This window comes from Promicromonospora sp. NPDC023987, from assembly GCF_040639055.1.
Lineage (GTDB): Bacteria > Actinomycetota > Actinomycetes > Actinomycetales > Cellulomonadaceae > Promicromonospora.
Genome location: NZ_JBEZZF010000037.1, coordinates 1 through 53220, shown reverse-complemented (window position 1 = coordinate 53220; position 53220 = coordinate 1). Strand labels below are relative to the sequence as shown.

Here is a 53220-nt window from a genome sequence, read left to right as displayed (position 1 = left end):
CTGTCGGTCGGGTCGATGGCCGGCGTCCTGTCGGCGGGTGCTTTCGTCCGCCCAACCGACCGATCTCATCCCATCCGACCGAACTCACCGCTCAGCCGGCCTGCAGCACTCCGGCGTCGTCCAGGCAGAGACGGACGCGGCGCTTCCACGCGTCGTCCGGTCCGGGGAAGTCGGTGCGGTAGTGGCCGCCCCGGGTCTCCTCCCGCAGGGCGGCCGCGCGGGTCAGGATGCGGGCCACCTGGTGCACGTTGGTGGTCTCCCACTCAGCGGCCTGGGGCTCGGCCACCACCTCGGTCGTCCGGTGCGCGTCGGCGCGGACGGCGGCGAGCCGCTCGTCGACGTCGGCCAGCGAGCGCGCCGAGCGGATCACGCCGGCCCCGGCGGACGTCACCTTCTGGATCCGCGACCGGGCGGCTGCCGCGACCAGCGCGGACCCGCCGCCGCGCTCGGCGGGCGTACCAGGTCTGAGCTCGCCGGCGGCGAACCGCGAAGCGACGTCCCGCGCCGCACGGGAGGCGAGCACCAGGCCCTCGAGCAGCGAGTTCGACGCGAGCCGGTTCGCCCCGTGCACCCCGGTGCAGGCGACCTCGCCGACGGCGTACAGACCGTCCACCGAGGACCGCCCGTCGAGGTCGGTCACCACGCCACCCGAGTGGTAGTGCTGGGCGGGCGCGACGGGCACGGGCTCTTCCGACCAGTCGATCCCGGTCTCCAGCAGCCGGCGGTTGATCGTCGGGAACCGGGTGCGCAGGAACTCCCGGCCCAGGTGGCGCGCGTCGAGCAGCACGTTGTCGGCCCCGGTCGCCGCCATCTGCCGCACTATCGCGTGCGCGACGACGTCCCGCGGCGCCAGCTCCGCCATCTCGTGCACGGCCGGCATGAACCGGTGCCCGTCGACGTCGAGCAGCAGCGCCCCCTCGCCGCGCACGGCCTCCGAGATGAGGGGCACCTGTCCCTTGGCGCCCATACCCAGCCACAGGACGGTGGGGTGGAACTGCACGAACTCCAGGTCCCCGAGCACCGCGCCCGCCCGGAGCGCCGCGGCGATGCCGTCTCCCGTCGCACCGGACGGGTTGGTCGACGACCGGAACACCTGCCCGATCCCACCGGTCGCCAGGACGACCGCCGGGGCCAGGACGGCGCCCACGCCGTCCCGCGAGCCGGTGCCCCGCACGTGCAGGGTCACGCCGCAGGCTCGCCCGGCCGCGGTCGTCAGCACGTCCAGCACCAGGGCGTTCTCCACGACCTCGATGCCGGGATCGTGCCGGACCGCCTCGATCTGGGCCACGAGCGCCCTGGAGATCTCCGCGCCCGTGGCGTCTCCGCCGGCGTGCGCTATCCGGTCGGCGTGGTGGCCGCCCTCGCGGGTGAGGGCGATGTCGCCGTCGGCCGCCTTGTCGAAGACCGCCCCGCGCGCCACGAGCTCGCGCACCCGCTCCGGGCCCTCGGTGACCAGCACCTGCACGGCCTCCGGGTCGGAGAGTCCACCGCCTGCCACGAGGGTGTCCGCGAGGTGCGCCTCCGGCGAGTCGGACGGGTCGAGCGCCGCGGCGATGCCGCCCTGGGCCCACACGGTCGAGCCCGACAGGAGCCGCCCCTTGGTCACGAGCAGCACCCGCGGCACCTGCGTGCGGAGCTCGAGCGCCGCCGTCAGCCCGGCGATGCCGGAGCCGACGACTATCGCGTCGGCCTCAGCGGTCCAGCCGGGTGCCGGGGCGGCGAGGGAACGTGCGAGGCGGGGTCCTGGCCCGGCGCTCACGCGCGGCCCGAGGCCGTGCGCACCAGGCCGGCCTGCTGGAACGGCTCGATCGCGAGGCCGCTCTCCTGGAGGCCGTACCCGTCCGGCACGTGTCCGGGCTCGTCGTTGATCTCGACTATGCGGTTCTTCTCGTCGACGAACACGACGTTCGGCAGGAACGTCCGCGCGTCGTGGTCCGAGAGCATGCCGTAACCGATCAGGATGACGACGTCGCCAGGCGTGACCAGGTGGGCGGCGGCGCCGTTGATGCAGATCTGGCCGGAGCCGGGCGCACCGGGGATCACGTAGGTGGTCAGCCGCGCGCCGTTGGTCACGTCGACGACGTCGACCTGCTGGCCCGGGACGAGGTCGGCGGCGTCGAGCAGGTCTGCGTCCACGGTGATGGACCCGACGTAGTGCAGGTCGGCCTGCGTCACGGTGGCGCGGTGGATCTTCGCGATCATCATGGGCCGCTGCAGCGATGCGGGGCGGCCCACGGGCGGGCGGTGCTCGGTAGTGCTCATGGCGTTACCTCTGGTCTGGCGAGACCTCGACGGCCTGGTTGTCGATCAGGCGGGTAGTACCCACCCGTGCGGCCACGAGCAGCAGCGCATGGCCGGAGAAGTCGTCGGTGACCGCGTCCACGGTCACCGGATCGACGAGCGCGAGGTAGTCGACCACGACGCCGTCGGCCTCGTCCAGCACTTGCCGCGCGGCGTTGATCACACCCGCCGGGCCGCTCTCGGCCGCCGCGGCGCCGGCGCCCAGCGCGCGGGACAGTGCCAGGGCCTGTTTCCGCTCGTCCGCGGACAGGTAGGCGTTGCGGGACGACAGGGCGAGCCCGTCGGCCTCCCGGACCGTCGGCACGCCCACGACCTCGACGGAGACCTCCAGGTCCCGCACCATGCGGCGCACGGCCAGGAGCTGCTGGGCGTCCTTCTCGCCGAAGAGGGCGACGTCGGGACGCACCAGGTGCATCAGCTTGAGCACCACGGTGAGCACGCCGTCCAGGTGCCCGGGACGGTGCTCGCCCTCCAGCACGTCGCCGATGTGCCCCGCGGCGACCCGGACCACGGGGTCCCCTTCGGGGTAGACGACGTCGGACGTCGGCGCGAAGACGACGTCCGCGCCGGCGCCGGCGAGCTTGGCGACGTCCCCGTCCAGGTCGCGGGGGTAGGTGTCGAGGTCCTCTCCCGCGCCGAACTGCAGCGGGTTCACGAAGATCGTGACGACCACCTGGCCGTTCGGGCCTGCCTCGGCACGCGCCCGGCGCACGAGCTCCAGGTGCCCGTCGTGGAGCGCCCCCATCGTCATGACGACCGCACGCCGGCCAGGGTCCGCGTCGGGCCCGGCCGGGACGAGGGGACCCGAGATGGCCCAGCGCATCTGCGCGTCGCGCAGCTCCGAGCGGGTGCGGACGACGAGCGGCGTGCGCTGTGCGGACTCGGTGTCGGGCTTCGTGTCGGGCTTCGTGTCGGGCACGGTGCGGGCCTCGCCGGTCACTGTGTCTTCCTTCCTGCGCGCGACTCCCCCGTCGCGCCGTCCAGCGCGTCCAGCAGCGCCTGTGCGGCGGAGTCGTCGATGCGGTGGCTCGCCAGCGCACGGCGCGTGGCCCCGCGGGCGAGCTCGGTGTAGCTGTCGGGTACGTCGGTGGCGCCGCTGGCGGCGGCCAGGGTGCTGAGCTCGGTCAGATGACGGCGCACGGTGCCGACGTCACCGCGCGAGACCGGGCCGGTGAGCGCGGAGATCGCCCCCGGCCCGACGCCGTCGCGCGCGTCCGCGGACCGCGTCGCCGACTCGAGCGCGGCCGAGAGCAGCGGGGCGAGCACCCGGCCGGGCGCCTCGATCCCCGCCGCCTCCAAGGCCTGCGCCGCCTGCGCGACGAGCACCACCAGGTGGTTCGCGCCGTGCGCGAGGGCCGCGTGGTAGAGGCCGCGCAGCTGCTCGTCGACGATCACGGGCTCGCCACCGATCTCGACCACGAGCGCCTGCCCGATCGGCTGCACGGGCGCGGGCGCGGTCACGGCGAACGTGCAGCCCTCCAGGCGCGCCAGGTCGAGCGACGTGCCGGAGAACGTCATGGCGGGGTGCACCGCGAGCGGGATCGCGCCGCCGAGCCGGGCGGGTTCGAGGACGGCCGTCCCGTAGCGGCCGGACGTGTGGATCGCGAGCTGGCCGGACTGCCAGGCACCGGTCTCGGCGAGGCCGGCGACCAGGGGGCCCAGGGCGTCGTCGGGCACGGCGAGGAGGACCAGCTCCGCACGCTCCACGACCTCGGGCACCTCGAGGTTGGGGACGCCCGGCAGCAGCATCTCGATGCGCTCCCTCGAGTCCTCCGAGATACCGCTCGCGCCGACGACGGCGTGGCCCGCCGCGCGCAACGCGTTGCCGAGCACCGCACCCACGCGGCCGGCGCCGACCACGCCGACACCCAGCCGGCCGGGCCGACGGCCTGGCTCGTCGGGCGCGCTCACCGGTCACTCACCCGGTCTGTCACCCTGGTTCTCCATCCATCGTTCGGGACCCGCTGCCGCGCGTGCGGTGCGGGCGCGCGTGGCCTGCTCGGCCATGAGCCGCGCGGCGTCGGCCGTGTCGAGGTGCGATGCCACCGGACCCACCGGGCCCTCCGTGGAGTGCACCTGGAACGACGCGACACCGAGCCGGCGCTGCCACGGACCCTGGCTCAGGCCCAGCGACTGCGTCCGCTCGTGGGGCACCACGTCGAGGATCTTGACCATGCGGCCCCTGCGCAGCAGCAGCGCGCGGCCGGTCACGGTGAACCCGTTGCGGCGCCATGCCACCGGATCAAGTATGCGCGTCCGCCGGGGCGCCGTGACGTACGCGCTCGCGGTCCGGGAGTCGCCGTCCAGGCCCGCGTCGAGGACGCGGCGCGGCTCGTCGACGCCGAGGTCGGGCAGCACGAGGGACAGCACCGTCAGGGCCTCCTCGCGGGTACCGACCGGCAGGAGCACGCTGTTCTTGTCGTCACTCTCGCCACCGCCGTAGCCGGCGACGTTGACCTGCACGCGCCACCAGTCCCGACCGCGCCACAGCACGCTCTGCACCAGGCGGACCGCCTGCACCCGGCCGGGCGGGATCGTCTGGGACCGCGTCTCCAGCATGCCGTGCCGCAGCCGGACGCCGTCGGGCGAGATCGCAACCCGGAAGTCGAACTCGCCGGTGAGGCGGCCGAACAGGTACCCGCCTGCCCCGAGCACGGCCGGCAGCGAGGCGGTCATCACGGCGAACTCGCCCGTGACGATCATGACCACCACGACGGCCAGTGCCCACAGGACCAGCGTGATCATCGCCCCGGAGCGCACGACCGAGGCGATCAGACGCCCCAGTGGCACGGTGAGCACCGGCATCTGCGGCGCCTCGACGGCCACCGGGACGTGGCCGACAGCCGGCACACCGGCGCCGTCCGGTGCACCGGGTACGCCGGGCGGGGCAGGTACGCCGGGTGCGCCGGTGGGCGGCGCGACGTCGTGCGGCCCGGCGAACTGCGGCCCGCCCTCCGGCGCCGGAGCTACGGCGGGAGGCGTCAGCGTGCCGGAGGCCGGCTGCGTGCGAGCGTCGGCAGGGCCGGTCTTGGCCACCTTGAGACCGGCCGCACGCGCGAGGAGCTCGGCCCGCAGCTCGTCGGCGTCGGACCCCTTCAGGAAGCCGATGGCGATACCCGAGTCGGTGCCGCCGGCGGTCTCCAGCGTGAGCTCGCACAGGCCGAAGAACCGGGCCACGAGCGGCTGCCGGATGTCCACCGACTGCAGCCGGTCCAGGCGGGCGTGCCGCTGCTGACGGAACAGGATGCCGCGCCGCAGGTGCACGGTCTCCTCGCCGATGGCGTAGGTGGTCATGCGCCAGGCCAGCACCGAGTAGCCCCAGCCCACCAGCGCGATGGCGGCGAGCGCGGCCAGCAGCGTCCACCAGTACTCGCTGGTGATCAGCTCGACGAGACCGCCGCGCGGCCCGCCGTCGAGGCTCTGCTGGCCAAGGATCACGATGGCCGCACCGACCACCGCCCAGCCCCGCACCAGGGGCGTGACCGGATGCACCCGCCGCCAGTCGAGCTCGTCGGCGGCAGGCTGTGCGCGCTGCCCGCCCGAGCCGGGACCGTTCTGTTCGAGATCGTGCTCCGGAGTGCTCACAGTCCCGCCAGCCGAGCCTCACCGCGGGACGCCAGGCGGTCGCGCAGACGCGCCGCCTCGTCCGGCGGCAGGCCGGGGATCTGGGCGTCAGTACCCACCGATGCCGTGTGGAGCTGGACCTTCGCCAGGCCCAGCTTGCGGTCCAGAGGACCCGCCTCCACGTCGACGTACTGCATCCGCCCGTACGGCACCACGACCATCGCCTTGAACAGGACCCCCTTGCGGATGAGGAGGTCGTCGTCGCGCTCGGCGTAGCCGATGGCCCTGACCTGGCGCGGGACCAGGAGGATCGACCACAGCAGGAAGACGGCGGGCACACCGGCGAGGAACCAGAACCACGGGCTGATGGTCACGGCGAGCACGACGCCGACGACGACCGGTATGCCGAGGCTGATGGCGGCCGGCACCAGCATGGCCGTCACGAGGCGCGGGGACACGCGGTTCCAGGTCACATCGTGTGGTTCGAAGGGGCTGGTCATGGTGGCCATTGTTCCGCAGAGGGCAAGCCATGGACAGCGCGGCCTCAGGCGGGAGCCGGGGACTCGCCCTCGTCCGAGCTCGAGCGGTCCTTGTCGGACGGCGGGAGCTCGCAGAACTTCTCGACGATCAGGCCGACGACGGCGAGCACCACCGAGCACAGCACCGCGATGCCTGCCGCTATCGCGTCCTCCCGCCGCGGCTCGATCGCGAGGTCACCCAGCACGACCAGGACCTGGGCCAGATACCAGCCGCCGAGGAGGGCGCCGGTCAGTGCGGCCGCCTTGGCCAGGACGAGCGTCCGAGCGGCCCGGAGGCCGTCGAGCGAGGGTCGTTTGCCCTTCTGGTACGACCGCACCGTCCACCCCGACCAGAACACCGCTCCGGCCAGCACCAGGATCGCCACGTCGACCAGCCACGGCACCTCCGGCAGGTACACGCCGCGCCCCTCCAGGGCGCGCAGGACGAGCCAGCCGACGAGCGCGACGGCCACGAGAACTGCGATCAGCGACCCGATCGGCGTCCTGCGCATGTCAGACGTCGCGCCCCCGCTCGTCCCGGACCGGAACCCAGGAGGGCACCGAGTCGATCGGACCGTCCGACGGCGGCGGCGGGGTCCGCTGCTCGCCGACGAAGCCCGGGACCCGGATCACGGTGTGGTCGTTGTCGTAGGCGTCCTGCTGGCCGTTCGGCTGCTCGTTGACGTGGCCGTTCGGCGGCTCGTGCTGGGCCTGGCCCGACACACCGTTCGGCGGGGTGCTGACCGGCGCGAAGACCGGCCCCCCTTGCTCCGGGGCGCCACCACCGTTCATGGGCGGGAACACGCCGCTCTGCTGGCGCGACGGGTTGACCGGTGCGAACACCGGCTTGGGCTGCGACGACGCCGGGGGCAGCGGTTCGTGGGCCGGCGCCTCGTGCGCCGTGTCCCGTACCGCCCGGGGCGCGATGGGCGCAGGGACGAGAGCTTCCTCAGGAGGCGGGACGGCCGAGCCGTTGCCCTGCCGTGCACCACGCGCGGGCAGGGGCGACCCCTGCGCGGCCTGCTGCGGGACCTGCACCGAGCCGTCGGCACCCGGCACCGGACCGCTGGAGTAGCTCTGCGGGTGCGTTCCGCCCGGGTAGGCCTCCTGCTGCGGTGCTCCGCCCTGCGGCTGACGGTCGAGCTCGACCTGACCGCTGTGCTGTCCCTGCGGGTGGCCGCCGCCAGGCACCTCGACCACCGGACCGCCGGGCGAGGCCTGCGGTCGGCCGCTCGGCGGGAGCGACGGGGGCAGCGCCGGCGGCAGCTCGCCCGCGCGCGCGTCCTGGCCCGGGTTCCCGCCGTCGTCGGGCACCGCCGGCTGGTTCGAGGCGGTGGTACCGCCGCCCTGCTCGGGCTCCGGGTCGGTCAGCCAGTCGAGTGCGAGCCACCGGATGCCCGCGCGGTCGGGCGCCGTGGCCGCGAGCTGTGCCACCGGACCGCCGCCGAGACCGGGCAGCACCGCGTCCGGCTCGATCTGCGACCACGGTTCGAGCACGAACGCCCGCTCGTGCGCCCGGGGGTGGGGCACCTCGAGGTCCTCGGCGGCATCCGTCAGGGTGCCGTAGGTGATCAGGTCGACGTCGAGCGTGCGGGGGCCCCAGTGCTCCTCGCGGACGCGGCCGTGCACGTTCTCGACCTCCTGGCAGAGGTGCAGCAGCCCGCGCGCCGAGAGCGTGGTGCGGGCCAGCAGCACCGCGTTGAGGTAGTCGGGCTGCTCCTCGGGACCGCCGACGGCGGCGGTGCGTGCCAGCGGCGACACGTCGGTGATCTGCAGGCCCGACATACGGTCCAGCTCGGCGACCGCCGAGCGCATGGTCGCCTGCGGGTCGCCAAGGTTGGCGCCGATCGCGATGACCACGTCCACGAACCCGGCGGGGACCTCGTCGAACCGGTCGCGGGGCTCGGTCTGGTACGGCTCCGGCTGGTGCTGCTCGGCCTGGTACTGCTCGGCCGGGTACTCCTCCGGCTGCTGGTACGACTCCTGCGCGTACTGCTCGGGCTGCCCGACGGCGGAGTCGGGGACCGCTGCGGCCACCTGGGTGGTCTGCATGTCGCCCTGCTGCTCGAACAGCTGGTCGTACTGGTTCTGCTGCGGATCGAGCTGCTGGTGGTCGTACTGGTTCTGCTGCGGGTCGAGGTGCTGCGGGTCGAACTGCTGCGGCGGCTGCTCGTAGCCGGGCTGGGCCCGCTCGAAGCGCTGCGCCTGCTCGAGCTGGCCCGGCTGCGCGAACTGGTCGTACTGCTGCTCGGGCTGGGTCTGCTCCGGCTGCTGCGCGAACTGGTCGTACTGCTGCTGCTCGAAGCCGTTCGGCCGGTCGTGCCGCTGGTCGAGGCCCTGGACCGACTCGTACTGCTGGACCGGATCGAAAGGCTGCTCGGGCAGGAACTGCTCGTCCGAGCGGAACGCCGGGTCCTGACCGTGCTCGCCCGGCTGCTCGGCGTGCACAGGGGCGTCGGGCGGCAGCTCCCAGGTGGCGGGGACCACCTGGAGCGGCTCGGCCGGGATGAGCTCGGGCACCGGGGCAGGCTCCGGCTCGGTGGCAGGCGCCATCGCGGCGGGGGCCGGGCTTTCCATGGCTGGCTCCGGCTCGAACGCCTCCGCCCGGAGCTGCGCCGGTTCGGCCGGCTCCTGCTGATACGGCTGGTACGGCTCCGGCTCGAACGGCGCCCGCTCGTCGTGCGCCGGACGGGCGGCGGGCTCGAAGTCCTGCGCACCGGGCTCCGCTGCAAACGACGGGCTGTCGAGTGCGCTGCGCGTACGTTCGGCCGCTTCGTTCCACGACTCGGTGGGCGGGCTCACGGGGAAGGCGTCCTGCGGGCCGGGCTCGTAGCTCCGGGCCTCGGCGGACGGCTCCGGAGCCTGGCCGAAAACCGTCGGCTCCGCGCCGAGACCGGTGCCCGGCGCCGCGTCGGCGGTGCCGGCCGGCGACGCCGGCGCTGCGACGACGGGCAGGTGGCTACGGTCGCGACGGATCGCGACCTCGACGTCGGCGAACGGCACCGGGATGGGCGCCTGCGGCTTGTGCACGCGAACGTCCACCGCCTCGACCAGCGGTCGAGCGAGCACCACCGCGGCGATGCGCTCGGCCACCGTCTCGACGAGGTCGGCGGGCTCGCCCGCCAGGACGTCATGGACGTCCTGCGCGACGTCCGCGTAGCTCACCGTCTGCGCGAGGTCGTCTCCGGCAGCCGCCGGGCGCGTGTCCAGGTACAGCACGACGTCGGCCCGGAACTCCTGGCCTGCCTGTCGCTCCGACGGCAGCACACCGTGGTACCCCCGCGCGCTCACGCCTGTCAGCTGGACCTGGTCCAGCGACCGGCCGTCCAGGCCTGTAACGCCCGTTCCGAACGCTGTGGTCACCGTGGTCTCCCCCCGTCGTCATTGCGTGCACCGGAATCCTGCCAGGTCGGCATGCCCTGTTCCGCAGCCGTCCACGATTCTGTGGTCAAGGCCACGGTGGAAGTCAATGGCTCCGGTGCGGAATGGGGAGAGGTACCAGAAGACCCTACCCGGGGCTGGTCCGCCGCGGCGGCCCACGCGGCCGCGACCTTGACGGCATCGGCGCTGGCCCGGACGCTGTGCACCCGTACGCACCAGGCACCGGCAGCGGCCGACAGCGCCGAGATCGCGGCGGTCGCGTCGTCCCTCGCCCGCGGCGATGCCGTATGCCCGGCGGTGTCCGCCAGCAGGTGGCCGAGGAACCGCTTGCGGGACGCCCCGACGAGCACCGGGCGGCCCAGCTCGTGCAGGGCGTCCAGGTGGGCCAGCAGCGGCCAGTTCAGCACCCCCGCCTTGGCGAAGCCGAGCCCCGGGTCCAGGATCAGCTGCTCGGGTCGCACCCCGTCGTCGTGCAGGGCGGCCATGCGGGCCGCGAGCTCGTCGCGGACGTCCGCCACGACGTCGTCGTACGTCTGGCGCTGGTCCATGACGTCGGCGTGGCCCCGCCAGTGCATCGCCACGTACGCGGCGCCGGTCTCGGCGACGGCGCGGCCCATCTCCGGGTCGGCGAGGCCACCCGAGACGTCGTTCACGATGCGTGCTCCCGCGGCCACTGCCCGCTCGGCCACGGCCGCGCGCGTGGTGTCGACGCTCACGGTCGCGCCGCGCGCGGCGAGCTGCTCGATCACGGGCAGCGCGCGGGCCAGCTCCTGCTCCTGCGGGACGCGGACCGACCCGGGGCGGGTGGACTCCCCACCCACGTCCAGGATGTCCGCGCCCTCGCCGAGCAGCTCCAGCCCGTGCGCCACGGCGGCCGAGGGCTCAAACCACTCGCCGCCGTCCGAGAACGAGTCAGGGGTGACGTTCACGACACCCATCACCAGGGTGCGGCCCACGCCGGAGAGCTCCGGCAGACCGAGCACCCGGGCGTCCCGGGCGGGATGGCGCGCGGTGGGAGCCACCGTCACTTCCCGAGAATGAGGCTCATCGCCTCGGCTCGCGTGGCGCCGTCCCGCATGACCCCGCGGACCGCGGACGTGATGGTCCGCGAACCGGGCTTGCGGACGCCGCGCATCGACATGCACAGGTGCTCGCACTGGACCACCACGAGCACGCCACGCGGCTCGAGGATCTCCACCAGGGAGTCCGCTATCTGGGTGGTCATCCGCTCCTGCACCTGCGGACGGCGGGCGTAGACCTCGACCAGCCGGGCCAGCTTGCTCAGCCCCGTGATGCGCCCGTCCGTGTTGGGGATGTACCCGACGTGCGCGACGCCGTGGAACGGCACCAGGTGGTGCTCGCAGGTCGAGTACACCTCGATGTCCTTGACCAGCACCATCTCCTCGTGCCCGAGGTCGAAGGTGGTGGTCAGCACGTCCTCGGGCTCCTGCCGCAGACCGGCGAAGATCTCGCGGTACGCGCGAGCCACCCGGGCCGGGGTCTCCCGCAGGCCCTCGCGCTCGGGATCCTCGCCGACGGCGACGAGAAGCTCGCGCACCGCCGCCTCGGCCCGTGCGGCGTCGTAGGGCGGGATGTCCGCCGCACGCCGCACGGGCGTCGACACGGGGGTGAGTGACCCATCGGTCATCGTGCTGCTCCGGTCTTCGTCACTGCTCAGTTCGGCGTATCCGTCGGCGCGGCGTCCGACGGCGGCGCCACGTCCAGCACTGCCTCGTCCTGCGGCACGGTCGAGTGCCCGTTCTGGGCCGCGATCTCCTTGGGCGTGAGGACCGGACCGCGCGTGTGCACCGTGCGCTGCTCGCTGGAGAGCCAGACGTCGCGCGCGGGGCGCTTCTCGACGGCCCGGAAGACCTCCGCGAGCTCCTTCTGGTTCAGCGTCTCCTTCTCGAGCAGACCCAGCACCAGCTCGTCGAGCACGTCGCGATACTGGCTCAGCACCTCCCACGCCTCGTCGTGCGCGGCATCGACGATCTTGCGCACCTCGTCGTCGATCATGCCGGCCACGGACTCGGAGTAGTCGCGCTGGTGACCGTAGTCACGGCCCATGAACGGCTCGCCGGCGCTGGTGCCGAGCTTGATGGCGCCGACCCGCTCGCTCATGCCGTACTCGGTGACCATCTTGCGGGCGATGGCCGAGGCCTTCTCGATGTCGTTCGAGGCGCCCGTCGTGGGGTCGTGGAACACGAGCTCCTCGGCCACACGGCCGCCCATCGCGTACGCGAGCTGGTCCAGGAGCTCGTTGCGCGTGGTCGAGTACTTGTCCTCGAGCGGCATCACCATCGTGTAGCCCAGGGCACGACCGCGGGGCAGGATCGTCACCTTGGTCACGGGGTCCGTGTAGCGCATCGCCGCGGCGACGAGGGCGTGGCCGCCCTCGTGGTACGCCGTGATCTTCTGCTCCTTGACGTTCATGACGCGGGTGCGCTTCTGCGGGCCGGCCACGACGCGGTCGATGGCCTCGTCGAGCGCACGGTCGTCGATGAGCTGAGCACCGCTGCGCGCGGTGAGCAGCGCGGCCTCGTTGAGCACGTTCGCCAGGTCCGCACCCGTGAAGCCGGGCGTGCGGCGGGCGACGGCCTCGAGGTCGACCTCCGGGACCATCGGCTTGCCCTGCGCGTGCACGTTGAGGATCGCCTCGCGACCCTTGAGGTCAGGGGCCTCCACGGCGACCTGGCGGTCGAAGCGGCCCGGGCGCAGCAGCGCCGGGTCGAGGATGTCGGGCCGGTTGGTCGCCGCGATCAGGATGACGTTCGTCTTGACGTCGAAGCCGTCCATCTCGACGAGCATCTGGTTCAGTGTCTGCTCGCGCTCGTCGTGCCCGCCGCCCATGCCCGCACCACGGTGCCGGCCTACGGCGTCGATCTCGTCCACGAAGATGATCGCCGGCGAGTTCTGCTTGGCCTGCTCGAACAGGTCGCGGACACGGCTGGCGCCCACACCCACGAACATCTCGACGAAGTCGGAGCCGGAGATCGAGTAGAACGGCACCCCTGCCTCACCGGCGACGGCGCGCGCGATCAGCGTCTTACCGGTACCGGGCGGGCCGTACAGCAGCACGCCCTTGGGGATCTTGGCGCCGACCGCCTGGAACTTGGCCGGCTCGGCGAGGAACTCCTTGATCTCCTGGAGCTCCTCCACCGCCTCGTCCGCGCCGGCGACGTCGGCGAAGGTCACCTGCGGGGTGTCCTTTGTGGCCAGCTTGGCCTTGGACTTGCCGAAGCCCATGACCCCTCGGCTGCCGCCGCCCTGCGCCCGCGAGAGCAGGAACCAGAACACGACACCGATCAGGAGGAACGGGATCAGCACCGACAGCATGGAGGACCAGAAGCTGGGCTGCGGCACCTCCGAGTCGAACCCGTCGGCCGGGTCGGCCTTCACGATCGCGTCCTCGACCCGGTCGCCCTGCGGCAGCGTGTAGAAGAACTCGACGGTCTTGCCCTTGTCGACCTCCTCGGCGTCCTCCCCCTCGCCCTCGGTCACCGAATAAGCCTCGGAGAGCTTGAGCTCGACCCGCTGCTCGCCGTCGACCATGAGGGCGTGCTCGACTGTGCTGCCCTTCAGCAGCTCGATTCCCTGTGACGTCTCGATTCGCGAGACATTGGGCTGGTTCAGTGCCGAGATGGCCAGCGTCACCACGACCAAGGCGACCAGGATCCAGATGACAGGCCCACTCAGAAGCTTCTTGATGTTCATCGGCGACGGGGACCGAGCCCCGTTTCCCTCCGCTCGCGCAGTATGTTTCCGTCGAAACTACATGGTCTCCCTGACAGGAGCCCCGAGTGTTCGCCCAGAGCATGTGATGCCTGGGCCACACCTCGCCCAGACGTGACGAACCGCCCGGGATGGGCATTCCGCTGCGTCGAGCGGTGCTGACGAGTCAGCCTCCGTAGACGTGCGGTGCCAGGGTGGCAACGAACGGCAGGTTCCGATAGTTCTCGGCGTAGTCGAGGCCGTAGCCCACCACGAACTCGTTGGCGATGTCGTACCCCAGGTACTTCACGTCGACGTCGGCCTGCGCGGCGTCCGGCTTGCGCAGCATGGCAGCGATCTCGACGGACTCGGGGCCGCGCGAGCGCAGGTTGGACACCAGCCACGACAGCGTGAGGCCCGAGTCGATGATGTCCTCGACGATGATGACGTTGCGGCCCGTCAGGTCCGCGTCGAGGTCCTTGAGGATGCGGACGACGCCGGAGGACTTGGTGCCCGAGCCGTACGACGACACCGCCATCCAGTCCATCTGGACCTGGTGGTGGAGCCGGCGTGACAGGTCCGCCATGACCATGACCGCGCCCTTGAGCACGCCGACCAGGAGCAGGTCCTTGCCTGCGTAGTCCGCGTCGATCTGGGCGGCCAGCTCGTCGAGCTTCTTGGTGAGCTGCTCCTCGGTGAGGAGGATCTCGGCGAGGTCGGGGCCGACGTCGGACTGGTCCACGAGTTACTCCTGAGTTGTGCTGGGGGGCTGGACGCCGGTCCCGCCGTCCGAGATACCGGTCGGCGCGGCGCGCAGGAAAAGACTGCCACACGCACGACGGGCCTGTGCGCCGCCCGGTAGATGGACGGCGCCCTGACCGCTCCATGAGACGACGAGGGCGTCCAGCGCGTCGACGTGTCGCGTGGTGGTGTCCGTGGGCCGGCAGCCGACGTCGAGCGCGGCGAGCCGGAGTGCACGACGCCGGACCGCCGGGTGTCCCCGCTCCAACACCCCGACGTTGAGAACGGGGTTGTGTTCATCAGTGGCCCGACCCGGGGCCACAACCCCGTTCTCGACGGCCGCCCGCGCCTCGGCCAGGAGGTCGGCGGCTAGGGCGTCCAGCAGGTCCGCGTCGTCGCGCAGCTGGTCGGCGCTGCGTCCGAGAGCCTCGACGACGCCCGGACCCAGCGTGGCCTCGAGCACCGGTAGCACCCGTCCGCGCACCTGGGACCGGAGCGGCGTGAACGCTTCGCCGGCGCGCTGAACCTGAGATCGGTCCGTTGACTCGAGATCGGTCCATCGATGGACCGATCTCGGGTCATCCGACCGATCTCGGAGCGGGGCGTCCGGCGGCAGCAGGTTGGTGGGGTCCGTCCAGAACTCCAGGCCCGACGCCGCACACACCGCCTCGGTCTGAGCCCGACGCAAACCCAGGAACGGACGGCGGAAGATCCCCCGCTCGCGCGGCATCCCGGCCAGCGAGCGGGCCCCGGCGCCCCGGGCGAGGCCGAGCAGCACCTGTTCCGCCTGGTCGTCGAGGGTGTGCCCGAGCAGCACCAGGGCAGCGCCGGTCTCGGCGGCGAACGCCTCCAGCGCGGAGTACCGGACTTCCCGGGCCGCTGCTTCGGGCCCTCCGCCGTTGAACGTAGGCCTGGTCGCGTGATGGGCGCCCGGAACGCGACCACTCCTACGTTCGGCTGTCGCAGCCGAGGCAGCCGCAGTACCAGGACCGGCCGCGTGCCGGACGACCACCGGGTCGAGGCCCAGCGAGCGGCACTGCTCGGCCGCCCGCGCGGCGACCTCTGCGGAGCCGTCCTGCAGGCCGTGATCCACGACCACGGCGCCCGCGCGCACGGCGTGGCCCCGCGACCGGACCGAGCGGCCCACCCGCCGGGCCTCGAACGCCAGCGACGCGGCGAGCGCGAGGCTGTCCGCACCGCCCGAGCACGCGACCAGCACCAGGTCGTCCGGGCCGAGCCCGGCCAGCACCTCCCGGACCGCGTTGCGTGCCGCGGCGACGGCAGGGTCGACCCGGGCCACGATCAGCCGTCCCCGCCGTCGGACGACGGGTGCGGCACGGAGCCCGCAGCCCCCGCCCCCGTGCTCATCCGTGCACCCGGCGCACCCAGGCGCGGGGGTCGGCGATCTCCCGGGCGGTCGGCAGGTTCTCCGGGGCGGCCCACACCGCGTTGAGCCCGTCGCGTCCCACCGCCCGCTCCACGGCCCGCACGAACACCGCCCCGTCGCGGTACTGGGCGAGCTTGGCCTCCATCCCGAGCAGCTTCTGCACCACGGTGTCGAACGTGTTGCGTCCCTCGCCGTCGCGACGGCGCTCGAACCGGGCGCGGATGCGGCGCACCGAGGGCACCACCCGCGGCCCCACCGCGTCCATCATCACGTCCGCATGTCCCTCCAGGAGGGCCATGACGGCGGTGATGTCGGCCAGCTCACCCTTCTGCTCGTGCGTGAGCATGCCGTCCATGAGCGTGCCGCCCTCGCCGCGCAGGGTGGCGAGCACGTTCCGCCCGATCGCGACCACCTTCTTGTCGAACCGAGCCCTGGCCAGCTCGGCCGACGTCCTGGCCATGCCGGCGATCAGGTCCTGCGTGCGGCCGCTCAGATGCCCGGAGAGCCATGGCGCGGCCGCGAACTGCAGAGCGTGCGTCTGTTCGTGCAGGCACACCCACAGCCGGAAGTCGCGCACCGGGACCCGCAGCGCCTGCTCCGCCTGCAGCACGTTGGGGGCGACGAGCAGGAGCCGGCCGGGACCGGAGTACGGGTCGAACTGGCCCAGCACCCGCCCGCTGAGCAGGGCGAGGACCGCACCGATCTCGGCGGCGCCGGCCATCTGGGCGCCCGGCGATGTGGCGCCCTTCGACACCTCGGCGACGACCGCACCGATCCCGTCGGTCATGGCGGCCATCGACTGCGTGTTCGCCCGGGCCCAGGTCGCGCGGTCCACGACCACCACGGGGCTCAGCGTCATGCCTCCGTCATGCGGCAGCATGCGCGTCGTCTCCAGCACGTGCCCGACGGCGTCTCCCGCAGCGCTGCGCAACCCGCTCACCAGGGAGTCGAGCTCGCCCCGCGGGGCTTGGGGCCCGGGCGCGGCGAGGCGTCCGGCGATCTGTGCTGCCGCCGACCAGTCGACGACCTGCGGGGCGGTGGAGGCCTGGGTCACCGGACCACGGTAACCGCCGTGGCCGGTGGGCCGTCAGCCCTGGGTCGAGTACGCCGCGAGGTCTCCGACGAAGCTGTCGTAGATCTGCGTGGCGCCCACCGTCCGGTCGGCGGGGATCGAGTCGGCGAGGATCGAGAAGACGAGCAGCCGGCGGTCGGCCGTGACCACCGTGCCGGCGAGCGCGCGCACCTTGGGCAGGCTGCCGGTCTTGGCCCGCGCCAGGCCCCGGGCCGGGTTGGTCCCGGTGAACCTCCCGACGCTGCTGTCGAGCGTGCCCGACAGGCCCGCGATCGGCATGCCGACGGCCTCGCTGCGCAGCTTCGGGTGCGCGGGGTCGACCATGATCCCGAGCAGGTCCACGAGCTGCTGCGAGCTCAGGTAGGACCCGTCACCGAGGCCGGAGCAGTCCCGCAGGCGAGCACCGGTCATGTCGACGCCGAGCTCCCGCGCACTCGCGATCACCGCCTGGGTGGCGCCGTCGTTCGAGCCGGGCAGGCCGGCGTCCACGGCGACGAGGCGCCCGAGGACCTCGGTGATCGTGTTGTCGGAGTACTGCATGGCGAACCCGACGATCTCCGCGATCGGCGCGGAGCTCACCTGGCCGAGCACCTGGGCATCGTCCGGCGCGGCCTCGTTGACCACGGCACCGGCGGTCTGCAGGCCCTCGGCCTCCAGCGCCGCGGAGAAGGCCTCCGCGGCGTACTTGCCGGGGTCCGACGCGCGGGGTCCGTTGTCGGTGTACTCGTCGGACAGCAGCCCGACGTTGATCGCGACGGACGAGACGGGTGCCACGTAGCCGGCCGCGATGTCCGGGCTCGCCACGGTGGGTGCGATGTCGTCGCCGGTGAAGAGCGTGTCGTCGAGCGCGACCCGCACCTCGGTGGTGCCGGTGACCTTCACCTTGGCGGCGACCTGCTGAGCGAGGTCGGCCAGGCCGGCCCGCCCGTTGACGGCGTCGGGGTCGCCCTGCCCCTCCGCCAGCATCATGTCGCCACCACCCACCAGGACCACTGTGTCGTTCTCGGCGAGTACGGCCTTGGTGTCCAGCGTGGCGCCAGCGATCGACGTGAGCGCGGCGACGCCGGTGAAGAGCTTTTGGGTGGACGCGGGAGTCATGAGCTTGTCCGGGCTCGACGAGCCGAGCACCTCGCCGGTGCTCCCGTCGGCCACCATGACGCCGACCCGCGAACCGAGCCGCTTGTCCTTGGCCAGGCCCGTCACCAGGCGCTGCAGCTCAGCGCTGTCCGGTACCGGCGCGTCGTCCGGGAGACCCTCGAGGAGCGCGACCGGAGCCGGCCCCTCGACGGCACCGGGAGCCGACGGGAAGGGGCTGGGCTCTGGCCACGGCTCGGCCGTGGTGAGCATGCCGGGAACGACGTCGTACGCGTCGGCGACGAGGTACCCGCCGAACAGTGCGACGACCGCGGCGACGGCAGCGCCGGAGCGCAACCCCCACTCCATGGGCATCCTCTCGATCGTCACGTAAAAGCCATAGGCAACTCTAGTGGCGGCAAACCATGCGGTGGGTACAGCGACGACGATTCACGGGAGATTTCACCCGCTCGCGAGACCGGCTCGCGCGCGCGACGCACACGCTGCGAATTATGCCCAACCCGGAGAGTGGCGCTGACCACAGGTAACGGTCGGGACACAGGACACGTGGCACACTGGACGGGCGCAAGGCCGCCGCCGCGGTACGACACTTCGGCGACCATCTTCGAGAACTGGAGCACATCGGCGTGGAGTTCGACGTCACGATCGAGATCCCCAAGGGTCAGCGGAACAAGTACGAGGTGGATCACGAGACCGGACGTATCCGCCTCGACCGCATGCTCTTCACCTCGACGCGCTACCCGGACGACTACGGCTTCATCGAGGGCACCCTCGGCGAAGACGGTGACCCCCTGGACGCACTCGTCCTGCTGGAGGAGCCCACGTTCCCGGGCTGCCTGATCAAGTGCCGCGCCCTCGGCATGTTCCGCATGCGCGACGAGGCCGGCGGCGACGACAAGGTCCTCTGCGTGCCGACGGGCGACCAGCGCGCCGCGTGGCGCCAGGACATCGACGACGTCTCGGACTTCCACCGCCTGGAGATCCAGCACTTCTTCGAGGTCTACAAGGACCTCGAGCCGGGCAAGTCCGTCGAGGGCGCCCACTGGGTCGGCCGCTCCGACGCCGAGGCCGAGATCGTTCGCTCGATCCAGCGCGCCGAGGACACCGGCTACTACGCCAAGCACTGACCCCGCCGCGCCAGAACGGGTCAGACGCTCAGGTCGCTCCGGTGGCCTGAGCGTCTGACCCGTCGAGGGTCAGGGGCGGCCCGCGTACGGCATCGCGTTCGAGAACCGCACCGGATTCTCCGACAGCGGGTGCCCGGGCAGCGTCGACTCGATCATCATGCCGCCGCCGGTGTACATGGCCACGTGGTAGATCGACGACGGGTCGCTCGGGTTCGAGCCGTAGAAGATGAGGTCACCGGCCCGGAGCGAGCCGTAGTCCACCTTGCCGACGGCGAGGTACTGCGACCGCGACGTCCGGGTGATGTCCACGCCCTGGCTCGCCCACGCCATCATCGTCAGGCCCGAGCAGTCGTAAGCGGTCGGACCGGCGGCACCGAGGAGGTACGGCGCGCCGATCTTGGTCCGGGCCCAGGCGACGGCGCCGGCCCCGCGGCTCTCCGAGCCCACGGTCACGCCCGACGTGGCCGGGCCGGCGGGCGCCGGCTCCGCGGCGGGCGCCGGCTCCGGATCCCGGGCGGGCGCCGGCGCACCCCCTGAACCCTCCTTGGCGGCACCGGACCTGGCTTTCCCGCCGGGCGCCTCGGCACCGGCCTCTGGCTGGGCCTCAGGCTGGGCCTCCGCGTCCGCCCGGGCAGGCTTCTGCCGTTCGAGCTCCTTCTTCGCCGCGGCCTCACGCGCGGCCTCCGCCGCGACAGCCCGCGCCTCCTCCCGCTCTCGCTCGATCGCGACGCTGGTCTGCCGCAGCCGGGCGAGCCGCTCGACCAGCGCCTCGCGCTCCACCGCTGCGGCCCGCGTGCGCGCCTCGAGCTGGGCCACGGCAGCCTGGGCGGCGCCGAACGCCACCTCCGCCTGCTCGGCCGCCACGCCGCGCTGCTTCTTCGCGGCGGTCCACCGGGCGTCAGCGGAATCCGCCGCCGCGCGCGCCTCCTGGTACTCGGCCATGGCCCCGCCGAGCTTGCGCTGCACCGCGCGTTCCGCGGCGCTGCGTCCCACCATGTCGGGCACCGAGTCGGCCTGGAAGGCGATGCCGAGGGACCCGAGCCCGGCGTCGCGCGCCGACGCCCGGTACACCTCGGCCAGGCCCGCCCGTGCCGCCACCTCGCCCTCGTGCGCCTGTTCCGCGGCGCGGCGGGCAGCGGTCACCGCCTGCTCGGCGCGCTCGACGGCCTGCTGCGCCTCGGCGTAGTCGGCGGCGGTCACCTGCACGTGGACCCGGGCTGCCTCGAGCTCCGAGCGGAGCGTGGTGAGCGCCGCCTCGGCCTGCCGCACGTCCAGCGTGCCCGCGGCGACCGCTTCACGAGCCGCCTGGGCCTCCTGCGCGGTGGGCGGGTCCACGGGTGCGTCGGCCTTGGCCATCGGGCCCCAGGGGATCACCAGGCAGAGCGCGAGCACCAGGATCCCGAGCGCGCGGAGCGCCAGCACCGCGCCGTGGCCATGCCTCGACTCGTCCAGATCTCGGATCCGTCCCATGATCCCCTTTCCCGATCGGCGCATCTTTCGGCGTGTCGCCTTGCGCAGATCGTGTGAATCACTTCCGTTTCACGGTCCAATGTGGCCCAGGCCGCCGTTTCGCGCTACCGGAGCACCCGCGACCCGGCGAGCGCCACCCTTTGGCCTGGTCCCACGGCCGTCTCAAATTTCGATCTCACGATATAAGACACGACTTTCGGTGCCGCCCAGAGCCGTCTACGGTCACACCCATGACTCGTCGAATGTGTAGTTGCTGAACCAGCGCACGTTCGCCTGCCCTCGGCCGCACGGCCGACTCCCGCGTGCGCGCCACCCCGCCGCGGACCACCTCCTGATGCGCAGGCCCCATGGGGCACGTCGCGGCACATCTCGGCCAGTTCCGCCCGAAGCACGCCACCAGCTACAGGAAGCAGGAGAGCCATGACTCAGCCCCAGTGGTCGTTCGAGACCCGCCAGATCCACGCCGGCCAGGAGGCGGACCCCACCACGGGATCCCGCGCGCTGCCGATCTACCAGACCACGTCGTTCGTCTTCCCCGACGCTGAGGTCGCCGCCGACCGGTTCGCCCTCAAGGACCTCGGCCCCATCTACACCCGCATCGGCAATCCCACGACGCAGGTGGTCGAGGACCGGATCGCGAGCCTCGAGGGCGGCGTCGGCGCGCTCCTGGTGGCGTCGGGCCAGGCGGCCGGCTCCCTCGCCCTCCTGAACCTCGCCCAGGCGGGCGACCACATAGTCGCCTCCGCGAGCCTCTACGGCGGCACGTACAACCTGCTCCACCACACGCTGCCGAAGTTCGGGATCGAGACCACGTTCGTGGAGGACCCGCACGACCTGGACGCGTGGCGGGCCGCCGTCCGGCCGAACACGAAGGCGTTCTTCGGCGAGACCATCCCGAACCCGCGCTCCGACGTGCTCGACATCGAGGGCATCGCAGCGGCGGCGCACGAGGCCGGCATCCCGCTGATCGTCGACAACACGGTCGCGACGCCGTACCTGATCCGCCCGTTCGAGCACGGCGCCGACTTCGTGGTCCACTCGGCGACCAAGTACCTGGGCGGTCACGGCACCACGATCGGCGGCGTGATCGTCGACGGCGGCCGGTTCGACTTCGCCGCCGACCCCGAGCGCTTTCCGGGCTTCAACACGCCGGACCCCAGCTACAACGGCCTGGTCTTCGCGCGCGACCTCGGCGTCGGCTCGGCCCTCGGGGCGAACCTCGCGTTCATCCTCAAGGCGCGGGTCCAGCTCCTGCGGGACCTCGGCGCCGCGATCTCGCCGTTCAACGCCTTCCTCCTGGCCCAGGGCATCGAGACCCTGTCGCTGCGGATCGAGCGACACGTCGCCAATGCGCAGCACGTCGCCGAGTGGCTGGAGGCCCGGGACGACGTCGGCACGGTCCACTACGCGGGCCTGCCGAGCTCGCCCTGGCACACGAACGCGCAGAAGTACGCGCCGAAGGGGGCCGGCGCGGTGCTCGCCTTCGAGCTCGACGGCGGCGCCGAGGCCGGGCAGGCCTTCGTGTCGGCCCTGGAGCTGCACTCCAACGTGGCGAACATCGGCGACGTCCGGTCGCTCGTGATCCACCCGGCCTCGACAACGCACTCCCAGCTCACGGCCGAGGAGCAGGCACTGTCAGGAGTCACCCCTGGGCTCGTCCGCCTGGCCGTCGGCCTGGAGAACGTCGAGGACATCCTCGCCGACCTGGAGCTGGGCTTCACCGCGGCCAAGAACCTCCTGGGCGGGGAGTCGAAGTAGCAGCAGCGATGTGACGCCGCCGTCCGCGCCGGGGCCGTGCCCCGAGCTCACACTCCGAGCTCACCACACCAAGCCGCAGGAGACACCATGGCCATCACCACCCCGAGGGCCGCGCACGACACCCCGGACCAACCCGTCCGCTCGGTGCTCGTGCCCTTCCCTGCGCCGGACGGCGCACACGGCCGGGACGGCGGGGCTCCGCCGAGCCCCGCCGATCCCGTACAGACCTCCCGCTCCCGCAGCAAGCCGCCGGTACCCGCGAGCGGTGCGTGGCGCGAGGGCGACGACCCCGGGCACCGGCTGTTCGCCGACGTCGGCGCGTTCGACCTGGAGGCGGGGGGCCGCCTGCCCGCCGTGCGCGTGGCCTACGAGACCTGGGGCACCCTGAACGCCGACGGCTCCAACGCCGTGCTGGTGCTGCACGCCCTGACAGGCGACTCGCACGTGACCGGTGTCGCGGGCCCGGGCCACGTGACCGACGGCTGGTGGGCCGAGACGGTCGGTCCCGGAAAGCCCATCGACACCGACCGGTACTTCGTGGTGGCGCCCAACGCGCTCGGTGGCTGTCAGGGCACGACCGGCCCGTCCTCCGTCGCGCAGGACGGGCGACCGTGGGGCGGGCGATTCCCGTACATCACCACGCGCGACCAGGTGGCCGTGGAGATCGCGCTGACGCACGAGCTCGGGATCCGGTCGTGGGAGCTGGTGGTCGGCGCGTCGATGGGCGGGCTGCGCGTGCTCGAGTGGGCGCTGCTCGGGCCAGAGGCCGACATCGAGGTGCGGAACGTGGCCGCCATCGCCACGACCGCCCAGACCGGCGGCGACCAGATCGCGTGGGCACACCCGCAACTCGCCGCGATCCGCGTGGACCCGCGCTTCCGCGGCGGCGACTACTACTCGGCGGCCGACGACGACGGCCCGCACACCGGCCTCGGCATCGCCCGGCAGATCGCCCACACCACGTACCGCACGGGCTACGAGCTGGACCAGCGCTTCGGCCGGCTGCCGCAGGGCGGCGAGGACCCGTTCGCGGGCGGCCGGTTCGCCGTGCAGTCGTACCTCGAGCACCACGGCGACAAGCTCGTCCGCCGGTTCGACGCCAACTCCTACCTGGTGCTCACCGAGTCGATGCTGTCGCACGACCTGGGGCGCGACCGTGGCGGCGTCGAGGCGGCGCTCAGTCAGATCACCGCCCGGACGCTCGTGGTGGCGGTGGACAGCGACCGGCTGTTCCCGCCCACGCAGTCCGCACGCCTCGCCCAGTGGATCCCGGGTGCGGAGTCGCTGCGGATCGTCACCAGCGACGTGGGCCACGACGGATTCCTGGTCGAGGCCGACCAGATCGGTCCCATGGTGAGCGAGTTCCTCGGGTAACCGTCCTGCGTTCCGGCGGCCCCAGGACTAGCGTGGCCGTATGGCAAAGCTCAATCCGTACCTCAGCTTCAAGTCCGAGGCCAAGGCTGCCCTGGACTTCTACCGGTCCGTGCTCGGCGGTGAGCTCGACGTCAGCACCTTTGGTGGCACCCCGATGGAGGGGATGCCCACACCCGACGATGACAAGGACCTCGTCATGCATGGGCAGCTCGACACCCCGGGCGGCCTCACGATCATGGCGTCGGACACGCCGTCGTTCATGGAGTACGTGGCGCCCTCCGCTGGCGTCACCGTCGCCCTGACGGGCGGGCCCGACGACCACGACTACATCAAGGGCGCCTACGAGAAGCTGTCCGACGGCGGGACGCCGGGTCAGCCGTTCGAGCTCGCACCGTGGGGCGACTACTACGGAGCGCTGACCGACAGGTTCGGCATCTCCTGGATGTTCGACGTCGCCGCGAAGTGACACGCCGGGTGATCTTTCGTTACTGAACTGGTCTCCAGTAATCTTCGTCGAGCTGATCACCGCTGATCAGCTCGACGAAGAGGAGCGTTCAGTGACACATCGCCGTGCTCTCTCCATCCTGGCCGCGCTGGGCTTCATGGCGTCCGGCGGGGTCGCCGCCGCGCCGGCCCAGGCCGACCCGCCCCCGCAAGAGGTCCTGTTCGTCGCCAACAACTGGGACGGCACGGCCTCGGTCCTGTCCTCCGGCGCCGACCTCGCGCCGGTCGGCGAGGTCGATGTGATCCCCGACCGCGAGCAGCGGCTGCGCGAGATCTACCGCGACCCGATCCGGCTGGCGGCCTTCCTGGTCATCCGCGAGACCGTCGGCGAGGGGCACGACCAGTTCGCCGACGACATGTACACCACGCCCGACGGCTCGTCGCTGGTGGTTTCCCGGCCGAGCTTCGCCGACGTCGTCTCCATCAGCCTCGCCACCGGCGAGGTCGAGTGGCGCTTCCCGGTGTCGGGCCTGCGTGCGGACCACATGGCGGTCTCGCCCGACGGGACGCAGGTCGCCGTCTCGGCGTCGACCGGCAACCGCGTGCACGTGCTGGACATCGAGACCGGCGCAGAGGCCGGCTCGTTCCCCACGGGCGACAAGCCGCACGAGAACATCTACACGGCCGACGGGCTGATCTGGAACATGTCGATCGGCGAGGTCAACAACGACCTCGACGACCCGGCGCTCGACTTCCTCAAGGGCGACCGGGTCATCACGGTGGCCGACGCCGAGACGTTCGAGGTCGTCCGCGAGATCGACATGCGCGAACGGCTCGACGACGCCGGCCTCGAGCACCTGTCCGACGCCGTCCGCCCCGCGACGTTCAGCCCGGACGAGTCCAAGCTCTACTTCCAGGTCTCGTACTTCGGCGGTTTCCTGGAGTACGACGTCGCCACCGACCGGATCACGCGGGTCAAGACGCTGCCGCGGGTGTTCGACGGGCCGCGCTCCGACCTGGTCAACGACTCGCGGCACCACGGCCTGGCCATGCAGCCCTCCGGTGAGCACCTGTGCGTCGCCGGCACGATGGACGACTACGCGGTGGTCGTGGACCGCGCCACGCTCGAGGAGGGCCCGCTGATCGACGTCGCCAAGCCGTACTGGTCCACGGTCACGGGCGACGGCGAGGCGTGCGTTGTCTCGGAGTCGGCGGCCGACCAGGTGACGTCGATCGACTTCGAGACCGGACAGCGGATCACGTCGGTGCCGGTGGGCGATCACCCGCAGCGGGTCAGGCTGGGTACCGTCCCTGCCGGCTGGTCCGGCGTCGGTTAGGGTCGCCGCATGCTTGCCGCCTACGTGACCAGGTTCTCGCCCGACAGCCCGCTCGACGGCCTGGAGGTGGGTGACCGCCCCGAACCGGATGCCGTCGAGCACTGGACCACGGTGGACGTGCGGGCCGCGAGCCTGAACCACCACGACCTGTGGTCGCTGCGCGGGGTGGGGCTGAAGGAGCAGCAACTGCCGATGGTCCTCGGCACCGACGCCGCTGGAGTCACTCCGGACGGCACCGAGGTGATCGTCCATGGTGTCATCGGGGCCGACGGCCACGGCGTCGGGCCGAAGGAACCGCGGTCGCTCCTCTCGGAGCGCTACCCCGGGACCCTCGCCGAGCGGGTGGCCGTGCCGACGGCGAACCTCGTGCCCAAGCCCGCCGAGCTGTCGTTCGAGGAGGCCGCGTGCCTGCCGACCGCGTGGCTCACCGCGTACACCATGCTCTTCACGGCGGGCGGGCTCACCCCGGGTGACCGCGTGCTGGTGCAGGGTGCCGGCGGCGGCCTCGCGACGGCGGCGGTCACGCTCGGCGCGGCCGCCGGCCTGGAAGTCTGGGTGACCTCCCGCTCCGCGGAGAAGCGCGAGCGGGCCGTCGCGCTGGGCGCCGCGGGCGCCGTCGAGACCGGTGCGCGCCTGCCCGCGCGCGTCGACGCGGTGCTGGAGTCGGTGGGTCAGGCGACGTGGGCCCACTCGATCCGCTCGGTGCGTCCCGGCGGCTCGGTGCTGGTCTGCGGGGCGACGTCGGGCGACGCTCCCCCCGCGGAGCTGACCCGCATCTTCTTCCAGGAGCTCCGGGTCCAGGGCGTCACGATGGGCTCACGCGAGGACCTGGGCGCGCTCGCGCGGTTCTGCGCCCGCACGGGTGTCCGCCCGGTGATCGACGCGGTGGTCCCGCTCGCCGAGGCCGCCGACGGCCTGGCCCGGCTGCACGAGGGCACCCAGTTCGGCAAGCTGGTCGTCCGCCCCTGACCGTCTCGCTCCCGTTGAGTGCTGGGTATTTGCGGGTTTCCGGCCCGTAGACCCGCAAATACCCAGCACTCAACGACGTGGACGGGGCGGGTCAGGCGAAGCGGCGGGAGAACTCCTCGACCAGCGTGGGGCCGGTGTCCCCGATCCGCCACACGTTCCAGCCGTCGGCCGTGTACGAGCCCGACGCCGCCGTCGCGGCCGAGTCCGGGTGCCGGTAGCGAGCGCCGTTGGCCAGCTCGATGGCGCCGTCCGGCAGGAGCATCGCCTCGAAGTGCTGGTTGCGGCGCGGGCGGGACCACACGATGCGCGTGGGTGTGCCCACGCTGCGGGCGAGCGCCTCCAGGTCCGGGTCGTCCTCCTCCTCGAACAGCATCGGGGTGCTGGCCCGGATGCTCTCGTTCGGGGGCACCGGACGGGCAGGCGCCTCGGGCGCGCTCGACGGGTAGGGGTCCGCCGCGAACGCCGGCTGCCCGTAACCGTCGTCGGGACCTGCCAGGTAGCCGCCGGACTCCCAGGGGTTCCGCTCGGCGGTCCCCGGGGCCGCGTTGTCCGGGTAGGGCGACTCGTACCCGGGCCGCTCGGCGTAGCCGTAACCGTTCTGGTCGCCGTAGCCGGTGGCCGGCTCGGGTTGATACCCGTACGCCGGCGCCGCGGGCGCGAAGCTCGACTCGGCACCGTAGGCGGGTTCCGGCGTGTAGCGGGGCTGAGTGATGTCGAAGTCGGACGGCTCGTTCGAGTCCGTCCCGGAGTAGGCCGCGCCCGCGTCGTACGACGGCGGCTGCCACAGGTTCTCCTCCACCGGCTGCGGCGGCGCGGGCGGCGGGTAGCTCGATCCGGGCGCCGGGGTCGGGGCCGACGTCGGGTCGTCCTGCTGGGCGGCGGACGCCGCGAACCGGTCGGTGCGCGAACGACGACGCGTCGCCGGTGCCGGCTCGGCGGCCGGCTCGGTGCGCACGGGAACGGCGTCGTCACCGAGCGAGGAACGGCTGGCGGCCAGCCGCGGCGGCGTGCTCGGCGTCGGGCGGGACTCCGCGCCGGGCCGCACCGACGAGATCGGGGCGCTGGGCATGCTGCCGTTGCCAGGTCCGCTGGGGGCTGGCGGCACGGCGCCGGGGCCCGCAGCGGCAGCCCGGGCGCGGCGCGCGGCGCGGGTGCCTGCCGCGCGCTCGGACGTACCAGCACCGGCCGAGCGCTCGCGTGCACCGCCGTCGACCGCACGCTCGGGCGTACCGCCGTCCGCCGCACGCTCGGGGGAACCGCCGCCTGCCGCACGCTCGGACGAACCGCCACCTGCCGCACGCTCGGACGAACCGCCGCCTGCCGCACGCTCGGAGGTGCCGCCGCGCGGCGCACTGCCGCGGAGGCTGGACCGCAGGCCGGTCGCCGCGTTGGTCGGGCCTGCGGACGGGTTGTCGGCGAGCGGCGGCGGCGAGGCCTCGGCGCGCACCGGCTTCTGGCGCGCGCGCTCGGCGCGGGACTGGGGCGCCTGCGGGGAACGGGTCTGCGGCGCCTGCGCTACGACCGGCATCTTGCCCGTGAGCGCGTAGCCGACCTTGACGCCCTCCTCGAACGCGTCCTTGGGCGCCGCGGAGCCGCCCGCGACACCGCCGGTGACGCCCGTGTCCATCGAGCTGGTGACCGAGCCGTCCAGGGAGCCCGTGATGGCCCCGCCGATCGGCGCGGACTTGGGCGCGGGCAGGCCCGGCGGAAGGTGCACCACGAGCGGCGAGACGTCGAGGAACTTGCGGCCGTCGTTCGAGTTCACGACACCCATCTTCAGTACCTCGACGGGCATCGTCGGCTGGCGGAGGAAGTCGACCGCGTTGAGGATCTCGTCGGGCGCGTTCTGGCAGATGATGATGAGCCGCGCGCCGCTGCCACCGTTCTTGCCCGACTGCGTGCGCGTGATGGGCACGCTGTCGTAGAAGGCGGCGACGTCGTGCTGGAACGAGCTGGCACCGCCGCTGTACCGCGCCGCGAGGTCCGCCCGCGTCAGCCGGCCGGCGGCGCCGGCGTGGTCGAGCGCCTTGGCGAGGTTCTCCCGGTCGAGGTCCGCGACCAGCTCGACGACGACGGGCGAGCCCGACGCGTCGAGCGCGAGCAGGTGCGGTTCGTCGGGGCCGGAGCCCTGCGCGATCGGGAAGACCTCTTCACCGAGGAGTCCGTCGATGTGGGAGTCGACCACCTGGTTGGCCGTGGTCTTGAGTCCTGGTTCCGAGCCGTTCGCACCGTTCGCGGACGTCACGAGGAGGGGCCGCTGGGTATCGACCTCGAACAATGGCATCTCGTGATCTCCCGGGGTCCAGCGGCATCGGTCCGCCTTAGCCTAAAGGCCGCGCGCAATAGACCGGAAACACCGGGGTGAAGGTGTGGTGTGGCTTGTCCTGCCGGGTTCAGGAGTGGCCCGTCTCCGCCTCGTCGGCGGTGAGCCGCTCCTCGACCCGGGCGATCTTGCTGTCGATCTGCCCGGCGGGCGCACCCGGCCGGATGTCGGCCTTGATGACGAGCGACACCCGGTGCCCGCCCCGGGCGACGGCGTCGGTCGCGCGCTGGATCACCGGCATCACCTCGTCCCAGGACCCTTCGATCTCGGTGAACATCGAGGTGGTCCGGTTCGGGAGCCCTGACTCCCGGACGATACGGACGGCCTCGGCAACCTGTTCGGCGACGGACTCGCCTGCGGTCATGGGGGCGACGGAGAACGCGAAAACGGCCATGTACGCAGTCTAGAATCCCGCACGTAGGCTCGACGCGTGAACGTCACCCTCCTCGCGGGCGGGGTCGGCGGTGCGCGGCTCGCGCACGGCCTCGACCTCGCGCTCCGCGCGGCCGCCACCGAGACACCCGCAACGGCGCCGTCCGCCACCGACACGGGCCCGGAACCGGGCCTGACCGTCGTCGTGAACGTCGGCGACGACACGGAGCTGCACGGCCTCTCCATCTCCCCCGACATCGACACCGTCGTGTACACGCTCGCCGGGTTGAACGACGAGGACCGCGGCTGGGGCCTGCGCGGCGAGTCCTACGCGGCCCTGTCCGCCCTGCGGGACCTCGGCGAGGACACCTGGTTCACGCTCGGCGACCGCGACCTGGCCACCCACATCGTGCGCACCGCGCGCCTGCGCCGGGGCGACCCGCTGTCGGCCGTCACCGCGCAGCTCGCCCGCTCGATGGGCGTCCGGCCGCGCGTCGTGCCCGCCACCGATGACCATCTCGCCACCCTCGTCGACACCCCGTCGGGTCGCCTCGGCTTCCAGGAGTACTTCGTGGGGCGGCAGCACGCGGACGCCGTCCTCGGCCTGCACTTCGAGGGGGCCGACGCCGCCCGCCCCGCCCCCGGCGTGCTCGACGCGCTGGCCGCCGACCTGGTGGTGCTCGCGCCGTCGAACCCGTTCCTGTCGATCGAGCCGCTGCTCGCGGTGCGGGGCGTCCGCGAGGCGCTCGCCACCGCTCGTGGCCGCCGCGTGGCGGTGAGCCCCATCGTGGGCGGGCAGGCGATCAAGGGTCCGGCCGCCCAGATCCTGGAGACGCTGGGGCACGAGGTCTCGGCCCTGGGGGTCGCCCGGATCTACGCGGACCTCGTGGACGTCATGGTGATCGACGAGCGCGACGCGGGCCTCGCGGGACCCGTCGCGGACCTCGGCCTGACGGTGCACGTCACCGACACCGTCATGGGCGGCCCGCCCGGCCGCGAGCGCCTGGCCCGCGAGCTGCTGGCGCTGGCGTGACCGGCGCCGTCCGGCGGCAGGGCACGACGGCGGTGGTGCCGCTCCGCGACGGCGTCTCCGGCAAGTCGCGGCTGGCCGCGGTGCTCGACGCCGGTTCGCGGCGCCGGCTGGTCCGGGTGCTGGCCCGGCACGTGGTGGAGACGCTGCTCGCCACCGACGGGATCGAGCGCGTGGTGGTGGTGACGGCGGACCCGGTCTTCACCCGGGAGACCCTGGCGGGGCTGACGGTCGAGGTGCTGGAGCAGCCGGCCGGCCGGCCCGGCCTGAACGGTGCCCTGGAGCACGCCCGCGAGGTGCTGGCGGCGAGGCCGCCGGGACTGACACCCGGGACGCCGGTCCCGGGCCCCGGCCGGCTCCTGATAGCGCACGCCGACCTCCCAGCCCTGACCGGGGAGGACGTGACGGCCCTCCTCGCCGAGCCCACCCGGGTCGTCATCGCGACGGACCGCAACCGTTCCGGCACGAACCTCCTGCTCCTCCCCTTCGAGGTCGACGCTGATTCGCTTTCAGCGGCCGCAAAGCGAAGAGACTTAGGCCTCGAAGGGGACGGGGAAGGGGACGAGGACGCCGACGGCGGCTTTCGGTTCCGGTTCGGGGTCGGGTCGCTCGTCGCGCATCTTGCGGAGGCGGAGGTTCAGGGGCTGGACGTGACGGTCGTGCACCGGCCTGGCACCGCCGTCGACCTCGACACGGCCGACGACTGGTCGCAGCTCCCGGATGAAGTTCGCACCGCCGTCGGTCAGCAGGTGCCCGGTCTGATGTAGTTTGCGCGGTATCTACGACTCCCGCTCGTGGATCCGCCCCAGACCCAGGGAGACACCGTGAGTGCTGTGCAGAACGTCGGAATCGTGGGTGCGGGGGCCGCTGGGCTCGCGACCGCCATCCTCTTGGCCGAGTCCGGGGCCGACGTCGTCGTGTACGAGGCGAAGCCGAGCCTGGGCGCGCTCGGGTCCGGCATCACGCTGCAGGGCAACGCACTGCGGGCCTTCGACCGGCTCGGGATCTGGGAGCAGGTGCGGGCCCGGTCGTTCTCGTTCGACGTGACCGGTATCCGGGCACCGGGGCCGGAGGCGCCCCTGGTCGCCGAGATGCACGACAACCGGATGGGCGGACCCGACTACCCGGCGACCGCTGGCATGTTCCGCCCCGACCTGGCCGAGATCATGCTGGCCCGGGCGCAGGCGCTCGGCGCCACCGTGCGTTTCGGCACCCGGGTCACGGCCCTGGCCCAGACCGACGACGACGCCACGCTCACGCTCGCCACGGACGCCGGCCCGGAAGAGGTGACCCACGAGCTGGTCGTCGGGGCCGACGGGCTCAACTCCGCCGTCCGGGACCTGATCGGCATCGAGACCAGGCCGGAGCCGAACGGGATGGGTATCTTCCGGGCCTTCGTCGAGCGGCCCGCTGGGGCCGACCACACGGAGCTCGTGTTCGGCGGCCCGTCCTACATCGCGGGCTTCTGCCCCACGGGCGAGGACACGATGTACGCGTACCTGGTCGAGGACAAGCAGGACCGCCAGGGCATGACGGCCGAAGAGGGCTCGAAGATCATGGCGGAGCTGGCCCGCCCCTACGGCGCCCACTGGAACGCCATCCGGGCCCAGCTCGAGGTGGGCGTCGAGCACATCAACTACACGTGGTTCACCAGCCACGTCGTCGCCGAGCCGTGGAACCGCGGACGCGCGGTCATCATCGGCGACGCCGCCCACTCCTGCCCACCCACCGTCGCGCAGGGCGCCGCGCAGGCCGTGGAGGACGCCGTCGTGCTTGGCGACGTGCTGACCAGGCACGACGCCCTGACCGACGCATTGTGGGCCGAGTTCCACGGTCGCCGGATCCCGCGCGCGACCACGGTGGTCGAGGCGTCGGACCAGCTCGCGAGCTGGCTGCTGGCCCACGAGCGGGGCGACGTGCAGGGCATGCACACGACGATCTCGGAACTGGTCTCCCAGGAGCCGTGACCGCGTAGCGGGTGGCTCACCACCCGCCGCGGTGGATGACCTCGTCCAGAGGCTTGCGCCTGCGGCGGGCGGGTGAGCCCAACGCCTGGCCGTCGGCCGGGTGCCCGACGGCGACGACGCCGGTGATCTCGAACTCGTCCGGGACACCGAGCTCGGCGAGGACCGCCCCCACGTGCTCGGGCGGGACGCCGAAGAAGCAGGCGCCCAGCCCCTCGTCGACGGCGGTCTGCAGCATGAGCAGCGACGCCATGCCGACGTCGATGTGCCAGAACGGCACCGGCCAGCGGGACTCGTCGAGGTCTTCCCAGCCCTTGTCCTTCTCTGCGTACCGCCGCAGGTAGGCGGCCTTGGACGCGAGCGCGAGGATGATCACCGGCGCGGTCCGCATGCCGGCGAGCCACGCCGACATGTCACGCTCCGAGCGCTCCGCGGTGTCCGGCGTCGAGGCCGCCCAGAACCGGTCCCGGTCCTCGGCGGCCTCCAGCACCACGAACGCCCACCCCTGGCTGAACCCCGCACTGGGGGCGCGGACGGCGTTGCGGGTGATGCGGTCGACCGCCTCGGCCGATACGGGCTCGCCGGTGAACTTGCGGTGCATCCGGCGCGTGCGGACGACGTCCTGGAATTCCATGAACCTCATTGTCGGCCCTCCGCCGGTCGAGGTTCGGTCGACGACGAATTGCGTTGCCGCACGGCGGCGCGCCCGCCAGCCTGAGCACATGACTCTTCAGGCGATCGAGCAGACGACACTGCCGCACGGCAACTTCGAGGGGTACCTCCACGGCTCGGAGGTGTCCGTCATCTTCGAGCGGGTGACCGAGGACGGCATCGGGCCCCGCCTGCACCGGCATCCCTACTCCGAGACCTTCCTGATCCGGTCCGGCCGGGCGCTCTTCACCGTGGGAAGCGAGGAGATCCAGGCCGTGGGCGGCCAGATCCTCGTGGTCGAGGCGATGGTGCCGCACAAGTTCCGCACCCTCGGCGCCGACCTCTACGAGGCGGTGCACATCCACGCGAACGACCGGTTCGAGACGGAGTGGTTGGAGGACTGACGAGCAGGGCCGTCAGTCGGCCCTGGTGACCGCGGTGCGCTCCGCCGGCAGGGGCACCCGGCCCCTCAGGAGGTTGCGCATGGTGATCGGGCCGGCCAGCGCGACGAACACCGCGAGGACGGCGGGGACCATCAGGCCGACCGTCAGGTCGCTGGCCGCTCCGATGTACCCGATCGCGGCCGGACCGATGAGCAGGCCGGCCGACCCGGAGATCGAGATCAGTGCGATGTTCGACGACGAGCCCCCTGCCTCACCCATGGCGCTGAACAGCACCGGAACGATCAGCGCGATCCCGCTGCCCGCGAGGATCCAGCCGGCCCAGGCGAGGGGGAGCCCACCGTCCCTGGCCGAGACGAGGACGAGGACGTAGCCGGCGGCAGCCACGGCTCCCGCGCTCAGCAGCGCGCGGCCCGGGCCGAGCCGAGCACGGATCGGGTCACCCAGGAGGCGGAAGACCGTCATCGCGCAGGCGAACACCGTGTACGACAGTGGCGCGAGCACCTCGTCCGCGTGCAGGACTCGGGCGGCGTGCAGGTTCGCCCAGTCGATCGCCCCGGACTCGATGAGGTGCCCACCGAGCCCGAGCACGAACATCGCGCCGAGCGCGACCGCACCGAGACGGGCAGCCCTCGCCGGGGTGCCTGGGTCGGTGCTGGGCGTGAGATCTGGTGGAGGAGGCAGCAGCGGACGGGTGAAGACCGCGAAGATCACCGCACAGGCCACGGCGGCGATCACCAGCATGGCCTGGTTCCCCAGCCCCAGGGTGAGGCCGAGCGAGGTGAGCGCGCCTGCGACAGCGCCGCCGAGGCTCCAGAAGCCGTGGAACGACGAGACGATGGGCCGCTTGTAGTAGCGCTCGAGCTCCACGGAGTGGGCGTTGAGGCCCACCTCGACGAAACCGACGCCGACCCCGTAGAGCGCGCCGCAGAGCAGGAGTGTCTCGTAGCTCGGTGCGAGCGCGGGCGCGATGAGGACCAGCTGGGTGGCGGGACCGGTCCAGCGCAGCAGACCTCGCGTGGTGATCCGGTCGGCGATCCTGCCCGCGGCGAACATCGTGACCAGACCGACGACCTGGATGAGCAGGAGCAGCGTGCCCAGCCGGGCCTCGCCGAGACCCAGCCGGTGGTCGACCGACGGGAGAGCAGCCGCCCACGCGCCCATGACGAAGCCAGACGTGGCAAACGTGGCGAATACGCCGATGCGGGCACGACGCAGGGCAGCGGTGTCGGGATTCATGTCCGTCCTTGGCTGGCAGATCTTTTGTTTCCGCCGAGAACCTAATGGTCGGACCTGGCACCGTCAAATTTTGTCCTCGCTTCGAACATAAAAGGTGCGGCGGCGCGGCAGCGCGCGGAATAATGCCTGCCATGCAGCAGGTGAAGACGAGCGCCGACCTCCGCCTCCACAACCAGGCGCGGCTGCTTCGCGCGGTCCACAGCGCCGACGGCCCGCTCACCCGCGCCGGCGTCGCGCGCCTGCTGGGCATCGGCCGTAACACCGCCGCGGCGCTCGTCGGCGAGCTGGAGTCAGCGCGGCTGCTCCACGAGGTCGCCGCCGCGACGACCGGCCGCGGCCGGCCCACGACCCTGCTGCTAGCCCATCCCGACGGACCGGTCGCCTTTGCCGCCGACGTCCGCGAGGACTCCTGGACCCTGGCGCGGATCGAGCTGGGCGGCCGGCTGACCGAGCTGGAGACGGGTGTGCATGACCGGACCCCTGCGGTGTTCGACGACCTGCGCCGGGCGACCCGCCGGTACGCCGACGGCCGGCTCGCAGCGCTCGGTATCGCCGTGGCAGGGCCGGTCCGGGACGGCCGTCGTCTGCACATCTCACATCTGGGCTGGGACGAAGTGGACCTCGACGAACATGTCGGCGACGGGTGGCCACCGACCGTGGTGGACAACGACGCCAGGCTCGCCGGGCTCGCCGAGGCCCGGCGGGGCGCTCTGCGCGAGATCGGGACGGCCCTGCACTTCCACATCGACTTCGACATCGGCGGGACCCTGTTGCTGGGCGGGGATTCTCAGCGCGGCGCCCACAACATCGCCGGGGAGTTCGGGCACATGCCGCTCACCGGCTCCAGGCTGCGCTGCCTGTGCGGCGTCGCAGGGTGCTGGAGCCTTGACGTGGGTACCAACGCGCTGGTGCGGCACTTCGGGTTCGAACCAGGCCGAGCGGCCGGGCGGGAGCTGGGGCGCGAGATCGTGGCCCGCGCAGAGGACGGCGACGCCGAGGCGGGCCGGGCTGTCGACGACAACGCCATCGCCCTGGGTCGCGGGCTCGGCGCCCTGGCCAACGCCCTCGACCCCGAGGCGATCACCCTCTCCGGGCTCGGGGTCGAGCTGATCCGGCTGCGTCACGACCTGATCGAGCGGGCCTGCGCCGAGGCACTCATGGAGTTCCGGCGCGCGCGCCCGCCGCGCATCCTCGCGGGCACGGCAGGCGATCTCGGCCCGCTGCGCGGCGCGGCCGAGATCGCCTTCGACAAGATCCTTGAGCCCGAGTGGCTGCGACTCCGACTCTAGGTCAGCAGGTGGCCTGCAGCATCGGCACCAGCACGCTGTTCAGGTCGTACAGCGGCTCGTCGGTGTAGACCGGGTAGGCGTAGTCCCGCCCGGTGACGCCGAAGGACAGCTGCCGCTCGCCGTCGGGCGACGTCAGCGTCATGGAGAGGGTGCCCAGCGAGGCGCCGTCGTGCCCGTAGAGCCAGCCGCCCGGGACGCACGGGTCCGGGACGCGGTAGACGCCCAGGCCGTAGTCGGGGAACAGCTCGTGGTCCACGGTCCGGGGCTCCAGCATGTCCTCGGCGGTCTCCGCGTCGACCAGGCGTCCGGTGACGAGGGCCTCCGTGAAGTCGGCGAGGTCCTCGGTGGTGCTGGTGACGGCGCCCGCCGCGGCGAACAGGCTCGGGTCCCAGTGGTCGAGGTCGTACCAGCCGGCGCCCTCCGGGCCCGTGTAGGCCGACTCGTGGAGGAACGGGCCGCGCACGCCCGGGTCGTCGGGGTAGGCGCTCTGCCGCATCCCCGCCGGGGCGAACACCCTGTGCTCCAGCAGGTTCTCGACGCTCCGTCCGGTGACCTCCTCGAGCATCAGGCCGAGCACCACGTACCCGGCGTTCGAGTAGGAGAAGTCGGTCCCCGGCTCGTGCACCCACGGCGCGGACTGCAGGGCCTCGATGTGGTCGGCCGGCGTGACCTCCTGGCCCATCACCTCGAAGTACTCGTCGAGCGACGTCGGGTCGGTCATCCGCGACCCGACGATCCAGTCGGTGGCGGTCGGCGCGCCCGAGCGGTGGCTGAGCAGCTGCTCGATCGTCACGCCCGCGGGCATGACGCCGGGCAGCACGTCCTCGACGGGGGTGTCGAGGGTCCACGTGCCCTTCTCGACCTCCTGCATCACGAGCGTCGCGACCATCGGCTTGGTGTTGCTCGCGACCCAGAACCGGTCACGGGCCCTGGCCGGTGCGCGGCCCTCGCGCTCGCGGGTCCCCGCCGCGTCGCTCCAGCTGCCCGACGCCGTCTCGACGCGTGCCGTCACGGCGATCGCACCGTCGGCGACCAGGTCGTCCAGGGCTGCGGAGAGGGCGTCGTCGGCCGGCGTCCCCGGGCCCTGCGCCAGCGCTCGGTTCTGGGCGCCGTCGGCCTTGGCTTCGCGAGCAGCGTCGGCGACCAGCTCGGACAGCGGGGCGTCGGCGGCGGTGACGGCCGGCCTCGGCGACCGGTCGTCTGCGGCGTGCGCGGACCCTGCGACGGCCAGTGGTGCCGCGAGCGCCAGTGTCGCGCTCAGGGCGATGGCCGCCCGGCGAGTGGTGCGATCCATGGGAGTCTCCTTCGTCTCGGCTGTGCTCCCATCCTCACGACGGACGGCTCCGCGCGGATCACCCGGCCGACGGATGTGGCTCCGACCTGCGGCGGAGCGCCGCCTCCCCCTACAAGCGGTCCGCAATGACCTCCAGCAGCGACTTGCCCTCCACACCCGCGAGATCCAGCGCCTGCGTGCGGCACGAGAAGCCGTCGGCGAGGTAGGTGGTGCCGGGGGCGGCGTCGCGCAGCGCGGGCAGCAGGGCGTTCTCGGCGACCGCCACCGACGTCTCGTAGTGCCCCTTCTGCATGCCGAAGTTGCCGGCCAGACCGCAGCAGCCCGCGAGCACCTCGACCTTCGCCCCGCCCTGCTCGAGCAGGTTCTGGTCCGCCTCGTACCCCATCACCGAGTGCTGGTGGCAGTGCGGCTGCACCACCGCGGACACGTCCGCCAGGGAGGGCAGCTCCCACTCGTCCGGGGTGTCGGCCGAGGTGAGCAGCTCGGCAGGCGTCCGCGTCATGCGGGCGACGGCCTGCGCGCGCGGGTCGTCCGGGAACAGGTCGAGCAGGTCGGAGCGCAGGACCGCGGTGCAGGACGGCTCCAGTCCCATGATCGGGATGCCGTTGACCGCGTACGGCCCGAGCACCTCGAGCAGCTTGAGCAGGCGGCGCCGGGCGCCGTCGAGCTGGCCCGTCGAGATCCAGGTGAGGCCGCAGCAGGCCTGCTCGTCGGGCACGATCACCGAGAACCCAGCCGCCGTCAGCACCTTCACGGCCGCCTGGGGCACCGTGGGCGAGAGGGCGTCGCTGAACGAGTCGGTCCAGAGCACGACCTTCGGCTTGGTCGCGAGCCGGGCCGCCGTCTCGCCCTCGCGTCCGGGCACGCCCAGCCCTTCCTCGTCCGTGACGGGCAGGCCGGGCACGCCGTGCGTCGCGCCGCCGCGCGCCCACCACTGCCGGAACGGCACCTCGGCGAACCTCGGCATCGACCGGCGTGTGTCCATGCCACCCGCCCACAGCACCGCCTTGCCGATCCACTTCACACCCAGCAGGCCGTTGACCAGCTCGGGCACGGCACCGGCGAGGCGCGCCCAGCGCGGCAGCCAGCCGAGGGCGTAGTGGTCCACCGGACGCAGCTTGCCGCGGTAGGTCCGGTACAGGACCTCCGACTTGTACTGCGCCATGTCGACGCCCGCCGGGCAGTCGCTCGAGCACGCCTTGCACGACAGGCAGAGGTCCAGCGACTCGCGCACCTCCGGCGCCGCGAGGCCGCCGACGAGGGTCCCGTTCACCGCCTCCTGCAGCACGCGGGCGCGGCCGCGGGTCACGTCCTTCTCGTCCTTCGTCGCCAGGTAGCTGGGGCACATGAAGCCGCCCGACGCCGAGGTGTCGGCGCGGCACTTGCCCACGCCCACGCAACGGTGCACCGCCGTGGACAGGTCGTTGTGGTCGTGCGCGAACGAGAACCCCTCGTACCCGGACTCGCGCCGCACGCCGCGGCCCGACCCCTTGCCCACCAGCGGCAGCTTTGTGCGCACCGGTGCCGCCTGGGGCCGGCGCAGGTCGGCGTCCACGGCCCGCGGCCGCACGACGACGCCCGGGTTGAGCAGGTCCTTCGGGTCGAACAAGGCCTTGAACTGCTCCATCAGCGCGATCGCGTCCGGCGAGTAGATGAGCGGCAGCAGCTCGGACCGGGCGCGACCGTCACCGTGCTCTCCGGACAGCGACCCGCCGTAGCTCGCGACGAGCTCCGCCGCCTCGATCATGAAGGTCCGCAGCACCGACCCCGACGTCTCCAGCGGGATGTCGATCCGCAGGTGCACGCAGCCGTCGCCGAAGTGCCCGTACGGCAGCCCGTCCACGCCGTACCGGTCCATGAGCCGCTGCAGGTCCCGCAGGTAAGGCCCCAGCTTCTCGGGCGGCACCGCCGAGTCCTCCCAGCCGGGCCAGGCCTGCTCACCGGCGGGCGTGCGGCCGGCGAGCCCTGCGCCGTCGGCCCGGATCTGCCACATCTTCGTGGCGTCCGGCCCGGCGGGAAGAACCAGGGAGTCCAGCGCCGTCGACGACGCGACGATCGCGTCCGCGCGGCCCATGGCCTCGGCCTGCGACGAGCCGCCGACCTCGATCATCAGCCAGCCCGAGACGCCCCGGGTATCGGCACCGGGCAGCGGGGGCACCGAGCCGTCGCCCTTTGCGCGCCGCACGACGTCGACCAGGCGGGCGTCCATGCCCTCGATCGCGAGGGGCTTGTGGTCCAGCAGGCGGGGGACGTCGTCGGCGGCCGTGGCCATGTCGGGGTAGGCGAGGACGACGAGCGTGGGTGCGCCCGGCGTCTCCACCAGGTTGAGCTCCGCCTCCAGCACCGTGACGAGCGTGCCCTCCGTGCCCACGAGGGCACGGGCGAGGTTCGAGCCGTGCTCGGGCAGCAGGTGCTCGAGCGAGTAGCCGGACACCTGCCTGCCGAACCGGCCGAACTCCGTGCGGATCAGCGCCAGGTTGTCCCGGACCAGCTCCTTGAGGCCGGGGACGTCGGCGAACTCGGGGTCGCCGGAGCCGGCGGTGAACCGCCGGCCGGAGCCGTCGACGACGTCGAGCGACACCACGTTGTCAGCCGTGCGCCCGTACGCGACGGCGTGCGGACCGCAGGCGTTGTTGCCGATCATGCCGCCGAGCGTCGCGCGGTTCTGCGTGCTGGGGTCGGGGCCGAAGCGCAGGCCGTGGGGCTTGGCCTCCGTCTGGAGCGTCGACATGATCGTGCCCGGCTGGACACGGGCCGTGCGCCGCTCGGGGTCGATGCTCAGCACCTTGTTGAGGTTCCGCCCCAGGTCGAGCACGACGCCGGGACCGACCGAGTTGCCCGCGACCGACGTGCCGGCGCCGCGCGCCGTGATCGGGATCTTGAGCTCGCGCAGCACCTCGAGCGCCGCGACGACGTCGTCCGTGCTCGCCGGGAACAGCACGCCCTGCGGGACGACCCGGTAGTTGGACGCGTCGGTGGAGTACTCGGCGCGGCGGCGGGTGCTGGTGTCGACGGCGCCGTCCATGGCGGTCCGCAACGCGTCGGCCACCGCCTCGCGGGCGGCCTCGGCCGCGTGGTCCGCCTCGCGGCGCGCGGCCTTGCGCAGCTCCTCGCTCTCGGCGCGGCTGCGTTCCGTCTCCGCGGCGGCGCGGATCTCTGCCTTCTCGCGCGCGGCCCGGGCGGCCTCTGCGTCGTCGGCCGTGTGTCCTGTCGAGCCGTGCGCAACGCGTTGGTCGTCGTTCATACCGTTCCGGGACGGGGAATCGTTGGTCTGCGATGGCACGTCGCGATTCTCGCACCAGAGAGCGGCGAGCCGCACACCTGTCCGACCTGCCGTTGAGTGCTGGGTATTTGCGGGTTTCTGGCTGCGAAATCAACAAATGGCCAGCACTCAACGAAGAGAGGTCAGCCCTCGAAGGTGACGTCCAGCGTGATCTGGTCGACGCCCGTGAGGGCCTTCGAGATCGGGCAGCCGGTCTTGGCAGCCTCCGCGGCGGCCTTGAAGCCCGCCTCGTCGATGCCCGTCGCGAACCCGCGCACCGTCAGGGCGCTCTTGGTGACGCGGACGCCGCCGGCCGGGTCCGGCCCGAGGGTCACGTCGGCCGTGACCTCGATCTGCTCCGGCGTCGCGCCGGCGGAGCCGAGCTCGTTCGTGAACGCCATGGTGAAGCACGACGAGTGCGACGCCGCGAGCAGCTCCTCGGGGCTGGTGACGCCGCTGGCCTGGTCGGCGATACGCGCCGGCCAGGAGACGTCGTACGTCCCCACGCCCGACGACGACAGCTCGACCTGCCCCGACCCCTCCGTGAAGGTGCCGTTCCAAGCGGTGCGGGCGGTACGTGTTGCCATGGTTGCACTCCTTGTGAAGTTCAGGATGTGAAGTTCTGGATCCCTGCCTGCTCGACCCTACGACGCCCACAGGACAGTCGCGTCACGGTGCGAAGTCGAGCAGTTCCTCGTCCACGGCCATGACCGTCCAGGTGCGGCTCTCGGCGTCGGTGAGGTCGTAGGCCGGGACGAGCAGCATCGTGCCGTCCGGCAGCGTGTAGCGCGCCTCGGTGAGAGCCGCCGAGCGGATGGTCACGTCCTCGACGGGCAAGGCGACCGGCCCGCCGGGCACCGGTGGTGCCGGCGACCCGGTCTCCTCCTGCGGCAGGACCTGCCGGGGCCGGCTCAACACCGCGCCGGCGAACCGCGGGTCCCCGAGCCGCTCGACGGCCTCCACCTCGCTGACCACCGGGTAGGAGCCGAGGCTCGCCCCGGGCGTCCCGGCCACCCGCACCTCCGCCGTCCTGGGCATCTCGGAGAGCCCTGCGCCGGCGTGGAACACGAACGCGGTCGCCGTCGGCGGGTCGCCGGTCGCGTCGAGCGGCCCCGCGCCTGACTCGGACTCAGCCTCGGGACCGGGCTTGTCCGGCGCCCCGAGAAGCGACGGCGTCTCGCCGCTGGACTCGGCCGCCGTGTCCGCGGTCGACGACGCCCCCAGGCCGCGCTCTCCGACGACGTAGCCCCCGCCGCCCGCCGCGACGATGCCGGCCACGGCGGCCGCGACCAGCCATGGCGTCCGACGCCGGTGGCGCCGCACCGCCAGGTCGTCCGGCTGCTCGCGCCCTGCTGGTCCCGGTCCTGCTGGTTCCCGTCCTGCCGGTTCCCGCCCGGCGGGTCCACGTCCGGCGGGCTCCGCGCCGGCCTGCTCGGCGATCAGCGCGTCGACCTTGGCCCGGAGCACGCCCTGGGCCAGGTCGGGGGCGCGCCTCGCGGGGTCCGCCGCCACCAGGCGGTCGAACGCCGGGTCCACCGGCCGCTCGTGCTCGTTCATCGCCGTCCCTCCGTGCCGTGCCCGGCTACGCACCGAGCACACCTCCTACATGTGCTCATGCGTCCACCGCTTGCTCCTGGCCGTCCCACGCGTCGCGGAGCCGGGCCCGGGCGCGGAACAGCGCGGCGTCGGCCCCACCACGGGAGACACCGAGCACCTGGGCGAGCTGGTCGCCCGACAGCCCGTCCCACGCGACCAGCAGCAGGATGCGCCGGTCGCGCGGAGCCAGCCGGGACAGGACCTGGCGGACGGCGTCGTCGGCCGCAGCGAAGGTCGCGGGGTCCACGTCGTCCGGCTCGTCCGGGACGACGGCTACCGGCAGCGCGCGCATCTTGCGCCGATGGTTCGCCAGCACGTAGCCGGCGGTCCGGTACATCCACGGCAGCTCGGCGCCGTCCGGCACGTCATCGCGGCGGCGCCACGCCGTGGCCAGCACCTCGGCGGCGAGGTCCTCGGCGTCGGAGGTCCGACCGCCGTCGGGCAGCCGGCGGACGAAGTACGAGTAGAGAGCGCGCGAGTGCGCGTCGAAGAGCGCGCTGAACCAGGCGTCGTCGTGCGGCGGCCGGGGGTGCGGCGGCTCGTCCTGCGAGGCGCCGGGGCTGTCGTCCACGCCCTAACTCTGTCGCGAACACCCCCGGTCTTGCACATGTGGGTGGATATCACGTTGTGGTCGGTAGAACGTCAGGTGATCGGCACCCCGGGGTACCGACCACCTGACGTTCTACCGACTACCTGATGCCGCCCCGATCAGCAGGCGCCCTGGTCCTCCCAGACGCCCCACTCACCCGTGGTGCCCGGTGTCTCGTTCGTCGTCCACCACTTGGCACGCCACTCGTGCCCGTCGTGCGACACCGTGTCGCCACCCACATAGATCTCCGAAGCGCTCCAGGCGTCCGAGGCGCAGACATCGCCCGGCGGGTCGGTCGGCGGGTCCGTCGGCGGATCGGTCGGCGGGTCAGTCGGGTCGGTCGAACCGCCGTCCTCCACCGGGCCCGGCGTGCCGGAGCCGAGCACGTTCCACAGCGCGCCGGTCAGCTCACCCGACCGGTCGCCGGACAGGTCCCACCACATGGCCCCGCCCAGGCCCTGCGCCCGGATGTAGTCGGCCTTGGCGGTCACGGACTGCTCGTTGTCGTACGACCACCACGTGTTGCCGTCGTGCCGCCAGGCGGCCCCGAGCTCGGCGTCGTAGTACCCCGTGCCGGTGTTCTTGATGACGTCGTAGTCGTTGATGCCCGCTTCCCACTGGCCCGAGGCCGGGCCGGTCGCGGTGCCCCACGCGTCGGACGACGGTGCGCCGGTCCAGCCGCGCCCGTACATCGCGAGACCGAGGCCGAGCTGCGCCGGGTCGATCCCCGCGTCCACGTACGACTGCACCGCGAGGTCCACGCTGAACTGCCGTGCGGGCTCCCGCGGGTCCGCCGGGTCGTGGTAGAGGTTGCCCTGGTGGCCGGTCAATGCCGGGTCCCAGGCCCCGTGCAGGTCGTAGCCCTGGACGTTGCCGAAGTCGAGATAGTTGAAGATCTCGGGGTCGTTCCAGCCGCCGGCCTCGATGTCCGCCGGGTTGGCGGGCAGGAACGCGGAGAGCTCGTAGTCCTCGCCCGTCGTCGCGCCGAGCGCGTCGAGCTGCTCCCGGAACTCGGCGAGCAGGAGCTTGAAGTTGCGCGCGTCGTTCACGGGGTCGACGTGGTTGCCTGGCGCGCCGTTCGGCGAACCGGGCCACTCCCAGTCGATGTCGAACCCGTCGAAGACACCCGCGGCGGCACCGGGGCCACCGCGACCGTCGATGACCGGCAGGTTGCCCTTGATGAACATGTCGATGCAGCTCGACACGAGCTTCTCGCGCGAGGCGTCCGTCGCGGCCGCGAGCGAGAAGTTCTTGGACCAGGTCCATCCACCCATCGACATCATGACCTTGAGGTCCGGGTGCTTCTCCTTGAGCTGCTTGAGCTGGTTGAACGATCCAGCGAGCGGCTGGTCCCAGGTGTCGGCAGTACCCGACACCGAGTTGGCGGCCGTGTAGCCCATGCCGTAGTCGGCCCAGGCGTCGCCCGCGCCGTCGGACCCGTTGGGCCCGGGGCTCTGCGCCTTGTTGGCCTCGAAGCACTCGAGGTCCTGGTGGTGGATGTTCGCGAACGCGTAGTTGATGTGGGTCAGCTCGTCCGCCACACCGGACGTGTCGAGCTGCTTGACCTGGTAGCCGCGCCCGTACACGCCCCATTGCGTGAAGTAGCCGACGCTGCGGAAGCCGTTGATCGCGGAGGAGCTCGCTGCGGTAGCCGGCTCTGCCTCTGCTGCGTTCGCCGCGTGCAGGCCCACGCCCGCCACGGCGGCGGAAGCGGCGACGGCGATCGCCGCCACCCCCGCGAGGATTCTCCTGGTCGTCCTGCTGGCGCCTGACGCCGGTTCGTACGTCGAGTCCATCGTCTTCCCTCTCTGTTCCGGTCGCGATGCTCCAGAAACGGTGTTCCGCTAAAAGTAAGGAAACCTGCGTTAATGGGGAATAAGGGAATTCCACACGATGGCACTACGTAGTGGAACCATCTGATACCGCACGAGGTTGTTGCGGCCCACGCTTTGCGCCACCGGAACAACATCGTGCGGTAGTAGATACATCGGCCGGCCGGTGGGGCAGGATGGCAGGTCGATCGGCGTACCGCAGCAAAAGTCGTGGCCTCAGTTTGATGCGGGTGAAAGGCGAGGAGGCCATACTTGCGAGCACCGTGAACGAATCCGGGGAGGGTCAACGATGACCGCGCTGCCGCTGCAAGTCGTTTTTCCGCTCTCCCTCGGTGACCGCACCGTGGCGCCAAACGTCGCGTGCGAGCTCAGCCGAGTGGTGGGTGACGAACCTGGATGTGTCGACCAGACAGCCCGGATGCTCGACGACGAGCATCTTCTCGGGACGGCACTGATGCCGGACCCGCTACCCGCCGCGCGTGCGGTCCGCGAAGCCGTGGGCCCGCTCGGGCTCGACGACGACGCGCGCCGCGTGCTGCTCGTCGCCGCCGTCGCCGTGGTGGACCGCACCGAGGTGCTGCTCGCCGCGTCGGGCACCGACATCGACACGCTCATGGCCGGGCCGGCCGGGCGCCACCTGCATCTCGTGGGCGGCCGGTTCCGGTTCCACCATCCACGCATCCGCTCGGTGGTGCACGACGACGCCGACCTGGCCACCCGCACCGCCGCCCACGTCGCCCTGGCGGACGTGCACCGCAAGGCCGACGAGCCGCTCATCGCGATGTGGCACACGGCGCTGAGCACGCTCGCCGGCGATCCCCTGCTCGCCGACGGCCTGGTCGAGCTCGCCGAGCAGCACCTCGCCCGCGGCGACGTGCATCGTGCGCACGAGGTCGCCCGCGAGGCCGCGAGCCACGGGACCGGCACGGTGCGAGCACGCGCCTTCGCGGTCGCCGGGCGTGCGGCGCTGTGGGCGGGGCACGTGCACGACGCCGTCGTGCACCTCCGGCGCGCCACCCACCCGGCCGACACCGGCTCGTCCGCTATCGGCGCACCCGACGCCGCTCGCCCGCTCGGTATCGCGCTCGCGCTCCTGGACGGCCGGCCCGACGCCGTCCTCCCCGATGACCTCTGTGGTGTCGACCGCGCGGCGATCACCGCAGCGCGCAAGACGATCCGCCTCCTCGACGGTGCTCCCGGCGAAGCCGCGACCACCCTGTCCGAGGTCGCGGAGCTGGCCCCCGCCCACCCGTCCGGCCGGTGGTTCGACGGCCCCGACGAGGCGATGAGCCCGCTCGCGGAGGCACACCTGCGGGTGGCGCAGTCCTACCTCGCGCTGCGCCTCGGCGACATCACCGGGGCCGCGGCGGTGCTCGACGACGCCGTCGAACGCCTCCCCGTCGCCCTCGCGTTCGGTGGGCTCGGGATCGCGCTCGCGCGGCGCCTCGACCTGGTCCGTGACGGGCACCTCAGCCGGCCGACGGCGGCGCTCGAGGCGTCGGTGCCGGGCCAGGTCGCGCCCGTGGTGCGGGCGGCCACGCTCGGTGACCGGGCCCAGACCGCCGTGTTCGACGGGCGCTGGGTCGAGGCGGCCACGCTCCTCGGGCTCGCGGCCGAGCGAGGCGGCGACGACCTGCACCGGCTGTGGCTGCCGACGTCCGACCCGGTCGAGCTGCTGGTCCTCGCCGGGCAGGACCGTGCGGCCCGGCGCTCCTACGAGCGGCTGCGACTGCGCGTCCTGCCGCCGGTCGGGCCGGAGTCGGTGGGCGGGTTCGCCGGCGGGCCGGTGCGCCGCCGTCGGCTCGACCTGGCACGCGCCGAGCTGGCCCTCGCCGATGCCTCTGGCGTCAACCGGGCACGTGAGCGGGCCGTCGAGGCCTCGCTCCGCGTGGGTTCCACGTTCGAGCGCGGCCTCACGGAGCTGGTCGCCGCCCGGGCCCTGGCCCGCCTCGGCCTGCCCGTGGACGCCGCCGCGCACCTGCTCGGTGCGCACGAGCTGTTCGAGGAGTCCGGCGCGAAGGCCTGGGAGCACGTCGCCGAACAGACGCTCAGGACGCCGGAGCTCATGCCGGCGGGCGCTGGCCGCACCGCACCGGGTGCCGGCGGAGCGGCCCTCCGGAGGGCCGCTCCAGGTGGGCCCGACGAGAGCACCGCTCAGGTGCGCTCGGCCGGCGAGGCCCGAACAGCCGGCGACGCCCGAACGACTGGCGAGGCTCGGCCGACCGACGCCGCCGGGCGGGCACCGGGCGAGTCGTCGGGAGAGGCCGCCCCCGGCGTCGGGCAGGAGGAGCCGTGCGGGCAGTGGAACGGCCTGCTCACCGAGCGCGAGCTCGACGTGGCGCGGCTCGTGGTGCAGGGCCGGACCAACCGGCAGGTCGCCGCGAACCTCTACGTGTCGGTCCGCACCGTGGAGGTGCACCTGGGGCGGGTATTCCGCAAGCTCGGGGTCCGTTCCCGTACGGAGCTGGCGGTGCTGGCGCTGCGCGGCTGAGCCGGAGGCGCGGCTGATCCGAGCGCGGGGCGCCTGGGCGCTCAGGCCTCGAGGAGGATCGTCACCGGGCCGTCGTTGACGAGCTCCACCTGCATGTCCGCGCCGAACCGCCCGGTCTCGACGGTCAGCCCGCGCTCCCGGAGCGCGGCGACGACGGCGCCCACGAGGGGCTCCGCGACCGGCCCGGGTGCGGCCTGGTTCCACGTCGGGCGGCGCCCCTTGCGGGCGTCGCCGTAGAGCGTGAACTGACTGACGACGAGCACCGGCGCGCCGACGTCGGCTACCGACTTCTCGTCGTGCAGGATCCGCAGGTCGGCGATCTTGCGGGCGATCGTCTCGACCTCGGCGGGGCCGTCGTCGTGCGTCACGCCGACCAGCGCCAGGACCCCCGGCTTGTCGATGGCACCCACCACCTCGCCGTCGACCAGCACGGACGCGCGAGTGACACGCTGCAGCACCGCCCTCATCGGCGGCCCTCGGTGAACGCGTCGCTGAAGACCGCCCGGACCTCCCCGACCGGCCGCCCGCCGCCGAGCACGGGCACGCGGCCCAGCCCGTCGAGCCCGCCGGGGTACACCCCCGGCAGGCCTGCCGCACCCGCCGCGCGCAGGGCGGCGGCGAGGATGGCCGGACGGGAGCGGGCGGAGCCGTCGAGCACCTTGAACGCGATGGCGGAGCCGTCGGGCAGGCCGGCGGCGTAGACGCCCTCGGCCCCGTCCTTCGCGACCAGGCCCGGCACCGCCTGCATGGCGAGCGTGGCGTCGCGGCCCGTGCCGCCCACCATGTCGGGATGCGCGGAGATCGCGCGGCCGGCGCGCGCCTCGTGCGAGCGGACGTCGACGGTGGGCGCGGCGCCCAGGACCGAGAACGCGCGCGCCAGACCGAGCAGCGTCGTGGAGAACAGCGGCGCGCCGCAGCCGTCCACGGTGGCGTGCATGACCACCTCGGCATCGCCGGTCAGGTCGAGGATGGTGGCGCGGACGGCGCGCTGCAGCGGGTGCTCGGACGACAGGTAGGTCTCGATGTCCCAGCCCTGCGTGAGGCAGGTGGCGAGCATCGCGGCATGCTTGCCGGAGCAGTTCTGCGCGAGCGACGCCGGACCCGGTCCGCCACCCAGCGGCGCCATGTGCCACTCGAGCGCGGCCTGCGGGTAGAGCGGCAGGTCGGGCGTGTTCCGCAGCGCTCCGACGCCCAGGCCCACGGAGCCGAGGATCTGCAGCACGCCCTCCAGGTGGAACCGCTCGCCGTTGTGGCTCGCGGCGGCCAGCGCCAGCAGGCGGTCCGGCAGCTCCAGGCCGGCACGCAGCATCGCGACGAGCTGCAGCGGCTTGAGCGACGACCGGGCCCAGATCGGCGTGGTCGGGTTGCCCACCTGGATCACCGGCCGGCCCGCCGGGTCGAGCACCACGAGGTGCCCCAGGTGGACCGACTCCACGAGGTCGCCGCGGATCACCTCGGCGAGCGGTGCGGCGTCGTCGAGCACGCCGCCCGACGCCGGTCCGCCGGCGCGGGACATCGACGCGGGCCGTCCGGCCGCCATGGGTGCCGTCACCAGCCGCTCTGCGGACCGCGCGGCTTGTTGCCCGTGCCGTACGGCTGCAGGCGGGGACGCACGCTCACCCAGTAGATGATCGCCGGCGCCACCGCGATGATGTTGAGGAAGGAGCCGAACATGAACCCGCCCTGCATCCAGCCCTGGGGCAGGCCGAGGAAGCCGAGGGCCGCGGCGAAGGCCAGGATCCCCAGCCAGCCGGCCTTGGGCACCCGTCCTTCGGCCCGAAAGCCCTTGTCCGGTCGACGCACGGCGTCGATGAACGCGACGACCTGCACGACGAAGACCACGAGCGCGAGCGCGGCCATGACAAACCACTGCAAGAATCCCACGGCGCGAGCCTACGGCACTGCCCGGCCGTTCCCCTGGGCAGGCCCGGACAGCATGCTGGTGTCAGCCGGCCGTGCACTCCCCCGGCCGCTCCTCGGCCACGCGGTCCACGAAGTCGTCCATCGCCCGGCGCAGCTTCCGCGCGGTCCTCGGGCGCTCCAGGGTCAGGATGTCCGTGCCGTGATAGCGGCTCGGCAGGAGGAGCAGCTCGCTGAACCCGCTGGTCCAGCCGTGCAGGGTCTCCGCATCGGAGCCCGCACCGTACGTGTCGTCCTCGCCGGCGACGATCAGCACCGGGCAGTCGAGCCCCTCGACCCCCTTCTCCTCGAAGGCGTAGCCGGAGCTGTTCAGCACGCCCGCCAGCCAGAGCACCGCGTCGATCCCTGACGCCTCCCGCTCGCTCGCGGCGTACAGGCTCGCCATCGCGCCGATGCTCGCGCCGGCCGCGATGACCGTCGTCGCCCCCTCGTCGCGGAGGTAGCTCACGCCGCCGAGGACGTCGTTCCAGATCTCGTCGTACTGGCCGCGTTCCGTGTAGGTGAGCACCAGGTAGCCGCGGTCGGCCAGGGACTCCGCGTACGCCTGCCAGTCGTCCGGGCCGTCCACCGAGCGCCCCATGTGGGACAGCACGACGCCGACGGTGGCGGCTTCCCGCGCACCGGACCCGGCGTCCCGGCCGTCGAAGAACCGTCCCGCGACCGGTTCGCCGTCGGCCGCGGGGAACTCCACCTCACGGTGCGGGCCGGTCGCGGCGGGCGAGGGCGACACGGAGACCGACGACTCGGGCGACGGCGTCCCCGCCACGGCGGAGGTCTCGGTGCTGCCCGAGCTGGCGGGTGGCTCCGCCGTCGTGCAGCCCACGACGGCGAGAACCACCGCGACGGCGACCGCTGCAGCACCAGACCTTGACATGCCTCCGCACGTTACGCCGGACCGGCTGCCCACGTCCGCACCCTTCGACCGTCCCCGAATCCGCCGGACCGCCGCCTAATCACCTCGGCCCCCGGGATGCGGCCCGGGGTCACAGCTCCGGCAGCGCGTCCCGTGCCTCGCCCGGGGAGGCGCCGGCGGCCTCCAGGGTGTCGACGATGGGCGACCGCAGCAGCATCACCAACGACTGCACCTGCCAGTGCCCCTCGCCGACGGTTCGCGGGTCCGCCTGCGCGGCCACGGCGGCCAGGGCCTCGCGTCCGCGAGCGCCGTCGCCCCCGGACCCGACGTCGGAGGCGAGCTGCCGGACACCCGACGCGAAGCCCTCGATCAGCTCGGCGACCGGCTCGACGTCGTGGTCGGCCTCGAGCACAGGGATGACCCGGCGGGCGAGGACCCGCACCGACCGCATCGTCCGGTCGACGAGCACCGCCTGCTCCTCCAGCCGCGCCAGCTCGCCACGGTGCATCCGCCCCACGGAGATCCGGGCCAGCTCGCGTGCGGCGCGGGCGCCCTCCTGCCATTCCGCGAGCACGGGCTCGGAGGCTCGGCCACGTACCAGGGCGGCGCCGACGTCGTCCACGTCGCGCGAGCGCATGCCGCGGGCGAGGGTCTCGAGGGTCTGGGCGAGCTCCGTCACGGCCTGCTCGGCGAGCGCGCGCGGGCGACGCCGGGTGTCACCCGGCGTGAGCAGCGCGACGAGCAGCGCGATGGCGCCACCGATCAGAGCGTCGGTCCACCGCCCGAGCGGTCCGCCTGACGCCGACGGCAGGCCCACCACGATGATCGCCTGAGCGCCGGCCTGGATCACGAGGAGCGCACCCCGGTCGATGAACCGCGCCGCGATGGCGGCGATGAACAGCACCACGGTGAGCTGCCACCAGCCCGAGCCGATGAGGTGCACCAGCAGGTCGCCCATGCCGACGCCGACGGCCACCCCGACGGCCATCTCGGCCACCCGGCGCACGTCGCGCAGCGCCGTGAACCCGAGGCAGACCCAGGCGGCGACCGGCGCGAAGAACGGCATCTCGTGGCCCAGCACGTAGTGCGCCACGGCGTACGCGATGCCGGCGGCGATCGACGCCTGGGCGATGGGGATCAGACCGGCCCGTGCCCGCGTCCAGCCCTGGCGCAGCCGCGTGCGCAGGACCAGCGTGCGCATGGCCTTCTGCCATATCTCGTCCGCCGAACCGGGCAATGAGGTCACGGAGGCATCCTCGCATCCGCCCGGATCCGCCGTACGTGTCAGAGGTACGGGTCAGCCGAGTGACCCGTACGTCTGACAGGTGCGGGTGCGGTCTGGCAGCAGACCGACCGGATACGCGTCAGATCAGGCTGCCCGGCCCGCGCAGGCCGCGGGTCAGCGGACCGTGCGCCTCGGGACGGTCGACCGACATGCCGTCACCAGGGACCACCGTCTCCTGCGCCGCGGAGACCTCGATGACCTGGCCGGAGATCTCGCCCGACACCATGAGCTCGACGTCCTCCGGCACGTTGCGCTTGAGCACCGCGAGACCGATCGGGCCCAGCTCGTGGTGGCGGGCCATCGAGGTGAGCGTGCCGACGACCTTCCCCGCTCCGCCGTCCGACGCCGGGAGGCGCACCTCGGCGCCCGGCTCCGGGAGCAGGTGCTGCGAGCCGTCGAGGTGCAGCATCACCAGCCGGCGCGGCGGCCGGCCGAGGTTGTGCACCCGGGCGACCGTCTCCTGGCCCCGGTAGCAGCCCTTGTTGATGTGGACGGCGGTCCGGAGCCAGTCCAGCTCGTGCGGGATCGCGCGGGCGTCGACCTCACGCGCGTACCGCGGGCGCCAGGCCTCGACCCGGAGCGCCTCGGTGGCCCAGGTACCGGCGAGCGGCCAGCCGGCGGCCTCACGGGCCGCGACCTCGGACTCCAGCTCGGCGCGGGGCACCAGCACGAGCCGCCACGGGCGCTCCGCGCCGGGGTGCTCGGACTCGGGCGGACCGTAGCGCGTGCCGCCGGCGGCAACGACGGGCCAGGCGTCGTGCCAGGTCACCGGTTCGCCCTCGATGCCGTCGGCAGCGACGGGCTCGCCGATCGCCGCCCACTCCTCGGTGGCGTCCGTGACCTCGACGCGGAGCGTGAACTTCATGCGGTCGAGCCAGCCGGCCAGGCCGGGCGCCGACTCGCGCTCGGTGATCAGCCACGTGGCCTCGCCGTCGTCCACGACGCCCGCCACGTACTCGATGTGACCCTGCGGTGACAGGACGAGCAGCTCGGTGCTCGCCCGGGGGGCCAGGTCGTCCAGCTGCTGCGAGGTGATCGAGTGCAGCCAGGTCAGCCGGTCCGGCCCTGCGACACGGACGACCCCCAGGTGCGACTGGTCGACCACGGCGCCGCCGCGCGACAGCGCACGCTGCTCGGCGGTCGGGTCGCCGTAGTGCCAGGCGATCCCGGCGTCGGGTCCGGTGGCGGCGACCGCGCCGTGGCGGCTCAACAGGGGGCTCACGTAATCCATGCTCACCTCAGGTGCAGCGTCGGGGGCGGGCGAGGCATTCCCCGCCCGCACGACGTGTCAGACGCTCGGGCCACCGGAGTGGCCCATGGGCCTGACACGGTTCATTGCCGATCCAGCTCCGCCGACGCGTACGAGCGGAGCGGCTCGCCGAACGCCGCGAGCTCCTCCACCCACAGCAGTCGGCCCTCGACCAGTCCGTACAGCCGCTTCGACGCCCGCACCTCGGACGCCGTCGACGTGCGCGCTATCGCGTCGGACGCCAGGTCGATCCGCCCGTTGCCCGCGGCGCCGATGTAGACGGTGATGCGCCCCGAGGCGTCGGCCACGAGCACCTCGAGCGCCTGCTTGTCGTCGTCCATGCCGTCGGGGCGGTCGGTGGACACACGCCAGTAGCCCGTCTCGGTGGACCACACTGTGCCGGGGCCCGCGGTGCCGGGGCCCACGGTGTCGGCGGGAGCGGCGGTCTCCGGCGCCTCCGTCTCCGTCGGGTCAGGCACCGGGGCCGGCCATTCGCCGTCCCCGGGCAGCGCGTCCGGCACCACGTCCTCCAGCACCCGCAGGGTGGACTCGAACCGCACGTAGGGGCCGCCGTCGTGGTCGAAGACCAGGTCCTGCACGAACGCCTTCTTGCCGATGCCCGGGTACTCGATCACGCCCTCACCGCGCCAGCGACCCACCAGCCAGGCCAGCGGGTACACCTCGGGCGAGAGGCCGTCCGGGAAGGTGAACGTCATCAGCGCTGGCCGGCGTACAGCTTGTAGACGACGTAGCCGGCGAACCAGGTGACCGCGACGGCGACGGCGACGATGAGGCCGGTGAAGATGAGCTCAAGGGCATGGATCGACATGGTGTCGATCCTAACGGTCCAGCGCCTACAGTCAGCGGCATGCGCCAGCTCGTGATCAAGACCACTGCAGGCCTGGACCGGCCAGAGGCCACCAACCAGGCATTCACCGTCGCCGCCGCCGCGGTGGCGTCCGGGGCCGAGGTGAGCCTCTGGCTCACCGGCGAGTCGGCGTGGTTCGCGCTGCCGGGCCGCGCCGCCGACCTCGCGCTCGAGCACGCGACGCCGCTGCCCGACCTGCTGGAGGCCGTCCTGGCCGCGGGGACCGTGACGCTCTGCACCCAGTGCGCCGCACGCCGGGACATCACCGAGGCCGACGTGCTGCCAGGGGTCCGGATCGCGGGCTCCGCACTGTTCACGGAGGAGATCCTGCGCGACGGGGCCCAGGCCCTGGTCTACTGAGGCCCGGCTCGAGAGGTCGGTCACGTCCGGCGGTAGACCGTCCCCCGCTGCCCGGCTCCACCGAGCAGGTCGATATCGCCGATCTCACGGAGCCGCTTGAGGG

46 protein-coding genes are annotated in these 53220 nt (G+C 72.8%); 13 read left to right on the top strand and 33 right to left on the bottom strand.

Annotated elements, in window-relative coordinates; translation table 11 throughout:
* Window positions 1-91: 91 nt before the first annotated feature.
* The 15 genes from AB0F40_RS16920 to dacB all read right to left on the bottom strand — a co-directional run bounded on the left by AB0F40_RS16920 (window position 92) and on the right by dacB (window position 18139).
* Entirely contained in the window at window positions 92-1759 is a 1668-nt protein-coding gene (locus tag AB0F40_RS16920; RefSeq protein ID WP_357469777.1) for an L-aspartate oxidase, read from the bottom strand.
* On the bottom strand, window positions 1756-2262 hold the full coding sequence (panD, locus tag AB0F40_RS16915) for an aspartate 1-decarboxylase (protein WP_357469774.1): 507 nt from the start codon (window positions 2260-2262) through the stop codon (window positions 1756-1758). The genes AB0F40_RS16920 and panD overlap by 4 nt, the downstream gene beginning before the upstream one ends.
* Window positions 2263-2266: 4 nt before the next feature.
* Window positions 2267-3124, bottom strand: coding sequence for a pantoate--beta-alanine ligase (panC, locus tag AB0F40_RS16910; RefSeq protein WP_357469786.1), 858 nt, complete (start codon window positions 3122-3124; stop codon window positions 2267-2269).
* Window positions 3125-3237: 113 nt separating this feature from the next.
* Complete coding sequence (locus AB0F40_RS16905) at window positions 3238-4212, bottom strand: DUF2520 domain-containing protein (protein ID WP_357469772.1); 975 nt, start codon at window positions 4210-4212, stop codon at window positions 3238-3240.
* A gap of 3 nt (window positions 4213-4215) precedes the next feature.
* Window positions 4216-5886 carry a PH domain-containing protein gene (locus tag AB0F40_RS16900; protein ID WP_357469769.1) on the bottom strand — a complete coding sequence of 557 codons (1671 nt, stop codon included), beginning with the start codon at window positions 5884-5886 and terminating at the stop codon, window positions 4216-4218.
* Complete coding sequence (locus tag AB0F40_RS16895; RefSeq protein WP_357469766.1) at window positions 5883-6374, bottom strand: PH domain-containing protein; 492 nt, start codon at window positions 6372-6374, stop codon at window positions 5883-5885. Before AB0F40_RS16895 ends, AB0F40_RS16900 begins: the two co-directional genes overlap by 4 nt.
* 35 nt (window positions 6375-6409) lie before the next feature.
* The gene (locus AB0F40_RS16890; protein WP_357469763.1) at window positions 6410-6895 is read right to left on the bottom strand and encodes a DUF3180 domain-containing protein; all 486 of its coding nucleotides are present in this window, start codon (window positions 6893-6895) and stop codon (window positions 6410-6412) included.
* A 1-nt stretch (window position 6896) separates the two neighbouring features.
* Window positions 6897-9746, bottom strand: a complete 2850-nt coding sequence (gene folK, locus AB0F40_RS16885) for a 2-amino-4-hydroxy-6-hydroxymethyldihydropteridine diphosphokinase (protein WP_357469760.1) — start codon at window positions 9744-9746, stop codon at window positions 6897-6899.
* On the bottom strand, window positions 9743-10792 hold the full coding sequence (gene folP / locus AB0F40_RS16880; RefSeq protein ID WP_357469757.1) for a dihydropteroate synthase: 1050 nt from the start codon (window positions 10790-10792) through the stop codon (window positions 9743-9745). The genes folK and folP overlap by 4 nt, the downstream gene beginning before the upstream one ends.
* Entirely contained in the window at window positions 10789-11412 is a 624-nt protein-coding gene (gene folE / locus AB0F40_RS16875) for a GTP cyclohydrolase I FolE (RefSeq protein WP_357469754.1), read from the bottom strand. The genes folP and folE overlap by 4 nt, the downstream gene beginning before the upstream one ends.
* Before the next feature lie 26 nt (window positions 11413-11438).
* Complete coding sequence (gene ftsH, locus AB0F40_RS16870) at window positions 11439-13478, bottom strand: ATP-dependent zinc metalloprotease FtsH (RefSeq protein WP_357469751.1); 2040 nt, start codon at window positions 13476-13478, stop codon at window positions 11439-11441.
* A gap of 184 nt (window positions 13479-13662) precedes the next feature.
* Window positions 13663-14217 carry a hypoxanthine phosphoribosyltransferase gene (gene hpt / locus AB0F40_RS16865; RefSeq protein ID WP_357469748.1) on the bottom strand — a complete coding sequence of 185 codons (555 nt, stop codon included), beginning with the start codon at window positions 14215-14217 and terminating at the stop codon, window positions 13663-13665.
* 3 nt (window positions 14218-14220) lie between these two features.
* Window positions 14221-15516 (bottom strand): tRNA lysidine(34) synthetase, encoded by a 1296-nt coding sequence (locus AB0F40_RS16860; protein ID WP_357469746.1) that lies wholly within the window; start codon window positions 15514-15516, stop codon window positions 14221-14223.
* 64 nt (window positions 15517-15580) lie between these two features.
* The gene (locus AB0F40_RS16855; protein ID WP_357469744.1) at window positions 15581-16657 is read right to left on the bottom strand and encodes a zinc-dependent metalloprotease; all 1077 of its coding nucleotides are present in this window, start codon (window positions 16655-16657) and stop codon (window positions 15581-15583) included.
* A 33-nt stretch (window positions 16658-16690) separates the two neighbouring features.
* A complete protein-coding gene (dacB, locus tag AB0F40_RS16850) occupies window positions 16691-18139 on the bottom strand; it encodes a D-alanyl-D-alanine carboxypeptidase/D-alanyl-D-alanine-endopeptidase (protein ID WP_357469741.1) in 1449 nt (482 codons plus the stop codon).
* A 257-nt stretch (window positions 18140-18396) separates the two neighbouring features.
* Here dacB and AB0F40_RS16845 point away from each other — a divergent pair, with 257 nt between their 5' ends.
* The gene (locus tag AB0F40_RS16845) at window positions 18397-18897 is read left to right on the top strand and encodes an inorganic diphosphatase (protein ID WP_253870651.1); all 501 of its coding nucleotides are present in this window, start codon (window positions 18397-18399) and stop codon (window positions 18895-18897) included.
* 69 nt (window positions 18898-18966) lie between these two features.
* Here the strand turns inward: AB0F40_RS16845 and AB0F40_RS16840 are convergent, their stop codons facing one another.
* Window positions 18967-20367: a C40 family peptidase gene (locus tag AB0F40_RS16840; RefSeq protein ID WP_357469737.1), complete on the bottom strand. Its 1401-nt coding sequence runs from the start codon at window positions 20365-20367 to the stop codon at window positions 18967-18969.
* Between the two features lie 420 nt (window positions 20368-20787).
* Here AB0F40_RS16840 and AB0F40_RS16835 point away from each other — a divergent pair, with 420 nt between their 5' ends.
* From AB0F40_RS16835 to AB0F40_RS16815, 5 genes are all read left to right on the top strand, one after another.
* Window positions 20788-22125, top strand: coding sequence for a bifunctional o-acetylhomoserine/o-acetylserine sulfhydrylase (locus AB0F40_RS16835; protein WP_357469734.1), 1338 nt, complete (start codon window positions 20788-20790; stop codon window positions 22123-22125).
* Between the two features lie 87 nt (window positions 22126-22212).
* Window positions 22213-23499, top strand: coding sequence for a homoserine O-acetyltransferase (locus AB0F40_RS16830; protein ID WP_357469731.1), 1287 nt, complete (start codon window positions 22213-22215; stop codon window positions 23497-23499).
* 40 nt (window positions 23500-23539) lie between these two features.
* On the top strand, window positions 23540-23965 hold the full coding sequence (locus AB0F40_RS16825; RefSeq protein WP_357469729.1) for a VOC family protein: 426 nt from the start codon (window positions 23540-23542) through the stop codon (window positions 23963-23965).
* A 91-nt stretch (window positions 23966-24056) separates the two neighbouring features.
* Window positions 24057-25280, top strand: a complete 1224-nt coding sequence (locus tag AB0F40_RS16820; protein ID WP_357469726.1) for a YncE family protein — start codon at window positions 24057-24059, stop codon at window positions 25278-25280.
* A gap of 9 nt (window positions 25281-25289) precedes the next feature.
* A complete protein-coding gene (locus AB0F40_RS16815; protein WP_357469723.1) occupies window positions 25290-26249 on the top strand; it encodes a zinc-binding dehydrogenase in 960 nt (319 codons plus the stop codon).
* Window positions 26250-26340: 91 nt separating this feature from the next.
* Here the strand turns inward: AB0F40_RS16815 and AB0F40_RS16810 are convergent, their stop codons facing one another.
* Together AB0F40_RS16810 and AB0F40_RS16805 are read right to left on the bottom strand one after the other, a co-directional pair.
* Window positions 26341-28533, bottom strand: coding sequence for a hypothetical protein (locus AB0F40_RS16810; protein WP_357469720.1), 2193 nt, complete (start codon window positions 28531-28533; stop codon window positions 26341-26343).
* Window positions 28534-28642: 109 nt separating this feature from the next.
* Complete coding sequence (locus tag AB0F40_RS16805; RefSeq protein WP_253870667.1) at window positions 28643-28966, bottom strand: thiamine-binding protein; 324 nt, start codon at window positions 28964-28966, stop codon at window positions 28643-28645.
* Between the two features lie 36 nt (window positions 28967-29002).
* Here AB0F40_RS16805 and cofD point away from each other — a divergent pair, with 36 nt between their 5' ends.
* The 3 genes from cofD to AB0F40_RS16790 are packed head-to-tail and all read left to right on the top strand — an operon-like array spanning window position 29003 to window position 31941.
* Window positions 29003-29977, top strand: a complete 975-nt coding sequence (gene cofD, locus AB0F40_RS16800; protein WP_357469716.1) for a 2-phospho-L-lactate transferase — start codon at window positions 29003-29005, stop codon at window positions 29975-29977.
* The gene (locus tag AB0F40_RS16795; protein ID WP_357469713.1) at window positions 29974-30741 is read left to right on the top strand and encodes an NTP transferase domain-containing protein; all 768 of its coding nucleotides are present in this window, start codon (window positions 29974-29976) and stop codon (window positions 30739-30741) included. Before cofD ends, AB0F40_RS16795 begins: the two co-directional genes overlap by 4 nt.
* Before the next feature lie 57 nt (window positions 30742-30798).
* Window positions 30799-31941, top strand: coding sequence for an FAD-dependent monooxygenase (locus tag AB0F40_RS16790; RefSeq protein ID WP_357469710.1), 1143 nt, complete (start codon window positions 30799-30801; stop codon window positions 31939-31941).
* Between the two features lie 16 nt (window positions 31942-31957).
* Here the strand turns inward: AB0F40_RS16790 and AB0F40_RS16785 are convergent, their stop codons facing one another.
* Window positions 31958-32572, bottom strand: coding sequence for a nitroreductase family protein (locus AB0F40_RS16785; RefSeq protein WP_357469707.1), 615 nt, complete (start codon window positions 32570-32572; stop codon window positions 31958-31960).
* Between the two features lie 88 nt (window positions 32573-32660).
* Here AB0F40_RS16785 and AB0F40_RS16780 point away from each other — a divergent pair, with 88 nt between their 5' ends.
* Window positions 32661-32993 (top strand): cupin domain-containing protein, encoded by a 333-nt coding sequence (locus AB0F40_RS16780; protein WP_357469704.1) that lies wholly within the window; start codon window positions 32661-32663, stop codon window positions 32991-32993.
* Window positions 32994-33005: 12 nt separating this feature from the next.
* Here the strand turns inward: AB0F40_RS16780 and AB0F40_RS16775 are convergent, their stop codons facing one another.
* Window positions 33006-34229 (bottom strand): MFS transporter, encoded by a 1224-nt coding sequence (locus AB0F40_RS16775; RefSeq protein ID WP_357469701.1) that lies wholly within the window; start codon window positions 34227-34229, stop codon window positions 33006-33008.
* Window positions 34230-34360: 131 nt separating this feature from the next.
* Between AB0F40_RS16775 and AB0F40_RS16770 the strand changes: the two genes are divergently transcribed.
* Complete coding sequence (locus tag AB0F40_RS16770) at window positions 34361-35518, top strand: ROK family protein (protein WP_357469698.1); 1158 nt, start codon at window positions 34361-34363, stop codon at window positions 35516-35518.
* Between the two features lies 1 nt (window position 35519).
* Here the strand turns inward: AB0F40_RS16770 and AB0F40_RS16765 are convergent, their stop codons facing one another.
* The 6 genes from AB0F40_RS16765 to AB0F40_RS16740 form a co-directional block, all read right to left on the bottom strand.
* The gene (locus AB0F40_RS16765; protein ID WP_357469695.1) at window positions 35520-36812 is read right to left on the bottom strand and encodes a serine hydrolase domain-containing protein; all 1293 of its coding nucleotides are present in this window, start codon (window positions 36810-36812) and stop codon (window positions 35520-35522) included.
* A 109-nt stretch (window positions 36813-36921) separates the two neighbouring features.
* Window positions 36922-39837, bottom strand: coding sequence for an FAD-linked oxidase C-terminal domain-containing protein (locus AB0F40_RS16760; protein WP_357469783.1), 2916 nt, complete (start codon window positions 39835-39837; stop codon window positions 36922-36924).
* A 380-nt stretch (window positions 39838-40217) separates the two neighbouring features.
* The gene (locus tag AB0F40_RS16755; protein WP_357469692.1) at window positions 40218-40661 is read right to left on the bottom strand and encodes an OsmC family peroxiredoxin; all 444 of its coding nucleotides are present in this window, start codon (window positions 40659-40661) and stop codon (window positions 40218-40220) included.
* A gap of 82 nt (window positions 40662-40743) precedes the next feature.
* Entirely contained in the window at window positions 40744-41631 is an 888-nt protein-coding gene (locus AB0F40_RS16750; RefSeq protein WP_357469688.1) for a hypothetical protein, read from the bottom strand.
* A 55-nt stretch (window positions 41632-41686) separates the two neighbouring features.
* Window positions 41687-42241, bottom strand: a complete 555-nt coding sequence (locus AB0F40_RS16745) for a sigma-70 family RNA polymerase sigma factor (protein ID WP_357469684.1) — start codon at window positions 42239-42241, stop codon at window positions 41687-41689.
* Window positions 42242-42378: 137 nt separating this feature from the next.
* A complete protein-coding gene (locus AB0F40_RS16740; protein ID WP_357469680.1) occupies window positions 42379-44055 on the bottom strand; it encodes a glycosyl hydrolase family 18 protein in 1677 nt (558 codons plus the stop codon).
* A gap of 454 nt (window positions 44056-44509) precedes the next feature.
* Between AB0F40_RS16740 and AB0F40_RS16735 the strand changes: the two genes are divergently transcribed.
* Window positions 44510-46582, top strand: a complete 2073-nt coding sequence (locus AB0F40_RS16735) for a helix-turn-helix transcriptional regulator (RefSeq protein WP_357469677.1) — start codon at window positions 44510-44512, stop codon at window positions 46580-46582.
* 41 nt (window positions 46583-46623) lie between these two features.
* On the opposite strand, the gene dtd is transcribed toward AB0F40_RS16735, so the two are convergent.
* The 7 genes from dtd to AB0F40_RS16700 all read right to left on the bottom strand — a co-directional run bounded on the left by dtd (window position 46624) and on the right by AB0F40_RS16700 (window position 52605).
* A complete protein-coding gene (gene dtd, locus AB0F40_RS16730) occupies window positions 46624-47049 on the bottom strand; it encodes a D-aminoacyl-tRNA deacylase (protein ID WP_357469673.1) in 426 nt (141 codons plus the stop codon).
* Window positions 47046-48098, bottom strand: coding sequence for an asparaginase (locus AB0F40_RS16725; RefSeq protein WP_357469780.1), 1053 nt, complete (start codon window positions 48096-48098; stop codon window positions 47046-47048). Before AB0F40_RS16725 ends, dtd begins: the two co-directional genes overlap by 4 nt.
* A gap of 32 nt (window positions 48099-48130) precedes the next feature.
* Window positions 48131-48466, bottom strand: a complete 336-nt coding sequence (locus tag AB0F40_RS16720) for a DUF2516 family protein (protein ID WP_357469670.1) — start codon at window positions 48464-48466, stop codon at window positions 48131-48133.
* Between the two features lie 61 nt (window positions 48467-48527).
* On the bottom strand, window positions 48528-49376 hold the full coding sequence (locus AB0F40_RS16715; protein ID WP_357469667.1) for a hypothetical protein: 849 nt from the start codon (window positions 49374-49376) through the stop codon (window positions 48528-48530).
* A gap of 109 nt (window positions 49377-49485) precedes the next feature.
* Window positions 49486-50601 (bottom strand): FUSC family protein, encoded by a 1116-nt coding sequence (locus AB0F40_RS16710; protein ID WP_357469664.1) that lies wholly within the window; start codon window positions 50599-50601, stop codon window positions 49486-49488.
* Window positions 50602-50719: 118 nt separating this feature from the next.
* Window positions 50720-51871 (bottom strand): folate-binding protein, encoded by a 1152-nt coding sequence (locus AB0F40_RS16705; protein WP_357469661.1) that lies wholly within the window; start codon window positions 51869-51871, stop codon window positions 50720-50722.
* Window positions 51872-51972: 101 nt separating this feature from the next.
* Window positions 51973-52605, bottom strand: a complete 633-nt coding sequence (locus tag AB0F40_RS16700) for an FABP family protein (protein ID WP_357469658.1) — start codon at window positions 52603-52605, stop codon at window positions 51973-51975.
* A gap of 152 nt (window positions 52606-52757) precedes the next feature.
* On the opposite strand from AB0F40_RS16700, the gene AB0F40_RS16695 reads away from it, so the two are divergent.
* Window positions 52758-53117: a DsrE family protein gene (locus AB0F40_RS16695; protein WP_357469655.1), complete on the top strand. Its 360-nt coding sequence runs from the start codon at window positions 52758-52760 to the stop codon at window positions 53115-53117.
* The last annotated feature ends 103 nt before the right edge of the window (window positions 53118-53220 follow it).

Excerpts from the sequence above, each read along its gene's own strand:
- AB0F40_RS16705 (WP_357469661.1), bottom strand. The coding sequence starts at position 51,871 with ATGGATTACGTGAGCCCCCTGTTGAGCCGCCACGGCGCGGTCGCCGCC.
- AB0F40_RS16740 (WP_357469680.1), bottom strand. The coding sequence starts at position 44,055 with ATGGACTCGACGTACGAACCGGCGTCAGGCGCCAGCAGGACGACCAGG.
- folE (WP_357469754.1), bottom strand. The coding sequence starts at position 11,412 with ATGACCGATGGGTCACTCACCCCCGTGTCGACGCCCGTGCGGCGTGCG.
- AB0F40_RS16890 (WP_357469763.1), bottom strand. The coding sequence starts at position 6,895 with ATGCGCAGGACGCCGATCGGGTCGCTGATCGCAGTTCTCGTGGCCGTC.
- AB0F40_RS16700 (WP_357469658.1), bottom strand. The coding sequence starts at position 52,605 with ATGACGTTCACCTTCCCGGACGGCCTCTCGCCCGAGGTGTACCCGCTG.
- panC (WP_357469786.1), bottom strand. The coding sequence starts at position 3,124 with ATGCGCTGGGCCATCTCGGGTCCCCTCGTCCCGGCCGGGCCCGACGCG.
- AB0F40_RS16815 (WP_357469723.1), top strand. The coding sequence starts at position 25,290 with ATGCTTGCCGCCTACGTGACCAGGTTCTCGCCCGACAGCCCGCTCGAC.
- ftsH (WP_357469751.1), bottom strand. The coding sequence starts at position 13,478 with ATGAACATCAAGAAGCTTCTGAGTGGGCCTGTCATCTGGATCCTGGTC.
- AB0F40_RS16830 (WP_357469731.1), top strand. The coding sequence starts at position 22,213 with ATGGCCATCACCACCCCGAGGGCCGCGCACGACACCCCGGACCAACCC.
- AB0F40_RS16785 (WP_357469707.1), bottom strand. The coding sequence starts at position 32,572 with ATGGAATTCCAGGACGTCGTCCGCACGCGCCGGATGCACCGCAAGTTC.
- AB0F40_RS16715 (WP_357469667.1), bottom strand. The coding sequence starts at position 49,376 with ATGTCAAGGTCTGGTGCTGCAGCGGTCGCCGTCGCGGTGGTTCTCGCC.
- AB0F40_RS16695 (WP_357469655.1), top strand. The coding sequence starts at position 52,758 with ATGCGCCAGCTCGTGATCAAGACCACTGCAGGCCTGGACCGGCCAGAG.
- AB0F40_RS16805 (WP_253870667.1), bottom strand. The coding sequence starts at position 28,966 with ATGGCCGTTTTCGCGTTCTCCGTCGCCCCCATGACCGCAGGCGAGTCC.
- AB0F40_RS16770 (WP_357469698.1), top strand. The coding sequence starts at position 34,361 with ATGCAGCAGGTGAAGACGAGCGCCGACCTCCGCCTCCACAACCAGGCG.
- AB0F40_RS16750 (WP_357469688.1), bottom strand. The coding sequence starts at position 41,631 with ATGAACGAGCACGAGCGGCCGGTGGACCCGGCGTTCGACCGCCTGGTG.
- AB0F40_RS16895 (WP_357469766.1), bottom strand. The coding sequence starts at position 6,374 with ATGGCCACCATGACCAGCCCCTTCGAACCACACGATGTGACCTGGAAC.
- panD (WP_357469774.1), bottom strand. The coding sequence starts at position 2,262 with ATGAGCACTACCGAGCACCGCCCGCCCGTGGGCCGCCCCGCATCGCTG.
- AB0F40_RS16765 (WP_357469695.1), bottom strand. The coding sequence starts at position 36,812 with ATGGATCGCACCACTCGCCGGGCGGCCATCGCCCTGAGCGCGACACTG.
- AB0F40_RS16760 (WP_357469783.1), bottom strand. The coding sequence starts at position 39,837 with ATGGACGGCGCCGTCGACACCAGCACCCGCCGCCGCGCCGAGTACTCC.
- AB0F40_RS16825 (WP_357469729.1), top strand. The coding sequence starts at position 23,540 with ATGGCAAAGCTCAATCCGTACCTCAGCTTCAAGTCCGAGGCCAAGGCT.
- AB0F40_RS16810 (WP_357469720.1), bottom strand. The coding sequence starts at position 28,533 with ATGCCATTGTTCGAGGTCGATACCCAGCGGCCCCTCCTCGTGACGTCC.
- AB0F40_RS16775 (WP_357469701.1), bottom strand. The coding sequence starts at position 34,229 with ATGAATCCCGACACCGCTGCCCTGCGTCGTGCCCGCATCGGCGTATTC.
- AB0F40_RS16840 (WP_357469737.1), bottom strand. The coding sequence starts at position 20,367 with ATGGGACGGATCCGAGATCTGGACGAGTCGAGGCATGGCCACGGCGCG.
- AB0F40_RS16780 (WP_357469704.1), top strand. The coding sequence starts at position 32,661 with ATGACTCTTCAGGCGATCGAGCAGACGACACTGCCGCACGGCAACTTC.
- AB0F40_RS16735 (WP_357469677.1), top strand. The coding sequence starts at position 44,510 with ATGCTCGACGACGAGCATCTTCTCGGGACGGCACTGATGCCGGACCCG.
- AB0F40_RS16725 (WP_357469780.1), bottom strand. The coding sequence starts at position 48,098 with ATGTCCCGCGCCGGCGGACCGGCGTCGGGCGGCGTGCTCGACGACGCC.
- dtd (WP_357469673.1), bottom strand. The coding sequence starts at position 47,049 with ATGAGGGCGGTGCTGCAGCGTGTCACTCGCGCGTCCGTGCTGGTCGAC.
- AB0F40_RS16835 (WP_357469734.1), top strand. The coding sequence starts at position 20,788 with ATGACTCAGCCCCAGTGGTCGTTCGAGACCCGCCAGATCCACGCCGGC.
- AB0F40_RS16755 (WP_357469692.1), bottom strand. The coding sequence starts at position 40,661 with ATGGCAACACGTACCGCCCGCACCGCTTGGAACGGCACCTTCACGGAG.